The sequence below is a fragment of the Streptomyces sp. NPDC045431 genome, assembly GCF_040646655.1.
GTDB lineage: Bacteria > Actinomycetota > Actinomycetes > Streptomycetales > Streptomycetaceae > Streptomyces.
This window is the reverse complement of the sequence record NZ_JBEZAQ010000014.1, coordinates 112657-167898: the sequence shown is the minus strand read 5'-3', so window position 1 is coordinate 167898 and position 55242 is coordinate 112657. Positions and strand designations below refer to the sequence as shown.

At 71.6% G+C, this 55242-nt stretch carries 56 protein-coding genes and 1 tRNA gene (2 of these 57 cut by a window edge); 34 read left to right on the top strand and 23 right to left on the bottom strand.

Annotated features, from left to right (window positions below; all coding sequences use genetic code 11):
- From AB0A69_RS25340 to AB0A69_RS25315, 6 genes are all read right to left on the bottom strand, one after another.
- Positions 1 to 1578 carry the 5' portion of an ABC transporter ATP-binding protein gene (locus AB0A69_RS25340; RefSeq protein WP_361426282.1) on the bottom strand. 207 nt of this gene lie to the left of the window's left edge, so the window shows 1578 of its 1785 coding nt (coding positions 1-1578); its start codon is at positions 1576 to 1578; its stop codon lies off the left edge, out of view.
- A complete protein-coding gene (locus tag AB0A69_RS25335; RefSeq protein ID WP_361426279.1) occupies positions 1575 to 3425 on the bottom strand; it encodes an ABC transporter ATP-binding protein in 1851 nt (616 codons plus the stop codon). Before AB0A69_RS25335 ends, AB0A69_RS25340 begins: the two co-directional genes overlap by 4 nt.
- Positions 3422 to 4687: a glycosyltransferase family 4 protein gene (locus tag AB0A69_RS25330; RefSeq protein ID WP_361426276.1), complete on the bottom strand. Its 1266-nt coding sequence runs from the start codon at positions 4685 to 4687 to the stop codon at positions 3422 to 3424. The genes AB0A69_RS25335 and AB0A69_RS25330 overlap by 4 nt, the downstream gene beginning before the upstream one ends.
- Before the next feature lie 90 nt (positions 4688 to 4777).
- The gene (locus tag AB0A69_RS25325) at positions 4778 to 5965 is read right to left on the bottom strand and encodes a 2-deoxy-scyllo-inosose synthase (RefSeq protein WP_361426273.1); all 1188 of its coding nucleotides are present in this window, start codon (positions 5963 to 5965) and stop codon (positions 4778 to 4780) included.
- Positions 5966 to 6054: 89 nt separating this feature from the next.
- Positions 6055 to 7329, bottom strand: a complete 1275-nt coding sequence (locus tag AB0A69_RS25320) for a DegT/DnrJ/EryC1/StrS family aminotransferase (RefSeq protein ID WP_361426270.1) — start codon at positions 7327 to 7329, stop codon at positions 6055 to 6057.
- An 82-nt stretch (positions 7330 to 7411) separates the two neighbouring features.
- On the bottom strand, positions 7412 to 8434 hold the full coding sequence (locus AB0A69_RS25315) for an alcohol dehydrogenase catalytic domain-containing protein (RefSeq protein ID WP_361426267.1): 1023 nt from the start codon (positions 8432 to 8434) through the stop codon (positions 7412 to 7414).
- Positions 8435 to 8639: 205 nt separating this feature from the next.
- On the opposite strand from AB0A69_RS25315, the gene AB0A69_RS25310 reads away from it, so the two are divergent.
- The 4 genes from AB0A69_RS25310 (at position 8640) to AB0A69_RS25295 (ending at position 12462) form a co-directional block, all read left to right on the top strand.
- Positions 8640 to 9149, top strand: a complete 510-nt coding sequence (locus AB0A69_RS25310; protein ID WP_361426264.1) for a hypothetical protein — start codon at positions 8640 to 8642, stop codon at positions 9147 to 9149.
- 726 nt (positions 9150 to 9875) lie between these two features.
- Positions 9876 to 10397: a hypothetical protein gene (locus tag AB0A69_RS25305; protein ID WP_361426261.1), complete on the top strand. Its 522-nt coding sequence runs from the start codon at positions 9876 to 9878 to the stop codon at positions 10395 to 10397.
- Entirely contained in the window at positions 10387 to 11583 is a 1197-nt protein-coding gene (locus tag AB0A69_RS25300; RefSeq protein ID WP_361426258.1) for an MAB_1171c family putative transporter, read from the top strand. Before AB0A69_RS25305 ends, AB0A69_RS25300 begins: the two co-directional genes overlap by 11 nt.
- An 84-nt stretch (positions 11584 to 11667) precedes the next feature.
- Positions 11668 to 12462, top strand: a complete 795-nt coding sequence (locus tag AB0A69_RS25295) for an APH(3')-V family aminoglycoside O-phosphotransferase (RefSeq protein ID WP_361426255.1) — start codon at positions 11668 to 11670, stop codon at positions 12460 to 12462.
- Between the two features lie 195 nt (positions 12463 to 12657).
- Here AB0A69_RS25295 and AB0A69_RS25290 read toward each other — a convergent pair whose 3' ends face one another.
- Positions 12658 to 13158 (bottom strand): hypothetical protein, encoded by a 501-nt coding sequence (locus AB0A69_RS25290; RefSeq protein WP_361426252.1) that lies wholly within the window; start codon positions 13156 to 13158, stop codon positions 12658 to 12660.
- Positions 13159 to 13442: 284 nt separating this feature from the next.
- Between AB0A69_RS25290 and AB0A69_RS25285 the strand changes: the two genes are divergently transcribed.
- Both AB0A69_RS25285 and AB0A69_RS25280 read left to right on the top strand, forming a co-directional pair.
- On the top strand, positions 13443 to 14228 hold the full coding sequence (locus AB0A69_RS25285; RefSeq protein ID WP_361426249.1) for a hemolysin III family protein: 786 nt from the start codon (positions 13443 to 13445) through the stop codon (positions 14226 to 14228).
- A gap of 63 nt (positions 14229 to 14291) precedes the next feature.
- Complete coding sequence (locus tag AB0A69_RS25280) at positions 14292 to 14651, top strand: hypothetical protein (RefSeq protein WP_361426246.1); 360 nt, start codon at positions 14292 to 14294, stop codon at positions 14649 to 14651.
- A gap of 103 nt (positions 14652 to 14754) precedes the next feature.
- On the opposite strand, the gene AB0A69_RS25275 is transcribed toward AB0A69_RS25280, so the two are convergent.
- The 6 genes from AB0A69_RS25275 to AB0A69_RS25250 all read right to left on the bottom strand — a co-directional run bounded on the left by AB0A69_RS25275 (position 14755) and on the right by AB0A69_RS25250 (position 18675).
- Positions 14755 to 15174 carry a CBS domain-containing protein gene (locus AB0A69_RS25275; RefSeq protein WP_361426244.1) on the bottom strand — a complete coding sequence of 140 codons (420 nt, stop codon included), beginning with the start codon at positions 15172 to 15174 and terminating at the stop codon, positions 14755 to 14757.
- Positions 15175 to 15225: 51 nt separating this feature from the next.
- Complete coding sequence (locus AB0A69_RS25270; protein WP_361426241.1) at positions 15226 to 16722, bottom strand: DEAD/DEAH box helicase; 1497 nt, start codon at positions 16720 to 16722, stop codon at positions 15226 to 15228.
- Positions 16723 to 17045: 323 nt separating this feature from the next.
- Positions 17046 to 17249, bottom strand: a complete 204-nt coding sequence (locus AB0A69_RS25265; protein WP_010351538.1) for a cold-shock protein — start codon at positions 17247 to 17249, stop codon at positions 17046 to 17048.
- Between the two features lie 284 nt (positions 17250 to 17533).
- Complete coding sequence (locus tag AB0A69_RS25260; RefSeq protein WP_361426237.1) at positions 17534 to 17797, bottom strand: hypothetical protein; 264 nt, start codon at positions 17795 to 17797, stop codon at positions 17534 to 17536.
- Positions 17798 to 17885: 88 nt separating this feature from the next.
- Complete coding sequence (locus tag AB0A69_RS25255) at positions 17886 to 18110, bottom strand: hypothetical protein (protein WP_361426234.1); 225 nt, start codon at positions 18108 to 18110, stop codon at positions 17886 to 17888.
- A 4-nt stretch (positions 18111 to 18114) separates the two neighbouring features.
- Positions 18115 to 18675: a DUF5994 family protein gene (locus AB0A69_RS25250; protein WP_361426231.1), complete on the bottom strand. Its 561-nt coding sequence runs from the start codon at positions 18673 to 18675 to the stop codon at positions 18115 to 18117.
- A gap of 257 nt (positions 18676 to 18932) precedes the next feature.
- Between AB0A69_RS25250 and AB0A69_RS25245 the strand changes: the two genes are divergently transcribed.
- The 5 genes from AB0A69_RS25245 (at position 18933) to AB0A69_RS25225 (ending at position 23991) form a co-directional block, all read left to right on the top strand.
- Positions 18933 to 19457 (top strand): DUF5994 family protein, encoded by a 525-nt coding sequence (locus AB0A69_RS25245; RefSeq protein WP_361426228.1) that lies wholly within the window; start codon positions 18933 to 18935, stop codon positions 19455 to 19457.
- A 102-nt stretch (positions 19458 to 19559) separates the two neighbouring features.
- Positions 19560 to 20339 (top strand): YhjD/YihY/BrkB family envelope integrity protein, encoded by a 780-nt coding sequence (locus tag AB0A69_RS25240; RefSeq protein WP_361426366.1) that lies wholly within the window; start codon positions 19560 to 19562, stop codon positions 20337 to 20339.
- Positions 20340 to 20703: 364 nt separating this feature from the next.
- Positions 20704 to 21984 carry an ice-binding family protein gene (locus tag AB0A69_RS25235; RefSeq protein WP_361426225.1) on the top strand — a complete coding sequence of 427 codons (1281 nt, stop codon included), beginning with the start codon at positions 20704 to 20706 and terminating at the stop codon, positions 21982 to 21984.
- 119 nt (positions 21985 to 22103) lie between these two features.
- Entirely contained in the window at positions 22104 to 22886 is a 783-nt protein-coding gene (locus AB0A69_RS25230) for a DUF5819 family protein (protein WP_361426222.1), read from the top strand.
- A gap of 91 nt (positions 22887 to 22977) precedes the next feature.
- A complete protein-coding gene (locus AB0A69_RS25225; protein ID WP_361426363.1) occupies positions 22978 to 23991 on the top strand; it encodes an HTTM domain-containing protein in 1014 nt (337 codons plus the stop codon).
- 68 nt (positions 23992 to 24059) lie between these two features.
- On the opposite strand, the gene AB0A69_RS25220 is transcribed toward AB0A69_RS25225, so the two are convergent.
- A complete protein-coding gene (locus AB0A69_RS25220) occupies positions 24060 to 25247 on the bottom strand; it encodes a glycosyltransferase (protein ID WP_361426219.1) in 1188 nt (395 codons plus the stop codon).
- Positions 25248 to 25561: 314 nt separating this feature from the next.
- Positions 25562 to 25635, bottom strand: a tRNA-Gly gene (locus tag AB0A69_RS25215).
- 482 nt (positions 25636 to 26117) lie between these two features.
- Between AB0A69_RS25215 and dcd the strand changes: the two genes are divergently transcribed.
- Together dcd and AB0A69_RS25205 are read left to right on the top strand one after the other, a co-directional pair.
- Positions 26118 to 26693 (top strand): dCTP deaminase, encoded by a 576-nt coding sequence (gene dcd / locus AB0A69_RS25210; RefSeq protein ID WP_126888692.1) that lies wholly within the window; start codon positions 26118 to 26120, stop codon positions 26691 to 26693.
- Between the two features lie 2 nt (positions 26694 to 26695).
- Positions 26696 to 27193 carry a phosphoribosyltransferase gene (locus AB0A69_RS25205; protein ID WP_361426215.1) on the top strand — a complete coding sequence of 166 codons (498 nt, stop codon included), beginning with the start codon at positions 26696 to 26698 and terminating at the stop codon, positions 27191 to 27193.
- Positions 27194 to 27256: 63 nt separating this feature from the next.
- Here AB0A69_RS25205 and AB0A69_RS25200 read toward each other — a convergent pair whose 3' ends face one another.
- From AB0A69_RS25200 to AB0A69_RS25190, 3 genes are all read right to left on the bottom strand, one after another.
- Positions 27257 to 28123: a Yip1 family protein gene (locus AB0A69_RS25200; RefSeq protein ID WP_361426212.1), complete on the bottom strand. Its 867-nt coding sequence runs from the start codon at positions 28121 to 28123 to the stop codon at positions 27257 to 27259.
- A gap of 183 nt (positions 28124 to 28306) precedes the next feature.
- Complete coding sequence (locus tag AB0A69_RS25195) at positions 28307 to 30568, bottom strand: 4Fe-4S dicluster domain-containing protein (protein ID WP_361426209.1); 2262 nt, start codon at positions 30566 to 30568, stop codon at positions 28307 to 28309.
- A gap of 83 nt (positions 30569 to 30651) precedes the next feature.
- Positions 30652 to 31197 carry a sugar transferase gene (locus AB0A69_RS25190; RefSeq protein WP_361426206.1) on the bottom strand — a complete coding sequence of 182 codons (546 nt, stop codon included), beginning with the start codon at positions 31195 to 31197 and terminating at the stop codon, positions 30652 to 30654.
- A gap of 251 nt (positions 31198 to 31448) precedes the next feature.
- Here AB0A69_RS25190 and dnaK point away from each other — a divergent pair, with 251 nt between their 5' ends.
- The 5 genes from dnaK (at position 31449) to AB0A69_RS25165 (ending at position 36403) form a co-directional block, all read left to right on the top strand.
- The gene (gene dnaK, locus AB0A69_RS25185) at positions 31449 to 33296 is read left to right on the top strand and encodes a molecular chaperone DnaK (RefSeq protein ID WP_361426203.1); all 1848 of its coding nucleotides are present in this window, start codon (positions 31449 to 31451) and stop codon (positions 33294 to 33296) included.
- On the top strand, positions 33293 to 34030 hold the full coding sequence (gene grpE / locus AB0A69_RS25180) for a nucleotide exchange factor GrpE (RefSeq protein WP_361426200.1): 738 nt from the start codon (positions 33293 to 33295) through the stop codon (positions 34028 to 34030). The genes dnaK and grpE overlap by 4 nt, the downstream gene beginning before the upstream one ends.
- Positions 34031 to 34060: 30 nt before the next feature.
- A complete protein-coding gene (gene dnaJ / locus AB0A69_RS25175; protein WP_361426197.1) occupies positions 34061 to 35245 on the top strand; it encodes a molecular chaperone DnaJ in 1185 nt (394 codons plus the stop codon).
- 1 nt (position 35246) lies between these two features.
- Complete coding sequence (locus AB0A69_RS25170; protein ID WP_361426194.1) at positions 35247 to 35699, top strand: helix-turn-helix domain-containing protein; 453 nt, start codon at positions 35247 to 35249, stop codon at positions 35697 to 35699.
- A gap of 83 nt (positions 35700 to 35782) precedes the next feature.
- Entirely contained in the window at positions 35783 to 36403 is a 621-nt protein-coding gene (locus AB0A69_RS25165) for a DUF4232 domain-containing protein (RefSeq protein ID WP_361426191.1), read from the top strand.
- 33 nt (positions 36404 to 36436) lie between these two features.
- On the opposite strand, the gene AB0A69_RS25160 is transcribed toward AB0A69_RS25165, so the two are convergent.
- The gene (locus tag AB0A69_RS25160) at positions 36437 to 37417 is read right to left on the bottom strand and encodes a helix-turn-helix transcriptional regulator (RefSeq protein WP_361426188.1); all 981 of its coding nucleotides are present in this window, start codon (positions 37415 to 37417) and stop codon (positions 36437 to 36439) included.
- Between the two features lie 131 nt (positions 37418 to 37548).
- On the opposite strand from AB0A69_RS25160, the gene AB0A69_RS25155 reads away from it, so the two are divergent.
- Both AB0A69_RS25155 and AB0A69_RS25150 read left to right on the top strand, forming a co-directional pair.
- Complete coding sequence (locus tag AB0A69_RS25155; protein ID WP_361426185.1) at positions 37549 to 37869, top strand: hypothetical protein; 321 nt, start codon at positions 37549 to 37551, stop codon at positions 37867 to 37869.
- A complete protein-coding gene (locus tag AB0A69_RS25150; RefSeq protein WP_073756807.1) occupies positions 37866 to 38183 on the top strand; it encodes a (2Fe-2S)-binding protein in 318 nt (105 codons plus the stop codon). The genes AB0A69_RS25155 and AB0A69_RS25150 overlap by 4 nt, the downstream gene beginning before the upstream one ends.
- Before the next feature lie 106 nt (positions 38184 to 38289).
- On the opposite strand, the gene AB0A69_RS25145 is transcribed toward AB0A69_RS25150, so the two are convergent.
- Positions 38290 to 38703, bottom strand: a complete 414-nt coding sequence (locus AB0A69_RS25145) for a pyridoxamine 5'-phosphate oxidase family protein (protein ID WP_361426182.1) — start codon at positions 38701 to 38703, stop codon at positions 38290 to 38292.
- A 142-nt stretch (positions 38704 to 38845) separates the two neighbouring features.
- Between AB0A69_RS25145 and clpB the strand changes: the two genes are divergently transcribed.
- Entirely contained in the window at positions 38846 to 41431 is a 2586-nt protein-coding gene (clpB, locus tag AB0A69_RS25140) for an ATP-dependent chaperone ClpB (RefSeq protein WP_361426179.1), read from the top strand.
- Between the two features lie 15 nt (positions 41432 to 41446).
- Here the strand turns inward: clpB and AB0A69_RS25135 are convergent, their stop codons facing one another.
- On the bottom strand, positions 41447 to 41893 hold the full coding sequence (locus AB0A69_RS25135; RefSeq protein ID WP_361426176.1) for a hypothetical protein: 447 nt from the start codon (positions 41891 to 41893) through the stop codon (positions 41447 to 41449).
- A gap of 106 nt (positions 41894 to 41999) precedes the next feature.
- Between AB0A69_RS25135 and AB0A69_RS25130 the strand changes: the two genes are divergently transcribed.
- Entirely contained in the window at positions 42000 to 42569 is a 570-nt protein-coding gene (locus AB0A69_RS25130) for a YbjN domain-containing protein (protein ID WP_361426173.1), read from the top strand.
- A 4-nt stretch (positions 42570 to 42573) separates the two neighbouring features.
- Here the strand turns inward: AB0A69_RS25130 and AB0A69_RS25125 are convergent, their stop codons facing one another.
- Together AB0A69_RS25125 and AB0A69_RS25120 are read right to left on the bottom strand one after the other, a co-directional pair.
- On the bottom strand, positions 42574 to 43653 hold the full coding sequence (locus AB0A69_RS25125; protein ID WP_361426360.1) for a hypothetical protein: 1080 nt from the start codon (positions 43651 to 43653) through the stop codon (positions 42574 to 42576).
- Between the two features lie 261 nt (positions 43654 to 43914).
- On the bottom strand, positions 43915 to 45126 hold the full coding sequence (locus tag AB0A69_RS25120) for a pyridoxal phosphate-dependent aminotransferase (RefSeq protein ID WP_361426170.1): 1212 nt from the start codon (positions 45124 to 45126) through the stop codon (positions 43915 to 43917).
- A gap of 184 nt (positions 45127 to 45310) precedes the next feature.
- On the opposite strand from AB0A69_RS25120, the gene AB0A69_RS25115 reads away from it, so the two are divergent.
- From AB0A69_RS25115 to kynU, 12 genes are all read left to right on the top strand, one after another.
- Entirely contained in the window at positions 45311 to 45580 is a 270-nt protein-coding gene (locus AB0A69_RS25115) for a hypothetical protein (RefSeq protein ID WP_361426167.1), read from the top strand.
- A gap of 60 nt (positions 45581 to 45640) precedes the next feature.
- Positions 45641 to 45856, top strand: a complete 216-nt coding sequence (locus AB0A69_RS25110; RefSeq protein ID WP_361426164.1) for a hypothetical protein — start codon at positions 45641 to 45643, stop codon at positions 45854 to 45856.
- A gap of 320 nt (positions 45857 to 46176) precedes the next feature.
- The gene (locus AB0A69_RS25105) at positions 46177 to 46713 is read left to right on the top strand and encodes a DUF2617 family protein (RefSeq protein WP_361426161.1); all 537 of its coding nucleotides are present in this window, start codon (positions 46177 to 46179) and stop codon (positions 46711 to 46713) included.
- Between the two features lie 101 nt (positions 46714 to 46814).
- A complete protein-coding gene (locus AB0A69_RS25100; protein ID WP_361426357.1) occupies positions 46815 to 48347 on the top strand; it encodes a polyamine aminopropyltransferase in 1533 nt (510 codons plus the stop codon).
- Positions 48348 to 48380: 33 nt separating this feature from the next.
- A complete protein-coding gene (locus AB0A69_RS25095; protein WP_361426158.1) occupies positions 48381 to 49208 on the top strand; it encodes an SRPBCC family protein in 828 nt (275 codons plus the stop codon).
- A gap of 19 nt (positions 49209 to 49227) precedes the next feature.
- A complete protein-coding gene (locus AB0A69_RS25090) occupies positions 49228 to 50037 on the top strand; it encodes an aldose 1-epimerase (protein ID WP_361426354.1) in 810 nt (269 codons plus the stop codon).
- Positions 50038 to 50096: 59 nt separating this feature from the next.
- Positions 50097 to 50645, top strand: a complete 549-nt coding sequence (gene pyrE / locus AB0A69_RS25085; protein ID WP_355359927.1) for an orotate phosphoribosyltransferase — start codon at positions 50097 to 50099, stop codon at positions 50643 to 50645.
- A 188-nt stretch (positions 50646 to 50833) separates the two neighbouring features.
- Complete coding sequence (gene fbaA, locus AB0A69_RS25080) at positions 50834 to 51856, top strand: class II fructose-bisphosphate aldolase (RefSeq protein ID WP_361426154.1); 1023 nt, start codon at positions 50834 to 50836, stop codon at positions 51854 to 51856.
- An 83-nt stretch (positions 51857 to 51939) separates the two neighbouring features.
- The gene (locus tag AB0A69_RS25075) at positions 51940 to 52353 is read left to right on the top strand and encodes a DUF3151 domain-containing protein (protein ID WP_361426151.1); all 414 of its coding nucleotides are present in this window, start codon (positions 51940 to 51942) and stop codon (positions 52351 to 52353) included.
- Between the two features lie 130 nt (positions 52354 to 52483).
- Positions 52484 to 53458, top strand: coding sequence for a DUF3152 domain-containing protein (locus tag AB0A69_RS25070; RefSeq protein WP_361426148.1), 975 nt, complete (start codon positions 52484 to 52486; stop codon positions 53456 to 53458).
- A 209-nt stretch (positions 53459 to 53667) separates the two neighbouring features.
- Positions 53668 to 54513, top strand: coding sequence for a tryptophan 2,3-dioxygenase (gene kynA, locus AB0A69_RS25065; protein WP_361426145.1), 846 nt, complete (start codon positions 53668 to 53670; stop codon positions 54511 to 54513).
- Positions 54506 to 55242 carry the 5' portion of a kynureninase gene (gene kynU, locus AB0A69_RS25060; RefSeq protein ID WP_361426142.1) on the top strand. Its footprint extends 472 nt past the window's final position, so 737 of the gene's 1209 nt are visible here — the first part of the coding sequence; it begins with the start codon at positions 54506 to 54508; its stop codon lies beyond the right edge, outside the window. Before kynA ends, kynU begins: the two co-directional genes overlap by 8 nt.

Below are 55242 nucleotides of genomic sequence, written 5' to 3'. Positions count from 1 at the left end.
CCGCTCCGACGCGGTGTCCATGCTGGACGTCGCCTCGTCGAGGATCAGCACGCGGGGCGAGGCCAGCATCACCCGCGCCATGGCGATCAGCTGCCGCTGGCCGGCGGACAGGCCCGTGCCCCGCTTGTGCACGTCGGTGTCGTAGCCGTCGGGCAGCGCGCCGATGAAGCCGTGCGCGCCCACCGCCTCCGCCGCGGCGCGGATCTCGGCCCGCGACGCGTCCGGCCGTCCCAGCGCGATGTTCTCGGCCACCGACCCGGAGAACAGGAACGCCTCCTGGGTGATCATCGAGACGGCGCCGCGCAGTTCGGCGTCGGCCAGCTCCCGCAGGTCGACCCCGTCCAGCGTGACCCGGCCGGCGGTGGGGTCGTAGAGCCGGGCCACCAGCTTGGCGATGGTGGACTTCCCGGCGCCGGTCGTGCCCACCAGGGCGACCGTACGGCCCGGTTCGAGCGCCAGGTCGACGCCCGACAGGACGGGCCTGCCCTCCCGGCCGTAACGGAAGTGGACGCCCTCGAACCGCACGGCGCCCCGCCCGCCCGGCGGGGCGGAGGGCAGTGCCGCCGGCCGCTCCGGCTCGGCCACCGCCGGATGGCGCACGAAGAGCGCGCCGATCTTCTCCAGGCCGGCCGAGGCCGCCGAGAACGCGTTGGCGAAGCTCGCGAGCTCGTCGATCGGGTCGTACAGCCGGTGCACGTACAGCAGGAACGCCGTGAGCGTGCCCAGGGCCAGGTGGCCCTGGTCGATGCGGAACACCCCCAGGGTCAGCAGCCCCACCAGCGACAGGTTGCCGATGAGCTTCACGCCGCCGCTGAACACGGCGCTCACCCAGCCGGCCTCCGCCCGCGCCACCGCGTATCCGGCGTCCAGCCCGCGCAGCCGCTCCGCGTTGGCCTCCTCGCGGCGGAACGCCTGCACGGCCCTGATGCCGTTGTACGCCTCCACCGTGTGCTGCACGACGCCCTCGACGGCCGTCCGGGTGCGGCGGTAGGCGCGCCGCGACCGGTGCCGGAACCAGCGCGTCAGCGCGTACAGCGGGACGAACAGCGCGATCACGACCGCGGCCATCGGCTGGTCCAGCCAGAGCATCACGGTGAGGATGCCGACCATCGAGAACAGCGCGGAGAACAGCCCGTCCAGGCCCATCTCCAGCATCTCCTCGACCGACTCCACGTCACTGGACAGCCGGGCGACGACCCGGCCCGACGGGTACGACTCGTGGAACGCCAGCGGCTGGCCCATCACATGGGTGAAGGCCCGGTGCCGCAGCTCGAACAGCAGGTCCTGGGCGATCCGCCCGGAGTAGCGCAGGAAGCAGTACTTGAGCGTCGCCGTGGTCAGCCCGGCGGCGAGCGCGGCGGCCGTGAAGCCGATCAGCGGCGTCCACCGTCCGTTCGCCGCCGCAGGCACGCCGCGGTCGATGGCCGCGGCGATCAGCAGCGGCGGGACCAGCCCGCACAGGTTCTCCACCAGGGCCAGCGCCGTGGCGGCCGCCAGCCGCCGCCGCTTCGGCCACAGCAGCATCCGCAGCAGGGCGTTCCGCTGGGCCCGGGACCGCGCCTCCTCGGAGCCGCTCACCTCGTCCGCCCCCTTCCCGCCATGCCGTTCTCCACCTCACCCTTCTCCGCCGGGTCCGGCGTCACGTCCGGCGTCACGTCCGGCGCCGGGTGCCACGCGGGTCCGCCCACCGTGGGCAGCGACGGCCGGACCAGCAGCCGGTACTCCGGCTCCCGGGCCATCAGCTCCTCGTGGGTGCCCGTCGCGGCGACCCGCCCGTCCGAGAGGAACACCACCTGGTCGGCCAGGCGCAGCGTGCCCGGCCGGTGTGCGGCGACGACCGTGGTGACCCCGCCGAGCACCCCGCGCAGGGCGGCCTCCACCTCCCGCTCGGTCCGTACGTCCAGGGCCGACAGCGCGTCGTCGAGCACCAGCACCGACGGTCCGGGCAGGATCGCCCGCGCGAGCGCCAGCCGCTGCCGCTGGCCGCCGGACAGGCCGAGGCCCTCCTCGCCGATCACCGTGGACAGCTTCTCGGGCAGCGCCGAGACGAATCCGTCCGCGCGCACGGTGCGCAGCGCGTCCCACACCGCCGCGTCCGCCTGTTCCCCCTGCCCGGCGTCCGTACCGAGCGTGACGTTGGCCCGCACCGTGCCGGAGAACAGCACCGGGTCGTCGAACGCGCTGCACACCGCCGACCGCAGGTCGGCCAGGGCCAGTTCGCGCAGGTCCACGCCGTCCAGCGTGATCCGCCCCGACGTCGGGTCGTCCAGCCGGGACAGCAGCGACAGCAGCGTGCTCTTGCCGGAGCCCGTCGCCCCGACCACGGCCACCACGGTGCCCGCCCGGATCGTCAGGTCGACACCGCGCAGCGCCGCCGCGCGGCCACCCGGGTGCGCGTAGTGCACGTCCTCCAGACGGATCTCGCCGCGTACCGGTGAGGGCAGGGGCCGCGGCCGCTCCGGGTCGGTCACCGTCACCGGCTCGTCCCGCACCTGCCAGTACCGGTCGGCCGCGGCGGCCGCCGTCGACGCGTCGGCCGTCAGCCAGCCCAGCGTGTCCGCCGGCCAGCGCAGATAGGTGGCCACCGTCACCGCCGCCATCAGCGTGCCGAGGGACAGCGCGCCGGTGGCGACGCTGTGGCCGCCGTAGCCGATCATCGCCACGATCGCCAGGTCCGGCAGCGCCGTGATGATCCACCACAGTGCCGCCGTGTACGAGAGCTTCCGCAGCTCCAGACCGCGCAGCCGACGGGCCTGCCCGGTGAACCGGCGCACCGTCTCCGGCCCGCGCCCGAACACCTTCAGCACCCGCACGCCGAGCACCGACTCCTCCACGGTGGTGGACAGGTCGCCGTTCACCTCCTGCGCGGCCCGGGCCACCACCCGGAACCGCTGTTCGAACACCGTCGTGGCCACCACCATCGGCGCGTACGCCAGGAACACGATCAGTGCGAGCACCGGCGCCAGCCAGGCCAGGACGACCAGCCCGACGACGAGCGCCGCGACGTTCACCGCCAGGTACACGGCCGAGAACGAGATGAACCGGCCGATCTCCGTCACGTCCGACACGGTCCTCGACAGCAGCTGACCGGACTGCCAGCGGGCGTGGAACGACAGCGGAAGCCGCTGGATGTGCGCCGCCACGTCCGCCCGCATCGCCGTCTCCAGCCGGGTCGCCGGCCGCACCACGAGCAGCCGCCGGGCGCCCAGCAGGACCGCCTCGACGACGCCGAGCAGGGCGAACCCGCCGATGAACCACGGCAGGGCGGCGAAGTCCCGCGCCGCGACCGGACCGTCCACCAGCTGCTGGAGCACCAGCGGCATGGCCAGGCCCGCGAGCATCGACCCGAGGGCCGCGCCGCACGCCCCCGCCATCAGCCAGCGGTGCGGCCGCAGGTAGGGGGCGCAGCGTCGCAGCGACGTCATGGCCTCCACCCGGCACCTCCCGCGGACGTCCGGCCGAGGGCCCGCCGGTAGTGCTCCAACGCCAGCTCGACGGTGTCCTCGCCGTACCGGGACAGCAGGTCCGGGACCGCCTTGGCCACCGACGTGCGGTGCCGGTCCGCGTCCGTGACCGCGTCGCCGGCGGCGCGGGCCAGCGCCGCCACGTCGCCGCGCGGGACGAGCAGCGCGGGCGTGACCGAGCCGACCGTGTCCCGCAGGCCGCCGACGGCGTAGCCCGCCACCGGCGTTCCGCACACCATGGCCTCCAGGGCGCTGCCGCCCAGCTCCTCGTGCGCGGACGGCATGACGAGGACGTCGAGCGCCGTCATCACGGACGGCACGACGTCGTGCGGCAGGAACCCGGTGAACACGAACCGGTCCGTGAGCCCCGCCGCCTCGACGGCCTCCCGCATCCGCTCCCGCTGCGGCCCGTCGCCCACCACGAGGAACACCGCTCCGGGCGCGCCCGAGTCGGCGTCCCACCGCTCCGCCATGGAGACGAAGTCCCGCCACCCCTTCTCGTGCGCGACCCGGCCGACGAAGCCGACCACCGGCCGCCCGGCGGGCACGCCGAGCGACCGCACGTACTTCTCGGCCCTCGGCCGCGTCACCGGCCGTACGTCGCCGACCGAGTCGGGCAGCACGTCGACCAGGTCGCGGTCGAGCGGCAGCGCCCGCGCCACCGTGTCCGCGGTGCGCTCCGTGAGCGTCGACACCCGGCGGGCGTGCCGCAGCGCGTACCGCTCGGCGGCGTTGACCAGCCGGTGCTGGAGCCGGTCGACGCGGGACATCGGCTCGTACACGGCCAGCCGCGAGCAGTGCAGCGTGACGCTGTACGGCGCGCCGAGGATGCGCGACACGAGCGGCCCGGCGAGCAGCGCCCACAGCTGGCCGTCCGCGTGGACGTGCACCAGGTCGGGCTTCCAGCTGCGGCGCAGCCGCACGCAGGACGCCAGGACCGCGGCGAGCCACGCCTGGTTCAGCCCGACGAGTCCGGTCAGTTCCGAGCGCAGCCGGGGCAGCGGCGCCCGGGTCACCCGGACCCTGAGCCCGGGCCGGTCGACCCGCTCCCGGGGCAGGCCCGGAAAGCCGACGGTCATGACGAGCTGCTCCACGCCGCGGTCGGCCAGTTCCCGCGAGAGGCGGAGGATCTGCACCTGCATGCCCCCGACGGCGTCGAACTCCGCGGGCCAGGCGGTGACGCAGTCGTGGTGGAAGAAGGGGGTGAGCCGCAGCACACGCACGAAGAACTCCACGGAAGAGGACGGCGGTTGGCGAAGGGGGGTGGCCGTACCGGTACGGGACGGTGCGGGCCGCCCCGGCCGAGGCCGGGGTTACGGCAGGTGACCGGCCGCCGGAGGGCCCGCGTACGCCGCCGCCGGCTCGGCGGTCCCGCCGCGGGCCGGGCCGCGGGCGGCCGACTCGTCGACGACCTCCTCCAGCAGCGCGAGGGGTACGGGCACGAGCGGCATGACGCCCGTGTGGAGCACCCGGCCCGGCGCGGACAGCAGCACCATCGGGGTGTGCCCGGGCGCGTTGTCGAGGTACCCGCGCTTGTTGTCGTACGCCAGCCAGTTCTTGACCAGCGCGGTGTCGACGTGGTCCGGCACCGCCGGCTCCACCCCGGCGGCGGCGACGAGTTCGCGGTGCAGGGCGACGAGGTCCGCGCCGGCGTGGCCGAGGCGGCGGGAGACCTCGGCCGCGATGGTCATGCCGATGGCGACACCCGCGCCGTGGGCGACCTCGCCGCGGGAGGCGTGCTCGATGGCGTGCCCGGCGGTGTGGCCGTACTCCAGGACGAGGCCGGATCGCCGCTCGTGCTTGTCGTCCCGGGTGACGTCGGCCTTGGCGGCCAGGCTCTCGGAGATGATCCAGCGCAGGGTGTCGTCGTCGTAACGGGTGTCGGGCCGCAGCGCGCCGGCGAGCCGGTCGAGCATGGACGGCCGGATGGCCAGGGCGTTCTTCACCACCTCGCCCATCCCGGACCGGATCTCGCGGGGCGGCAGCGTGCGCAGCATCGCGGTGTCCGCCAGCACCTCGACGGGCTGGTAGAAGGTGCCGATCAGGTTCTTGCCGAAGCTGGCGTTGACGGCCTGCTTCAGGGAGAGCACCGAGTCGAGCATGGCGACCACGGTGGTGGGTACGTGGACGAGGCGGATGCCGCGGAACAGCAGCGACGCCAGCAGGCCGGCGATGTTGCCGGTGACGCCACCGCCGAGGGCGACGACGACGGCGCGGCGGTCCGCACCGCGCCCGAGGGCCTGTTCGGCGAGCGCGGCGACGGTGGCGAGGCCCTTGTGGACCTCTCCCACCTCGTGGGTGAGGAGATGGGCCGGGCCGGCCTCCTTGTCGATGCGGGCGGTGAGGTCGAGCCCGTAGAGCTCGGCCACGGTGGTGTCCGCCACCACCAGGTAACTGCTGGCGCCGAGTGCGGCGAGGCGTGCGACGACGTCTTCGGCGCAGTCGGTGCCCAGTCGGTAGGTGAATGACGCGTCTTCCATCGCGATGGGGGTGATCTGCATGATCCTTCCCGATCCTCCGGCGGTTCGCGGGGCTGGGGCTGGGGCTGTTGGTGCTGGTGCTGGTGCTGATGCGCGGCGCGGTGCCGCGGTCAAGGCGCCAGTTCGGCGCCGTGCCGGAGGACCTTCGCGAAGGCCGCGGCGATGTCGCCCATGTCGTCGGCGTCGCCGAGCAGGGCGGCGTGGTGCAGGGTCACGGTCCGTCGTGCGACGTCCTCGCACACCGGCAGCGCGAACCGCTTGGGGTCGATGCGCTCCTCGTGGTCCAGGCCCAGCGTGTACCGCTTGCGGGTCTGCGGGGCGTACAGCTTGTTGACCGGGATCGGGGCGTAGCAGGGCAGCACGGGGAAACCGAGTTCGGCGGTGAGCGCGCCGGTCACGCTGGTGAGGGGGACGTCCTCCAGCACGCCCTCGGGCAGCCGGGCGGCGTACGTGTAGTACGTGCGGGAGGTGGTGCCCTCGGAGGTCTCCTGAGGACGCAGGCCGAGGTCGCCGAGGAGGGCGTCGAGCCGGGCGGCGTTGGCGCGGCGCGTCTCGTTCTGTTCGTCGAGGAGCGTGAGCTGCTCGGTGAGGATCGCGGCCTGGAACTCGGACAGGCAGCGGTTGTTGCCCATCAGCTCGCCGGTCTCGACGAGCTCCATGGCGCCCGGGGCGGGTGCGGTGGCGGACAGGACGCGGCCGTCGGCCCGCAGGTGTTCGACGCGGCGGGCGAAGTCCGCGTCACGGGTGATGACCGCGCCGCCCTCGCCGCTGGTGAGCACCTTGCTGTGCTGCATGCTGAACGTGCCGGCGGTGGCGAGCGCGCCGACCTTGACCCCTCGGTAGGTGGCGCCGTGCGCCTGGGCGCAGTCCTCGATGAGGGGCAGCCCGTGGCGTTCGGCGACGCGGGAGAGCGCGTCCATGTCGGCGACGGCCGAGTAGAGGTGGACCACCACGATGGCCCGGGTCCGCTCGGTGATCAGCGCCTCGACGGCCTCGGGGGACATGCACAGCGTGTCGGGGTCGACGTCGCAGAAGACGGGGACGGCGTTGACGCCGAGGACGGTGGAGCCCGAGGCGACCCAGGACAGGCCCGGGACGATCACCTCGTCACCGGCGCCGACCCCGCTGGCCTCCAGGGCCAGCATCAGGCTGGCGGTGCCGCTCGCGGCGGGCACGCAGTGGGGTACGTCGTGGTACTCGGCGAACGCCCGGGCGAAGCGCCGTTCGTAGGAGGCCGTGCCGCGGTAGGGGCCGCTGATCGACCACCGGCCCGATCCGAGGACGTCCGCCACCGCGTCGGGGACTCCGGGGGCGGGCTGCGGCCAGGCGGGCCAGGGACGGGTGCGTAACGCGTCGCCGCCCTTCACTGCCAACCGGGAAACCATGGGACCTTCCTTCCTGAGGGCATGCCGTGGATGTGCGGATGAGGAACGGGAGGGTGAAGCCGTGCCGGGGGCGCGGCGTCGTTCAGGCCTGGAGGTTGAAGTACGAGCGGGTGTTGCCGTCGGCGCGGCGCAGCGCCACGTCGAGGGCCTTGGCGTAGTCGTCGAGCGCGAACTCGTGGCTGAGGAGGGCGTCCACGTTGACGGCGCCGGACGCCAGGACGTCGATGGCCTCCTCGAAGCGGGTCCCCGGGCCCATGGACGCCCGGACGGTGAGCACCTTGAGCACGATGTGGTGCGGGGCCATCACGGCGGCCTCCTCGATGCGGTAGCCGACCAGCCCGACGCGTCCGCCCGGGCGGACGGCCTCGACGGCCTCCTGCACCGCCGTCGGGTAACCGGAGGCATCGAGGACGACGTCGGGCACCGCATCGGGGTTCGTCCGGGTCAGCTCGACCAGCGCGCCCGGTTCGCCGGACACCGCGGCGGGCACGCCCATGGCGAGGGCGGCGGCGCGGCGCTCGGCCACCGGCTCGGCCACCGCGGTGACGGTGCCCCCGCGCAGCCTCACCGCCTGCGCCAGCAGCAGCCCGATGCCGCCGGCGCCCATGACGGCCACCTTCTCGCCCTCGGTGACGCCGAGCCGGTCCACCGCGTTGAGCGCGACCGCCAGCGGTTCGACCTGGCAGGCGGCGCGCAGCGGCAGGCTGTCGGGCAGCGGCCTGAGGTTGGCCACCGGGATGGTCATGTACTCGGCGCAGGCGCCGTCCCGGGTGAACCCGAGTTCCCCGAGGTCCTCGCAGAGCGTCGGCGTGCCGGCCTCGCAGTGCGCGCAGGTGCCGCACGAGCAGGTCAGGTCGCCGACCACGTTGCGGCCGATCAGGTCGGCCCCGCGCGGGCCGTTGACGTCGACGACCGTGCCGCTCCACTCGTGGCCGGGGACGACCGGGTAGGTGAAGCCGTGCCAGACGCCCTTGTAGAAGGAGAGGTCGCTGCCGCAGACGGAGTTGTAGGCGATACGGACGAGGGCCTCGCCGGGGGCCGGATCAGGTATGTCGCGGTGGGTGAGGAGGGCCCGCTCGGGGGCCTCGAACACCAGAGCCTTCATCGTGCCGAACCTCCGGGGTCAGGAGCGCCCGGCGGTCTCCGGGCGGGGTGCTGTTCGCTAAAGCGGATGAAGCTGCGCTTGATCGTACGCTGGCAGGACTTCAACTTGTCAACAGTGGTTGATGGTTGTTTGATGAGCAGGCAAAAGTTGTCCGCTAAAGCGGGCGGGCGTCCGGGAGCGGCCGGAACGGAAGGGAGAGGTGCGCATGGTGGGCAGCAGGTCGGCCCCTGAGCCGTCGGAGCGGCCGCTGCTGCGGAAGTTCGACCAGCGGCTCAACGAGTTGATCGCCGCCCTGTATCCGGACGAGCGCAAACGACCGGGCTACGCCCGGCTGGCCAAGGAGATCCGCGAGACCACGGGCGGTGCCATCTCCGGCACCTATCTCTGGGAGCTGGCCACGGGCAAGAAGCGCAACGTCACGCTGGAGCAACTGGACGTGCTGGCCGAGTTCTTCGGGGTGCCGCCCGAGTACTTCCTCAACGAGGAGACGGCCGAACGCGTCAACTCACAGCTCAAGCTGGCCACCGCGCTGCGCGACTCCCGCGTGCGCAACCTCGCCCTGCGGGCCGAGGGGTTGTCCGCGGAGAGCCTGGACGCCCTGCTCATCATGGTGAAAGAAGCCCGCAGGGTGCAGAACCTCGCATCGGTCGACGACCACGACCACACGACCGCGCCGGACGGCGGCCCGACCGGAACGTCCGGGAGCACGCCGTAGTCGGGGGACTACGGCACAACGGGGTCAGTAATAGCGGGGGCTACTGAATATGGCCGCTGGCGTCGACGGGGGCGCCATGCATGGGGAGGCTGTCATTTTTTCATCCATCGTTCATCGACCAGCAGACGCCACCGGAGGGCGAAGAAGCGTTTCCCCCTTTTCCGGGACTTCCTTGACGGACGTCTCGAAGGGCTCCTCCAGTTCGTCGGAAGGCTCCCTCACGGGATCCTGCGCGGGACGCCGACCACGTTTCCGCGCGGGACTGCCCGCCGGCATGTGCTAGAGACCCCTTCGCGGATTTCTTCCCACATTTCTTCGCAGATCCCTTCGTAGCGGAGTGGTGACCCGTCACCGGCCCCACAGCCGGTTCCGGCCACGGCCACCGCCTGCCGCCCGTCCGTATACCGCCGCGACCACCACCACGGGACCCCGGGCCGCCCGGCGCGGGTCGCCCGCCAGGTGGGCCGGCCATGCCGTCATCCCGCCGTACGCCGTGCGGGCTCCGTCGCCACGGCGTCGCACGGTCGTGCCGTCATGCCCGCGCAGGGTCGTGCCGTCATGCCGTCATGCCCGCGCACGGGCCTGCCGCCGTGCCGCCACGGCGTCACGCGGCGATGCCGGCACGCCGTCACGGCGGAGGGATACGGCACGGGCGCGACCGGCGGACGGACCGTTCACGCCACGCCCGCCAACGCCGTCCGAGGAAGGCCGAACGGTACACACCGCATGTCGTACAGGATCGCCAGGCTGCGCCGACGCTGTCGACCGCTGCTGGGCCAGCTCGCCCTGCCCCAACCCTTCTCCATCGAGTCGCTCTGCGCCCACCTCTCCGCCCGCCGCGGGCGGCCCCTCCACCTGCACGCCCTGCCTCTCCAGGCCGCCGCGGCCGGCGCGTGCGGGCTCTGGGTCGCCACCGACACCGACGACCACATCTTCTACGAGCAGCGCACCCCCCGCTCCCACCAGGAGCACATCGTGCTGCACGAGATCGGGCACATGCTGTTCGACCACCACGCCGTCGCGGACGTCTCCGCCGGCGCACCCGGTGGCCTCTTCGACGACCTCAGCCCGCGTCTCGTCCGCCGCATCCTCGCCCGCACCAACTACTCCACCCGCCAGGAGCAGGAGGCCGAGATGCTGGCCACCCTGATCCGCACCGGTGAGACCACGCCCGACCGGCACCCGCTGTCCGACCCCTACGGCAAACTGCACGCGGCCCTCGGAGTGAGCACCGACCATGAACTCTGACGTACCGGGAGACTGGGGCCCCACCCTCGACACCCTCAGCGTCTGCCTGCTGTGGGCCGCCGTGCTGTTACGGGCCCGCCCCGCCGTACGCCACCCGCACCAGCGGGGACTGTGGCTCGCCGTGGCCTTCGCCGCCGTCGCGATGACCCTGCACCTGCAGCCGGTGGGCGCGTACGTCGCCACGCTCACCGAGTCCCCGCGGGCCGTCTCCCTCGCCAAGAACCAGGCGGGCGTCGTGTCCGCCGGCGCCGTGCTGCACTTCGCCGCGTACGCCACCGGGGGACGGCCCCGCACCGGTACCGTCATCGCCACCACGGCCGCCGTGATGGCCGCGCTCCTGGCGCTCGCCGGCCTCGGGGCCGCCCACGTGCCGGGCCACGGGCCGGCCTTCACGCTCGCCCGCGCCCCCTGCGCCGCCTACTGGCTCCTCCTCATCACCGTGCACGTCGTGGCCTGCGCGCTGTGCGTCAGGGTCTGCTGGACGTACGGCCGCTGCGGCCCCAACCGGTCCGTCAACCTGGGCCTGACGCTCTTCGGCTGGGGCACCGCGCTCGCCGGGATCTACTGGCTCGCCCACTACTACCTGCTGACCGGCGGGTACCGCCCGGGCACCCTGCTCCACGTCGTCCTCAGCCTGCACGCCGTGCTGCGCGCCGCCGCGCTCCTCGTACCGACCGTCCTCCAGCTGCGCCACGCCGTCGGCCACGCCCGCACCGTCTGGCGCATCTGGCCGCTCTGGCGCGACCTGGTGGACGCCGTGCCGCACGTCGCGCTGTCCGCCACCCGGTCCCGCCTCCTGGCCCTCCTCCAGTCGCAGCTCTCCTGGCGGCAGGTCGCCTACCGGAAGGTCATCGAGATCCGCGACGCCATCCTCGTCCTCAGCCACTACACGGATCCGGCCGTTTCCCGCGGTGCCCGCGCCCACGTGGTGCACTGCGGCGTCCCGGCCGACCGGGCCGACGCCCATGTGACCGCCTGCATCCTCCGCCGGGCCCGCGCCGCCAAACTCGCCGGTGCCGCACCGGACCCCACCGCCGAGGTCTTCACCGCCAGCCAGGAAGCCGGCGACCTCGCCGCCGAGACCGCCTTCCTGCTCCTGCTCACGGAGGAGTACCTCTCGCCCTGCGTACGGGACTTCGACGCCGCCGCGACCCCCGTGCGCGACCCCGCCGCAGGCGGGCGGTGAGCCTCTTCCGCGTATGTCCGAAACCATTCCGGCGGCCGTGAAAAGGCCCGGAACACACACTCCGCCTCTGCCATGATGCCGACCATGGAAAGCACGTTGCGCCGGAAATACCCGCACCATGAATGGCACCCCGTCAACGAAGGAGATTCGGGCGCTTTCGTTTATCACCTCACCGGTTCCGAATCCGAGCTCTACGCGAAAATCGCCCCCCGCACCCCGGAGAACTCCGCCTTCGACCTCGCCGGCGAGGCCGACCGGCTGGAGTGGCTCCACCGGCACGGCATCCCCGTCCCCCGCATCGTCGAGCGCGGCGCCGACGACACGAGCGCCTGGCTCGTCACCGAGGCCGTTCCCGGCGTCGCGGCCGCCGAGGAGTGGCCCGAGCACCAGCGGTTCGCCGTGGTCGAGGCCATGGCGGAACTGGCCCGCACCCTGCACGAACTGCCCGTCGAGGCATGCCCCTTCGACCGCAGCCTCGCCGTGGCGGTCGCGGAGGCCGAACAGAACGTCCGCGAGGGCCTGGTGGACCTCGACGACCTCCAGGAGGAGCGCACCGGCTGGACCGGTGAGCAGCTCCTGGCGGAACTCCACCGCACCCGGCCCGAGAAGGAGGACCTGGTCGTCTGCCACGGCGACCTGTGCCCCAACAACGTGCTGCTGGACCCGGAGACCTGCCGGATCACCGGCGTGATCGACGTGGGCCGCCTCGGCGTCGCCGACCGCCACGCCGACGTCGCCCTCGCCGCCCGGGAGCTGGAGATCGACGAGGACCCGTGGTTCGGCCCCGCGTACGCCGAGCGGTTCCTGGAGCGGTACGGCGCCCACCGTGTCGACAAGGACAAGATGGCCTTCTACCAGCTGCTCGACGAGTTCTTCTAAAAGGCACTCCGGTCCCTGCGGGGCGCCCAGGCACACCTGGGCGCCCCGCCCGCGTGGGTTCTCAGCCCGAAGAACCACTCCTGGGCCAGAGAGGCGAGCAGGTCGACGGCGGCACGGGCCGTGCTGTCATGGGGCTTCATGACGGGTCCGGTCGGTCCCGGACGGCTCGGAAACACGGACCGAGAAGCCTGGCGCTCAGACGTTCGTCCAGGCGTCGAGGAAGGCTTCCCGTCCGTCGAAACCGGCCGATTTGCGGTCCGCGTGCACGACGCGCCAAGCGGTGAGTTCGAGGTCACGGAGCCATAGTTCGCCGATGACCTGCGCCTTGAGGTCGGGCAGATGGTCGGATTCGGCGAGTGCCTGTCCGATCACCTCCCCGGCCGCCATGTGCTGGGGCGGGGTCATCTCGTCCACGGCCGAGAGGATCTGCCGGGCCAGACCGGCCCCCTCACCGGCCAGCGAGCGCAGGACCAGCGTCTTGATGTTGGCGGGGAGCAGGTAGGCGGTGCCCGAGGACCTCCACAGGTCGGACCAGAAGTGTTCGCCCGCCTCGGTCGGGGCGGGGAGTGCGGCCAGCAGGCCGAGGAGGTGCGCGGTGGCGGCGTAGCCGTCGGAATGGGCCGCTGCGACCACCGCGATGTCGGCGACTCGCTCCACGTCGAGACGGCTCGCTTCCTGGTGTGGAGCCAGACCCAAGCCATGTTCCAGTTGATGTGCGAGGGGGGCGGATGCGTGGGAGCGGAACTCGGGAAGCATCGGCGGTCCTTGGGCGTAGGCGAGCGGAGGGGCCCTGCTCGGGAGCCTTGATCGTGCCCATGGTGAGTCGGCGTTACACGACGTATCCAGGTCCGGTTGGAGGAGTGATGACGTGGGCCGGAACTCACGGGGCGGCGGAACCGGCCATGTGGCGAGGCCGGCCGGTGGCCCTGCGGGGCGCCCTTCGGGACAGCCGTCGAAGGGAGACTCCCTAGCATGATCACATGGTTCCCAGTGATGCCCAGCGGTCTGAGACAGGACGGGAAGCCGTCTCGCGCAACGACACCGAAGCGGGAAGCGATTCCCCCGCACACCATGACAAGGCCGGGGACGCGTTCCCGTCGGTCGCGGCCCTGGCGGACCGGGCGGCCGACCTCGTCGCGCCGATCAAACCCAAGCTGCGCGGCTGGCTCCATGCCGCCATGGTCCCCGCGTCACTGATCGCGGGCATCGTCCTCGTCTGCCTGGCACGCACCCCGCAGGCGGTCCTGGCCTGCGCCGTCTACTGCGTCACGGCCTGGCTGTTGTTCGGGACGAGTGCGGTATACCACCTGGGTACGTGGGGGCCACTCGGCGAGGCGGTACTGCGCCGCCTCGACCACGCCAACATCTTCCTCATCATCGCCGGCACGTGCACACCGCTGACCGTGCTTCTCGTCCCGCCCGGCCAGCGGTCGTTCCTGCTGTGGGCCGTGTGGACGGGTGCGCTGGCCGGTGTCGCCTTCCGGGTCCTCTGGGTCGGAGCTCCCCGCTGGCTGTACACCCCGTGCTACCTGGCTCTGGGCTGGGCACCGGTGAGCTACCTGCCGGACTTCCTGCGCACGGGCGGTGCGGCCGTACTGATCCTGGTCGTGAGCGGCGGTCTCCTCTACAGCGCGGGCGCGGTGGTCTACGCGCTCCAGCGCCCCGATCCCGCACCTCGCTGGTTCGGCTTCCACGAGGTGTTCCACGCCTTGACCGTGGCAGGCTTCGCCGCGCATTACATCGCCATCTCCCTCGCTGCCTACTGACCTCGTTCACCGGCGGCGCACCGCTTGAGGCGGCCGGACGGCCGGTGAATAGAATCGGCCCTCATGTCCAAGCCTGATGAGTTGCTCGTCGACATCGCTGCCAAGGTCGAGTCCGGCCAGAGCAATCAGATGTCCCTGACCGTCGTCACCGGTGGGGCGGTCATCACCGGCCGGCTGGCCCCGGAAGCGGTGTGGCTGCAGCGTGTGTCGGAGGTCCTGACGGATTCGGCCCGCCTGGGCGAGTTCGCCGGCGTCTTCGGTACGTCGGCACCGAAGGACGGCCCGCCGACCCATCTGCACTTCCACGTCGCCCGGATCCTGCAGGGCACGGTGGGGATCCCGGAGACGGGTGGGATGTACCGCGTGTCGATCGCGGATGTCAGCGCCTGGACCGTGGGCGACTTCAGCTATACCGACCACTGATCAGCCACCACCCATCCGCCGCCACCGATCCGCCGCCACGGCGGAGGGCGGGCATACGTCGGGCCCGACCGGAACGCGCCGGTCGGGCCCTCACGGAGGCGGTTCAGCGGGAGAGACTCAGGACGCCCGTGGTGCGGCCCTGCCCGTCGGCCACGGGCAGCGCTCCGGACCGACCGTGGCGTATCGCGTGCTCGGTACCGGCCACCATGGTCACGGGCGAGGCGCCGGTTCCGTGGCCGCCGAGGATGTCGTGCAGGCGGACACGGTCCGTGTACGAGGAGTCGTCGCGGGCGGCGGTGAGCTGGGCGCGGGTGACCAGACCGGTGCCCCGGCCGTCCTCGTCGCAGAGGAGCAGGTGCCCGACGCGGGCACTGGCCATGACGGACAGGGCCACCTCGACGGTCATGCCTCCCCAGACCTGCGGCCCCGCCTCGTCCACGGCCTCGCTCCCGCTCCCGTTCGCCGAGGTGCTGGCCGCCGGGGTGCTGTTCGTGGGGTGGGGATGCGCTTGCACCGGTGTCACACGTGCCTCCTGCAGAGAATAGGCGGGCGTCGACCCGCGTACGAAGAAGGTCTAGACGGCCGAGCCGGAGGCGGACCGCCGTTGGCCGGTACCGCGCATGGCCTGCGGAGGCCGGTTGCGCCGTCGGCGGGAGGCGGCGGCGCGCTGGGGGCGTTCGGCCACGGGTGCGGTGATGACGACCGGGATGCCGGAAGGGGCCTGCGCGCCGGTGATGCGGCTCAGCTCGGCCTCGCCGGAGCGGACCTGGGTGATGCGCGGGCGGATGCCCGCGTCCGACATGAGGCGCACCATGCCGTTCCGCTGGTTCGGGGTGACGAGGGTGACGACGCTGCCGGACTCGCCCGCGCGGGCGGTACGGCCACCGCGGTGCAGATAGTCCTTGTGGTCGGTCGGCGGGTCGACGTTGACGACGAGATCGAGGTTGTCGACGTGAATACCGCGGGCGGCGACGTTCGTGGCGACCAGCACGGTGACGTGCCCGGTCTTGAACTGCTCCAGCGTTCGCGTGCGCTGGGGTTGCGACTTGCCGCCGTGCAGCGCGGCGGCCCGTACGCCCTCGCCCAGCAGGTCCCGGGTGAGCCGGTCGACGGCGTGCTTGGTGTCCAGGAACATGATCACGCGGCCGTCACGCGCGGCGATCTCCGTCGTGGTGGCGTGCTTGTCGGCGCCGTGCACATGCAGCACGTGGTGTTCCATCGTCGTGACCGCACCGGCCGAGGGATCCACGGAGTGCACGACGGGGTCGGACAGGTAGCGGCGGACCAGCAGGTCGACGTTGCGGTCCAGGGTGGCGGAGAACAGCATCCGCTGCCCCTCGGGACGCACCTGGTCGAGCAGCGCGGTGACCTGCGGCAGGAAACCCATGTCCGCCATCTGGTCGGCCTCGTCCAGCACGGTGATGCCCACCTGGTCCAGCCGGCAGTCGCCGCGGTCGATGAGGTCCTTGAGCCGGCCCGGGGTCGCGACGACGACCTCGGCCCCGTTTCGCAGGGCGCCCGCCTGCCTGCCGATCGACATGCCGCCCACGACCGTGGTCAGCCGCAGTTTCAGCGACCGCGCATAGGGAGCGAGCGCGTCGGTCACCTGCTGCGCCAGCTCGCGGGTGGGGACGAGGACCAGGGCGAGCGGCTGCCGGGGCTCGGCGCGCCGACCGGCGGTACGGGCCAGCAGCGCCAGCCCGAAGGCGAGCGTCTTGCCGGAGCCGGTGCGGCCGCGGCCCAGGACGTCACGGCCCGCGAGGGTGTTCGGCAGGGTCGCGCCCTGGATCGGGAACGGTACGGTCACGCCCTCGGCCGTGAGCGCGGCGAGCAACTGCCGGGGCATGTCGAGATCGGCGAACGCCTCGACGGCGGGCAGCGCGGGGGTGATCGTCCTGGGGAGCGCGAACTCGCCCTGGACCGCGGCGGTCCGGCGGCCGTAGCCACCCGAGCGGCCCGCCCCGCCGGAGCCGCCGCGGGACGGCGAGCCGAAACGGCCGCCCGACTGTCCGGAGCCGGCACCGCCGTTACGGGTGCGGGAGAAGCGGTCGTTCGTGCGTGTGCGGTTCATGCGGAACCTTCCTCGATGCGGCGCATATCAAGGAATTTCCCGCAGCGGATGAGCAGCACGGAGAATTGCCAGAATGGGCCTAGGGGAGCGCGAAAGCGAATGTGGCCGACGGAAAAATAGCGTGGCCGGAAGCGCTGGAAATGACCGGCGCGACGCGGGCGTGAAGCCGGGGCGCCGAATGTGGTGCACTCGGGGGTGACGGCGCAGGATCACTGCGCGGACCTCGCCGGATATTCCCGGGGTGAAACCCCTGCGGGAAATGCGTGCAGCTGGGGCCCGCACCCCGAAGGATGCGGGCCCCAGCTACGTCGTACGCGTCAGCGTCAGGCGGGAACGATGTTCTCCGCCGTCGGGCCCTTCTGGCCCTGCGCGATGTCGAAGGAGACCTTCTGGCCTTCGAGCAGCTCGCGGAAGCCCTGGGCGGCGATGTTCGAGTAGTGGGCGAACACGTCGGGGCCGCCACCGTCCTGCTCGATGAAGCCGAAGCCCTTTTCGGCGTTGAACCACTTCACGGTACCAGTGCTCATGTCATATCTCCTTTGGGGCACATCGGGATCCGCACTGCGCGGACGCCGTGTCGCCGCGATGATTGCCCCACCGGAAAAAGACCGGAAATACAAAAGTGCTCCCAGTGGCACAGAGGCCGACTGAGGGCACTTGAAGTTTGGGAACCACAACTGCAACTGACATCGACAGTAGCACGCCGCGGCACCCGGCGGCGGGTGAATAATTTTCGTTCTGCCGTTGCACCGGAAATACTCACCGCGCGGTTCGTCAAACCCTCACCTCGCGGGAACAGATATTCTTCACCTCAGACTTCGTCGGTCCGCGTACGGTCGTCCTCGGACGACCGACTGGTGGACAGCCAGGATCGCGCGGGTTCTGCCGGTTGGGTGGTGTCCACGGTGAGGTGGAGGCGGGTTCCGCCGTTCACGGTGTCGACGGGGTAGCTGCGCTGTTCCGTGGCGGCGAAGCAGCGACGGAGAACCTCCGCGACCTGCCGGGCGGTCTCGGGGGACGAGGCGACGATGCGGACGTCGGCATGCCCGTGAGCGGGCAGTTCCGGTGACTTCATGGGGACCTCGTTCATCGGGAAGACCTGTGCGGGGTGGGTGTGACGCCGTCGCGCCACACCCACCGCGTCCGGTCGGGGAGCGCCGGTCTCATCCGCGGCTGCCGGTGCCTTGCCCGCGGTGGTCGACAGTGGGCGACCCGGCGGGTTCTGTCGGTGAGGGGTCCCTGGCGCGCGACCGGCCGCTTCCCGGCGGGGCCTCGCTGTAGCGGAACGCGGCGATCCTTGCCTCGTGCTGTGTGTTGAGCCGGTGGATGAGGATCATTCCCGCGCCGATCATGGCGATGATCAGGGCCACGGTGATGATGGTTGCCACGTCCTCACCTCCCTCGGGCCGGGTCGAGGAGGCCGGCCGGGCTCCCGCCCGCCGAGCCGGCGCCGCCGTCGGTTTCCCAGCCTTCCTCCCGGCTTCGGGCCTCCGTCCCGTCGCGGGCGGAGTCGTCGCCCAGCAGCGTGCTTGCGGTGCGCAGGCCCCCCGGAGCGGCAGCGGCGGACATGAGCCGGGCAGCCGCGGCGGCGTCGGCCTCCGGCGGGATCACCAGGAGGTCCATACGGCCTCGGGTGTACGAGAGAAGGATCAGCTTGTGCGGGTCCTGCTCGTCGGCGAACCAGCCCACGTGCACGGTGTGCCCGGTCACGGGCACCTTGCGCGGGATCACGGGCCAGTGGGAGGGGTTCACCGTGACACGAGTGACCCGGCCCCACGGTGCGTCCAGCGCGTCCGTGAGGGCGGGGAGTTCACGCGAGAGGTCGCGGGAGCGGGGCCACCAGGCTCCGTCCAGGAGACCTGGAACCGAGCCCGCCGGGACCAGTGACAGACGAACCGGTGAGGAGGGCACGGGTCGCTCGTTGATGGTTGAACGTTCGATGGTCGCGGTCATGACGCGGACCTGTCTCGGGCTCGTCTTCGACGTCCCGGTGTTGTCGCTCACCGAGAATGGCGCCGGCGTCTGAGCCGGCGTGCGAAGTACTCCCGGTGCCTCCACTCTACTCCGGATGGCGGTCGGTGGATGGTCGTATGACCAGGCACTTTTCGTGAGGAGCGAGGTCTTGCGGAGAGCCGGCCGGAGTACCGTGGTGAGACGAGGTCTCACCGTTCGGCGGAAGCGCCGAACCTCCGCAGACGGGCGGACACCCCATGGCCGACTCCGACGACCCCCGCGCCTCCCATCTGCTGCCGGACGCGGTTCACCAGGCCGTGAGGCCCGGAACGGTGCTGCTGAGGCTGGAGACGACCCACACCCGCGAGGGAATTCTCGACGGCGCGTGGTGGCCGCGTTCGCGTGACATCGGCGCCGAGCTTCCCGGCCTGATCGGCGCATTGACCGAGCATCTCGGCCCGGTCACGCGGGTCGGCCTGGACACCGGCGCCTGGGAGAAGTTGCCCACCCGCCTGGTCGTCGGCGACCGGATCGTGCACATCGACTCCTTCCCCGTCGGTGACGACACCGTCCTCGTCACGCGCGGTGATCGGGACCACTTCTCCCTGCTCGTGGTCCCGCCGCACGCGACGCCCGACGCGGCACGCGCCGCGATGGCCAGGGCCGTACGGGCCGACAACGTCACCGGGGCCGAACAGATCCTCATCGACACCGGAACGCGCCGAGCACACGCGATTCCCGCCGAAGAGCCGAGGCCGGGCCAGGAGGGCCCCGAAAGGTAGAGGAAGCGTTGGGCGCCGCGTCTCGCGCGACATCGCCGGCGGCCGTGGTAGTCGACAGGCATGCCAAAGCCTTCCGGTGCCCCGGGCCATGTCTCCCCGTACATGCGGCTGCGCCGCGTGATCCGCCGTTCGCCGGCAGGGCGCGGGTGGAGACGGGGCACCGACCTGGAACTGTTCCAGCGTGCGCTGGGCTTCGCGGCACTTGGCTTCCTCACGCTGGTGCCACTGCTGCTCATCGTCTCCTCCGCCGATCCGCAGCACGGCCGGGGCTTCGCGCAGTGGCTGAGCGACGGGCTCGGCGTTTCGGCGGCCTCCAGGGCGCATGTCGAGCGGCTGTTCGCGCCGGCCGGTCAGGCTCTGAGGACGACGACCGCGTTCGGCATCGCCGCCCTCGCCGTGTTCGGGCTGAGCTTCTCCGCGCTGGTGCAGGCGGGCTTCGAGAAGGTCTGGGGGCTGCCCTCGGCCCGTTGGTGGGCGAGGTGGCGGCATGTGGTGTGGCTCGCCGGGCTCACCGGCTACCTCTTCGCCTCGGCCACGACGTTGCGGAGCCACATCCCGACGGGGGCGCTCATGGCAGTGGTGAGCGCCGTCCTCTTCTTCTGGTGGTCGCAGCGGATGCTGCTCGGTGGGCGAGTCCGCTGGCGTGCCCTGTTGCCCGGCGCGGTGGCGACGGTGCTCGGGCTGCTGGGCCTCAGGGTCTTCTCCCAGCTCGTCTTCTCGCCCCTGATCGCCTCCAACACTGTCAGCTACGGCCCGTTCGGCACCGTCCTGGTCGTCCAGTCCTGGCTGATCGGGGTGGGCGTCGTCGTCTTCGGCGGAGCGCTCGTCGGCCGCCTGGCGCACGAGGAGATCGGGCGAGTGGCTCAGAAGCGGCGCCGTTGAGCGCTGCCGACATGGTTGGGCTTGCGCCAGATGGCCGTGCCGGCCAAGACAACAGGCGCTGCGATCGGCCGGTGCCGCCGGGCATCCAACGGCGCGCGAATGACGGCGACCGACCTCACGTCACTGCGCCTCTCTGCGTCGCGTCGCACTCCGCTTGCGCGGCGAGCTCTGTGCGAGTGGCTCTGACCGTCGAGCCGATTATTCATATATTCCATGATGCATATGGTTGACCCGGTGGAAACACCCCGATGGATCGTAACCATGGGAAGTTGTCTGCGTAATATGCCAGCCGACAGAAATGGGTGATTCCGGACATCCGGATTCGCTGATCTCTCGCCACCATCCCTCAGGAGCTGGCTTCTCGATGACGCTGAATACCTTTGACGCGCCTCAATGGCGCCGGACATCGGCCTGGTTGGCAGCGGTACTCGCTGTGGTGGTTGCCGCTGTTGTCGTGGCGGTGACGCCGACGCGGGCAAACGCGATTGCCCAGCCCGTACCTCTGGGCACCGCCGAAAGCTTCGCGGTTCTGGCCGGTGAATCGGTCACCAACACCGGACCTACGGTCATTACCGGAGATGTCGGCGTGCACCCGGGTACGGCCATTTCCGGCTTCCCGCCAGGAGTGGTGAACGGCACGATCCACGCTGCGGACGCGGTGGCCGCCCAGGCCAAGAGCGACCTTGTCGCGGCGTACAACAATGCGGCCGGACAGGCCTCGGACGCCGCACTTCCTCCCGACGCGGGCGGCCTGACCCTGGTCCCCGGTGTCTACACGGCCTCGTCCACCCTCGGTCTCACGGGCACCCTCACCCTGGACGGGCAGAACAACCCCGCCTCCGTCTGGGTGTTCCAGGTCGGCTCGGCCCTGACCACGGCTTCCGGTAGCAACGTGAGCCTCATCAACGGTGCCTCGCCGTGCAATGTGTTCTGGCAGATCGGCAGTTCCGCCACTCTCGGCACCGACACCGATTTTGTGGGCACCATCATGGCCATGACGTCGATCAGCGCCACCACGGACGCGGACATCGACGGCCGGGCACTGGCCCGTAACGGGTCCGTGACGCTGGACACCAACACGATCACCCGGCCGGAGTGCGACGCGGGCACCAATGGCGGGACCACGGGCGGCGTGATCGCCGGCACCACCGGAGGGACGAATGGCGGCACCACGACCGGCGGTACCAACGGCGGGGCCACGGGCGGCGTGATCGCCGGCACCACCGGAGGGACGAATGGCGGCACCGCGACCGGCGGTACCAACGGCGGCGTCGGCGGAGTGCTCGGCGGCGTGACGACGGGCGGTACCACCGGTGGCGCTGTGGGCGGAGTGCTCGGTGGAGTGACGACGGGTGGCCTCATCGCGGGCACCACGGGTGGCACTACGGGCGCGACGATCGGTGGCGTTCACGGCGGCGTCACGGGCGGCGGGGGCCAAAAGCCGCCGCACAAGCCCGGCAAGCCCGGTAAGCCCGGTAAGCCGGGCAAGCCGGGTGACGGCAAGCCGGGCAAGCCCGGTGACGGCAAACCCGGCAAGCCGGGTAAGCCGGGTGACGAAAAGCCCGGCAAGCCCGGTGACAGCAAGCCCGGTGACAGCAAGCCCGGTGACAGCAAGCCCGAGCACGGCGGTCACCCGAGCCGGTAGCTCCTTGCGGCGGGCTGAGAGCAGAACCAGTCGCCCGCGACGCAAGTGAGAAGCGTGGTGCGCGGTGGACGGTCGATCGACTCCATCGCGCACCACGCCCGGACCCGGAAGAGGTGGGAATGAACAGCGGGATGGGAAGGCCGGATAAGGCTGTGCTGGGCGGTGTAGACCAAGCGGAAGTGAAGGAACAGGAATCGGAGTCGGAGGAGTCCTCCGGCGCCGGTCCGGCCGAGAGCGGTCGCAGCGGTGTTCCCCCTGCTTCCCATGGTGGTTCAGGGCCTCCCCGCCGCTCGCTGAAAGCGGTCACCGGAGCCGCCGTAGTCCTTTGCCTGGCGGCAACGCTCATTCACGTGGTCCTGATCTTTCTCCACGTGGCGCCTGCGAATGCCATCTCGCAGCGGTACGGCAAGCAGATCAACGCGTGGGTGTATCCCGTCTTCGAGCAGAACTGGCGACTGTTCGCCCCGGACCCGGAATCGGTCAATCGGCAGATCTCGGCGAGGACCATGCGGACCGCCCCGGACGGCACCACGCAGGTGAGCGGCTGGTTCGATCTGAGCGGCGTGGACCGTTCAGCGATCGAGCACAATCCCTTCCCGAGCCATACGACGCAGAACATGCTGCGCCGGGCCTGGAGCTCGTACCTCGAAACGCTCGGCGGCGATGACCAGCCGCGGTCGGAGCGGGCTGTGATGATCCAGCGGTACCTCCGCAACATCGCGGCGGATCGCGTCGCCGACCGGCGCGGCGGTTCCTTCGACTCCATCCAACTGCGGGTCGTCACGCTGCCCGTCGGCGCTCCCGGTCCGGCTGGGAGCAGCCGTCCGGCCGCAGGCGCGCCCACACCCGTGGACACCCGTTACCTGCCGTGGTGGAAGGTGGCCCCCAATGGCACCGACTGAGCCGACCGCGATCCCGGTCCGGACACCGGTCACGACGAAGACGCCCGCGCCGTCGACGTGCGACACCGAACGAGCGGGCGGACGCACGGCGATGCAGTGGACGCTCGACCGTCTCGCCGCGTTCTTCACCCTCCTGATCGAGCGGCCGGTCTCCCTGTACGCGGCGGCGGTACTGCGCATCGGCTACGGCTTGCTCTATCTCGTCTTCCTGCTGCGCGAGTTCCCGCACCGTGACGAGATCTGGGGTCCCGGCTCACCGTGGACTCCCACGCTGGCGAGGCAGCTCTTCGACCAGACGGGCTGGGTCAGCATCCTCACCCTGTCCGACAGCCGCGCGTACTTCGAGATCTGTTACGCGGCGGCCGTCGTCACGGCCGCGCTGTTCATGCTCGGTTGGCGTACCAGAGTGGTGTCCGTGCTGTTCGCCATCGTGGTGGCGTCATTCCACGCCAGGGCGATCTTCATGACGGACGGCGGGGACAATCTGATCCTCCTCATGGCCGTCTATCTCGCCTTCACCGCCTGCGGCCGGCGCTGGTCCCTCGATGCCCGCAGAGCCCGGCTCCGTTCGGGCGCGCGGCCGGAGCTCCGGCGCCGACTCGGCGACGCTCGTCCGAGCGTGGTCACCGTCCTGCACAACTGCGGGATGTTCGTCATCGCCGCCCAGGTCTGCTTCCTCTACGGATCGGCGGGCCTGTACAAAGTGCAGGGCGGTACCTGGGGCAACGGGACCGCCCTCCACTACGCCCTGAATCTCCACCTGTTCCAGCCCTGGCCCGCGCTGTCCCGGATGGCCGACGACCACGTGCTCCTGATCGCGGTCGCCTGCTACCTGACGGTGCTGTTGCAGGTCGGTTTCCCCTTCGTCCTCTTCGGCAGGCTCAAGTACCCGGTCCTCGGCATGCTGTCGACCATGCACGTGGGTATCGCGGTGCTCATGGGTCTGCCGCTCTTCTCCGCCGCGATGATCGTCGCCGACGCGGTTTTCCTTCCGGACCGCTTCTACCGCGCTCTAGGGGCACGGTGCCGACGTGCGTTCCGCCGTACGGGTGCCCTCGGTCCGGAACCGAGACTCGTACCAGCACAGCCCGGACCGGTGGCTTGAGGGCGTTGAGCCCGGCGGCCCTGACCTGGTCCGGACAACGACAAAGCCTCGGGCCGCGTCGGCGACCGTCACCGCCGGATCGGGGCTGACGAGCCGACGGCGTCGAGCAGCAGCCGCGCGGCGACCGTCGCCCCATCGGTACGGACCGTGTCGGCCACGGCGATCGCGCGGGCGCGGGTCTGGGGGGCCAGGGCCGCCTGGAGCGCGGCCGACAGGGACTCGGTGGTCGGAGCCGGACCGTCGTGTGCGGCGCCGATGCCCAGCTCGGCCACTCGGCCGGCCCAGTAGGGCTGGTCCGCGCCCTGGGGTACCACCACCTGGGGCACACCGGCCTGCGCGGCGGTGGTCGTGGTGCCCGCGCCGCCGTGGTGCAGGACTGCGGCCACCCGGCGGAACAGTGCCTGCTGGTTGACTTCGCCGACAGCGAAGCAGTCGTCCTGGTCGTCGACCGGGCCGAGCCCGGCCCAGCCGCGGGAGACGATCACGCGGCAGCCCTGCGCCCGGATCGCCTCGACGGCCGCCCGGGCGACGCCCTTCGCAGCGCCCAGGGGCGTGCTGCCGAAGCCCACGTACACAGGCGCCGTCCCGGCCTTCGGGAACGCCACCAGATCGGATGGGAGCGGGCGTTCGTCCGCGCCCAGCCACGCACCGGTCTGCACCACGCCGAGCTTCGTCGACCGCCACGGGCTCAGTACCGGGTCCGTGGCCAACCACGGGCTATCGGTGAAGGCGTAGTCACGGACGTTGTCCACCCCCGGCAGGCCGACGGCCGTGCGACGGGAGTTGAGGGCCTCACCGAACATCTCGTTCGCGTTCCGGGCGTCCACCTCCCACAGCTCCAGGTTGTCGCTCACCCCCGGCGGCAACGGCCGGCCTCGCCGGGCGGGCGGCGGCTGGTGCGGCGACGGCAGGCTGACCGGCGTGTGACTCGCGTGCACGTAGCGCATGCCGAGCTTCTCGGCGACCGACCGCGCGGCGGAGGTGACCGGCAGCGGCCCGGTCGCCACCAGCGCGTCACATCCCTCCGCCACCCTGGCCATCGTGCCGAACTGCGCGTCCATCAAAGCGGCCATACGCTGCGCCAGACCCGCCGCCGACCCCGGGACCACCGTGGTCACCAGCGGGCGCACCGGTGCGCCAACCGGCACCAGCGGCACCCCGGCCCCTGCGAACAGCTCGGCGGACTCCTCGTCCGGCGGCGCACACACCCGGACCTCCACGCCCAGCTCCCGCAGCCCCACCGCGAGCCCCACCATCGGCCCGACGCTCCCGCGCGCCCCATACGTCGACAACAACACACGCACGTCGCAACCCCCGTGGCCTCGTGTTTCCGGCTTAGGCCGGCGATTCTGCGGCACCACCGGGGTCTTGCCGCAAGCCCCCCGGCGCTCTATAGGTTGATCATGGAAAGAGGTGGGTGCTCAGATCGTTGCGCACCCCCAGGCTGACGCTCCCTGGTGCGGCTCTCGCGGAGATGGAAGACGGTCGTGCCGGCCCTGCAGACTGCGACCACAAGGCAGACCTGGCTGGACAACAAACAAGGCCCTGGTCTCTGACCAGGGCCTTCGCGTGGAGCGGGTGACGGGAATCGAACCCGCGCTCTGAGCTTGGGAAGCTCATGTTCTACCATTAAACTACACCCGCGTAACACGGACCGGAGGACCGGTCTCGCATCGTCGCTCACTGTACCTCATCGAAGGCCCCCGGTGTATTACGCCGCGGGGTCTTCGTGCTGCGTGGCGCGGTGGATCGGTGTGCGGGCGCGCCGAGTTGGGGCGTACGGTGGGGGTACGGAGTGCCGCCTGGAGTGGTGTCCTGTTGATCCCCTAATGTGGCTTTCTCGTCCACGCATTGGTTGGGGAAGGGACTTGATGGACTCCATGGAGCGCACCGTCGTCCGCTGTGCCGAGGGGCACGTGTTCAGCACCGCTTCGTTCCCGATGCAGCAGCTCGGTGCCGGGCGGATCGGGCCCGGGCGGCTCATCCGGTGTCCGCGGTGTGCGCGGTTGCGGCATGCCGTGCCGGTGGTGCTCGAGCGGCGCTAGAAGGCGAGTGAGCAGGTGACGGGTGGCGCGCGGGGTCCGTCCGATTGGGGCGGGCCCGCGCGCTCTGCGTATCCTCGGGGAGTGCTTCTCTCAGACAAGGACATCCGGGCCGAGATCGACGCCGGGCGGGTGCGCATCGACCCGTACGACGACTCCATGGTGCAGCCCTCGAGCATCGACGTGCGGCTGGACCGCTACTTCCGGGTGTTCGAGAACCACCGCTACCCGCACATCGACCCCGCGGTCGAGCAGGCGGACCTGACGCGGCTGGTCGAGCCCGAGGGGGACGAGGCGTTCATCCTCCACCCCGGCGAGTTCGTGCTGGCGTCGACGTACGAGGTGATCAGCCTGCCCGACGACATCGCGTCGCGGCTGGAGGGGAAGTCGAGCCTCGGGCGGCTGGGTCTGGTGACGCACTCGACGGCCGGGTTCATCGACCCCGGGTTCTCGGGGCACGTCACCCTCGAGCTGTCCAACCTCGCCACCCTGCCGATCAAGCTGTGGCCGGGCATGAAGATCGGGCAGCTGTGCATGTTCCGGCTGAGCTCGCCGGCGGAGTTCCCGTACGGCAGCGAGCGCTACGGATCGCGCTACCAGGGGCAGCGGGGGCCGACCGCCTCGCGGTCCTTCCAGAACTTCCATCGGACGCAGGTGTGAGCATGAGTGACGTACGGGAGAACCTGACCTACGAGAAGTTCGGGACCGCGATCCGCGAGCTCGCGCAGACCATCGCCGACGACGGGTACGAGCCCGACATCGTGCTCTCCATCGCCCGCGGCGGGGTCTTCGTCGCCGGCGGTCTGGCGTACGCCCTGGACTGCAAGAACATCCACCTGGTCAACGTGGAATTTTATACCGGTGTGGGCACAACGCTTGAAATGCCCGTTATGCTCGCTCCGGTCCCCAATGCCATCGACTTCAGCGACAAGAAGGTGCTCATCGCCGACGACGTCGCCGACACCGGCAAGACCCTGAAGCTGGTGCACGACTTCTGCCTCGGCACGGTCGCCGAGGTCCGCAGTGCCGTGATCTACGAGAAGTCGCACTCCCTCGTGAAGTGCGAGTACGTCTGGAAGCGCACGGACGACTGGATCAACTTCCCCTGGAGCGTGGAGAAGCCGGTCGTACGCCGGTCCGGCCAGGTCCTCGACGCCTGACGCCCGACATCGAAAAGGCCCCCGCCGCGGCGGGGGCCTTTCGCGTAGGCGGACGGACGTACGTCAGAACGTGCCCAGCTTCAGCAGCGACAGCAGCGCCACCAGCTGGATCGCCGACGCGCCCAGCGCCTTCGGCCACGGCAGGTCGTGCGACGTGCGGACCATCGAGGTGAACAGCGCGCCCGCCGCCAGCCAGGACAGCCAGCCGATGACCTGGACCAGGGCGTTCTCGCCGCCCAGGAACATCGCGAACAGCAGCCGGGGCGCGTCCGTCATCGACATGATCAGCATGGAGAGGCCGATCGTCGGCTGCCAGGCCCCGTCTCCGCCCAGCTGGCGCGCCAGGGTGTGCGTCACGGCGCCCAGGATCAGGCCGCCGATGACGAAGATGACGCCGGTCACCAGGACGGACGGGATCGCCGTCGACAGCGTCGCGTTGATCGCCTCCTCGCGCGCCTGGTCGAAGCCGAAGAGCGCCAGCAGGCCGTAGACGAACGTGACGATGAGGGCCGGGACCCAGACGGCGTGGTCGCGCATCTGCAGGAACGTTGGTCCCGGGCGCATCACGATGCCGCTGAGCAGCTGCTTCCACGGCAGGCGCGGGCCCGCGGGCGCGGCGGCGGGGGCCGCTCCCGCCTGGTACGTGGCGCCGTCGCCGTAGTCGCCGTACTGCGCGTACTCGGCGTCGTGGATGCTGAAGGCGCGCGTGTGGCCCGGTTGGTTGGCCGCGTACGGGTCGTGCGGGGCGACGGGCGCCGCCTGCTGCGCGTAGGGGTCGCCGAAGTACTCCGGCTCCCCGTACGGCTGCGGCGCCTGCTGCTGCCCGTACGGGGGCGGCGGCGCGCTGCCGTACGGCGCCTGCTGCGGCGCCTGCGGGTGTTGTTGCGGGGTGCGGTTGTCCCGGCCGCGTCCGATCCTGAATCCAGCCACGTCACTGAACGTACCCGGTCCCGTCGGTTCCGGCGTCCGGGGTGGGGTCGAAAGGCGCCTTTGCTGCGGAGCTGTGACATCCCCTAAGGGGTCCCCGAGAGCCCTCAGGGGCCCTTCGGGGACCCGGAAACGCGAACGGCCGGGCCCGCCCGAAGGCGGTCCCGGCCGTTCCCCACGTACTTCTTACTTCACCGGCTCCGGCTCGGGGTCGGCCGCCGGCTCCTCCGTGTCCTCCACGGGCTTCTTGACGGAGTCCAGCAGCAGCTGGGCCACGTCCACCACCTGGAGGGACTCCTTGGCCTTGCCGTCGTTCTTCTTGCCGTTCACGGAGTCCGTGAGCATCACGAGGCAGAAGGGGCAGGCGGTGGAGACGATGTCCGGGTTGAGGGACAGCGCCTCGTCGACGCGCTCGGTGTTGATGCGCTTGCCGATCCGCTCCTCCATCCACATCCGCGCGCCGCCGGCGCCGCAGCAGAAGCCCCGCTCCTTGTGGCGGTGCATCTCCTGCTGGCGCAGGCCCGGGACGGCCGACATGATCTCGCGCGGCGGCGTGTAGACCTTGTTGTGGCGGCCCAGGTAGCACGGGTCGTGGTAGGTGATCAGACCGTCGACCGGCGTCACCGGGAGCAGCCTGCCCTCGTCGATGAGGTGCTGGAGCAGCTGCGTGTGGTGGATGACCTCGAACTCGCCGCCCAGCTGCGGGTACTCGTTCGCGATCGTGTTGAAGCAGTGCGGGCAGGTCGCGACGATCTTCTTCGACGCCTTGGGCTTCTTCGTCGAAGGCTCGTCCTCGTCCTCGCCGAACGCCATGTTCAGCATCGCCACGTTCTCCTGGCCGAGCTGCTGGAACAGCGGCTCGTTGCCCAGGCGGCGGGCGGAGTCACCGGTGCACTTCTCGTCGCCGCCCATGATCGCGAACTTCACGCCCGCGATGTGCAGCAGCTCCGCGAAGGCCTTGGTGGTCTTCTTGGCGCGGTCCTCCAGGGCGCCGGCGCAGCCGACCCAGTAGAGGTAGTCGACCTCGGAGAGGTCCTCGACGTCCTTGCCGACGATCGGGACCTCGAAGTCGACCTCCTTGGTCCACTCGACGCGCTGCTTCTTGGCGAGACCCCAGGGGTTGCCCTTCTTCTCCAGGTTCTTGAGCATCGTGCCGGCCTCGCTCGGGAAGGCGGACTCGATCATCACCTGGTAGCGGCGCATGTCGACGATGTGGTCGATGTGCTCGATGTCGACCGGGCACTGCTCCACGCACGCGCCGCAGGTGGTGCAGGACCACAGCACGTCCGGGTCGATGACGCCGTTCTCCTCCAGCGTGCCGATCAGCGGGCGCTCGGCCTCGGCCAGCGCGGCGGCCGGGACGTCCTTGAGCTGCTCCGCGGAGGCCTTCTCCTCGCCCTCCATCGTCTTGCCGCCGCCGGCCAGCAGGTACGGCGCCTTGGCGTGCGCGTGGTCGCGCAGCGACATGATGAGGAGCTTGGGGGAGAGGGGCTTGCCCGTGTTCCACGCGGGGCACTGCGACTGGCAGCGGCCGCACTCGGTGCAGGTGGAGAAGTCGAGGATGCCCTTCCAGGAGAAGTGCTCGACCTGGGAGACGCCGTAGACGTCGTCCTCGCCCGGGTCCTCGAAGTTGATCTCCTTGCCGCCGGACGTCATCGGCAGGAGCGCGCCGAGGGCGGTGGAGCCGTCGGCGTTCCGCTTGAACCAGATGTTGGGGAAGCCGAGGAAGCGGTGCCAGGCCACACCCATGTTGGTGTTGAGCGAGATCGTGATCATCCAGATGAACGAGGTCGCGATCTTGATCATGGCCACGAGGTACGTGAGGTTCTGCAGCGTCGAGACGCTCAGCCCCTTGAAGGCCAGGACCAGGGGGTACGAGGCCCAGTACCCGGCCTCGTAGTGCTCGACGTGGTGCAGGGCGCCTTCCAGGCCGCGCAGCGTCATGATCGAGAGGCCGACGACGAGGATGACGGCCTCGACGAAGTACGCCTGCCAGGTGATGGAGCCGGCGAAGCGGGACTTGCGTCCCGGCCTGGTCGCCTTGCTCAGCTGGCGGATGGCGATCAGGACCACGATGCCCACGACCGTGAAGGTGCCGAGCGTCTCGACCCAGAGCTCCCACGGCAGCCAGTCGCCGATCACCGGGAGCAGCCAGTCGGCCTGGAACAGCTGGCCGATGGCGTTGGCGATGGTCAGGAGCAGGCCGAAGAAGCCGACCGCCACCCCCCAGTGCGCGATGCCGACGATGCCCCAGCGGTTCATCCGGGTGTGGCCGAGGAACTCGCGGACCAGCGTGATGGTGCGCAGCACGGGGTCGTTGGTCCGGGTCCCGGCGGGTACGGGCTGGCCGAGCATCACGAAGCGGAAGATCTGCAGGATGGCGCGGCCGAACAAGGCGACGCCGACCACGATGAGGGTCAGCGACACGATGATCGCGGCGAGTTGCATGGGGGCTCCTCGGGCCTGCGAGGGTGGGAGAACTTAGGTACTACTAAGCGGTAACTTATTCAGTTCGAGCTGAGCGTACCCACTTATTCCGCCGCACTGTAGCCGCGCACGCGGTGATCTGCGTCGCTCGCCCGCCCCCTGGGCGCGAGGGCCCGCAGCAGCAGCGCCAGGTCCAGTCCGAGCCAGTGGTGCTCGACGTAGTGCTGGTCGAGCAGGAGCGGCTCGTCCCAGGGGAGCGCCGAGCGCTGCCGCCGCCGCAGCTGGGCGAGGCCGGTGAGGCCGGGGCGGACGCTCTGCCGCCAGGCGGCGGCCGCGCCGGGGGCGCCGGGCGGGAGGGGTTCGGGGCCGACGAGGGACAGGTCGCCGCGCAGGACGTGGGGCAGCTGGGACAGCAGGCGCAGGCGGCGGTGGCGCGTGGCCAGGTGGCGCAGGGTGAAGGGGCGGCCCGCCAGACCCGTTCTCGTCTCGCGTACGACGAGGCCGCCGACGGGTCTTCGTACGGCGACGGCGAGGGCGGCGGCGGCGAGCAGGGGTGCCGCCAGGGCCAGCAGGGCGGAGCCGAGAGCCAGGTCCAGCAGGCGCTTGGGGCCCGGGTCCGGGAGGCGTGGGGGATGCAGGGGTCGTCGCATGGCGGGCACCCGACCGTTCCAGGAAAGCGCGGCTTGCGCGGCTTTTGTCACCTTCCCTGAACAATCGCATGGTCCGGTATGGCCTGGGTAGAGCATGCCGGTATGCGGCGGGTCGGGGTGTCGGTCACGCGCGGTGCTTGCGCATAAGCCCTCGATAAAAGTTGAGCCGCCGTGACTCAGGTCTGTTGACTCGGTCCGGCCGGTCATGCATCCTTGAGCCTGTTCCACTCAAGTCAGCTGGAGGAATCGAAATGGCACGTGCGGTCGGCATCGACCTGGGCACGACTAACTCCGTCGTCAGCGTTCTGGAAGGCGGCGAGCCCACCGTCATCACCAACGCCGAGGGCGCCAGGACCACGCCGTCCGTCGTCGCCTTTGCCAAGAACGGCGAGGTGCTCGTCGGCGAGGTGGCCAAGCGTCAGGCGGTCACGAACGTCGACCGGACCATCCGGTCCGTCAAGCGTCACATGGGCACCGACTGGAAGATCGAGCTCGACGGGAAGAACTTCAACCCGCAGCAGATCTCCGCGTTCATCCTGCAGAAGCTGAAGCGGGACGCCGAGGCCTACCTGGGCGAGAAGGTCACGGACGCGGTCATCACCGTCCCGGCGTACTTCAACGACTCCGAGCGCCAGGCCACCAAGGAGGCCGGTGAGATCGCGGGCCTCAACGTCCTGCGCATCGTCAACGAGCCGACGGCCGCGGCCCTCGCGTACGGCCTCGACAAGGACGACCAGACGATCCTCGTCTTCGACCTCGGTGGCGGCACCTTCGACGTCTCGCTGCTGGAGATCGGCGACGGCGTCGTCGAGGTGAAGGCCACGAACGGCGACAACCACCTCGGTGGTGACGACTGGGACCAGCGCGTCGTCGACTACCTGGTCAAGCAGTTCCAGTCCGGCCACGGCGTGGACCTGTCCAAGGACAAGATGGCCCTCCAGCGCCTCCGCGAGGCCGCCGAGAAGGCCAAGATCGAGCTGTCCTCGTCCACCGAGACCTCGATCAACCTGCCCTACATCACGGCGTCCGCCGAGGGCCCGCTGCACCTGGACGAGAAGCTCACGCGCGCCCAGTTCCAGCAGCTGACCGCGGACCTGCTGGAGCGCTGCAAGGTTCCGTTCCACAACGTCATCAAGGACGCGGGCATCGCGCTGTCCGAGATCGACCACGTCGTCCTCGTCGGTGGCTCCACCCGTATGCCGGCCGTCGCCGAGCTCGTCAAGGAGCTGACCGGCGGCAAGGAGGCCAACAAGGGTGTGAACCCGGACGAGGTCGTCGCCATCGGCGCCTCGCTCCAGGCCGGTGTCCTCAAGGGCGAGGTCAAGGACGTCCTGCTGCTCGACGTCACCCCGCTGTCCCTCGGTATCGAGACCAAGGGCGGCATCATGACCAAGCTGATCGAGCGCAACACCACGATCCCGACCAAGCGCTCGGAGATCTTCACCACGGCCGAGGACAACCAGCCGTCGGTACAGATCCAGGTCTACCAGGGCGAGCGCGAGATCGCGGCGTACAACAAGAAGCTCGGCATGTTCGAGCTGACGGGCCTGCCGCCGGCCCCGCGCGGCGTCCCGCAGATCGAGGTCTCCTTCGACATCGACGCCAACGGCATCATGCACGTGACCGCCAAGGACCTGGGCACGGGCAAGGAGCAGAAGATGACCGTCACCGGCGGCTCCTCGCTGCCGAAGGACGAGGTCGACCGGATGCGCCAGGAGGCCGAGCAGTACGCGGAGGAGGACCACCGCCGCCGCGAGGCCGCCGAGACCCGCAACCAGGGCGAGCAGCTCGTCTACCAGACCGAGAAGTTCCTCAAGGACAACGAGGACAAGGTCCCGGGCGAGGTGAAGACCGAGGTCGAGTCCGCGCTCGAAGAGCTCAAGGAGAAGCTGAAGGGCGAGGACACCGCGGAGATCCGCACCGCCACCGAGAAGGTCGCGGCCGTCTCCCAGAAGCTCGGCCAGGCCATGTACGCCGACGCCCAGGCCGCGGGCGGGGCCGCCGGTGCCGGTGAGGCTCCGGGCGCCGCCCAGGGTGCCGACGACGACGTGGTCGACGCCGAGATCGTCGACGACGAGAAGCCGAAGGGGGCCGCATGACGGAGGAGACCCCGGGCTTCGAGGAGAAGCCCGACGTCCCCTCTGGCGCCGCCACTCCCGACGACGCCGCCGAAGCCGCCGAGGCCACGTCCGCCGCGGGCTCCACGAGCCCCGCGGACGAGGGCCCGGCGGCCCCGGCCGGGGACGCACACGCACAGGTCGCCGGCCTGACGGCCCAGCTGGACCAGGCCCGCACCGCGCTCGGCGAGCGCACCGCGGACCTCCAGCGGCTGCAGGCCGAGTACCAGAACTACCGCCGCCGCGTCGAGCGCGACCGGGTCGCGGTCAAGGAGATCGCCGTCGCGAGCCTCCTGACCGAGCTCCTGCCCGTGCTGGACGACATCGGCCGCGCCCGTGAGCACGGCGAGCTGGTGGGCGGCTTCAAGTCGGTGGCCGAATCGCTGGAGACGGTCGCCGCCAAGATGGGCCTGCAGCAGTTCGGCAAGGAGGGCGAGCCCTTCGACCCGACGATCCACGAGGCGCTCATGCACTCGTACGCGCCGGACGTCACCGAGACGACCTGCGTCGCGATCCTGCAGCCCGGGTATCGGATCGGCGAGCGGACCATCCGGCCCGCGCGCGTCGCGGTCGCCGAGCCCCAGCCGGGCGCGGCGCCCAAGGAGGCCGACGCGGCCAAGGACGCCGACAAGGACGCCGCCAAGGGGTCCGGCCCGGAGTCCGCGCAGGAGAACAAGTCCGCCGACGAGGAGAGCGGTGGCCCCGAGGAGGGCTGACGCCATGATCGTCCGAGAGGAGGGACGTCGATGAGCACGAAGGACTTCGTCGAGAAGGACTACTACAAGGTTCTCGGCGTCCCCAAGGACGCCACCGAGGCGGAGATCAAGAAGGCGTACCGGAAGCTCGCCCGCGAGTTCCACCCGGACGCCAACAAGGGCGACGCCGCCGCCGAGGCCCGCTTCAAGGAGATCTCCGAGGCGAACGACGTCCTCGGCGACCCCAAGAAGCGCAAGGAGTACGACGAGGCACGCGCCCTCTTCGGCAACGGCGGCTTCCGGCCCGGCCCCGGCGGCGCCGGCGGCACCTTCAACTTCGACCTGGGCGACCTCTTCGGCGGCGCCCAGGGCGGGGGCGGCGGTGCCGGCGGCTTCGGCGGCGGGCTCGGGGACGTCTTCGGCGGGTTGTTCGGCGGCGGCGGCCGGCCCGGCGCCGGCGCGCGGACGCAGCCGCGCCGGGGCCAGGACATCGAGACCGAGGTGACGCTCAGCTTCACCGAGGCGGTGGAGGGGGCCACGGTCCCGCTGCGGATGTCCAGCCAGCAGCCCTGCAAGGCGTGCTCCGGCACGGGCGACAAGAACGGCACCCCGCGCGTCTGCCCCACCTGCGTCGGCACCGGCCAGGTGTCGCGCGGCACGGGCGGCGGCTTCTCGCTCACCGACCCCTGCCGGGACTGCAAGGGCCGCGGCCTGATCGCGGAGAGCCCCTGTGAGGTCTGCCACGGCAGCGGCCGCGCCAAGTCCTCGCGCACCATGCAGGTCCGCATCCCGGCGGGCGTCGCCGACGGGCAGCGGATCCGGCTGCGCGGCAAGGGCGCGCCCGGCGAGCGGGGCGGCCCGGCCGGCGACCTGTACGTGGCGGTGCACGTGGACGCCCACCCGGTCTTCGGCCGCAAGGGCGACAACCTCACCGTCACGGTGCCGGTCTCGTACGACGAGGCGGCGCTCGGCGGCGAGATCAAGGTCCCGACCCTCGGCGGGCCGCCGGTCACGCTGAAGATCCCGGCCGGTACGCCGAACGGCCGTACGATGCGCGCCCGGGGCAAGGGCGCGGTGCGCAAGGACGGTACGCGCGGGGACCTGCTCGTCACCGTCGAGGTGGCGGTGCCCAAGGACCTCAACGACAAGGCGCGCGAGGCCCTGGAGACGTACCGTCAGGCGATGGCGGGTGAGGATCCGCGAGCTGAGCTGTTCCAGGCCGCGAAGGGGGCTTGAGATGGACGGACGTCGACGCAATCCGTACGAGCTGACCGATGACACCCCGGTCTACGTCATCTCGGTGGCGGCCCAGCTGAGCGGGTTGCACCCGCAGACGCTGCGGCAGTACGACCGGCTCGGGCTGGTCTCGCCGGACCGTACGGCGGGCCGTGGCCGGCGCTACTCCGCCCGCGACATCGAGCTGCTCCGCCAGGTGCAGCAGCTGTCGCAGGACGAGGGCATCAACCTGGCCGGCATCAAGCGGATCATCGAGCTGGAGAACCAGGTCGCCGCGCTCCAGTCCCGGATCGCCGAGCTCAGCGCGGCGGTCGAGGGTGCGGCGGCGGCGATGCGCCAGCGCGAGGCCCAGGTGCACGCCTCCTACCGGCGCGACCTCGTGCCGTACCAGGACGTGCAGCAGGCGAGCGCGCTGGTGGTGTGGCGTCCGGCCGCCAAGCGCGGCGAGCAGTAACAGAGGCGAGTAACAGAGGCGAGCGGCAACAGCCTTTCTCAGGGCCCCCTTCGGTGTACGGAGGGGGCCTTTAGGCTGTCCGGATGCGTACCCGAAGATGCCTTCCGGCGGCGGCCCTGGTGGCCCTGGCGGCCCTGCTGCCGGCCTGTGACGACGAGAAGGGTGCGGCACCCCTGCCGGTCCGTACGACGGCGTCTCCGGCGCCCTCGGTGCCCCGGCCGGCCCCGCTGCCGGACCGGCCGCTGTCGCCTTCGCCGTCGCCCGAGGCGGCCGCCCCGTGCCCGGAGTCCGGCGTACGGGTCTCCGCGGGGATCGTGAGCGCCGCCATGGGGGTGCGGGGCATGGGGGTGACGCTGCTCAACTGCGGTACGGAGCCGTTCGAGGTGAGCGGTTACCCCGCGCTCGAAGTCCTCGACACGCAGCGGGAGAAGCTCGACGTCACCGTACGGCTCGGCTCGGACCTGGACACCCGGGCGCGGCCCTCGGTGTTCGTGCTGCGGCCCGGTGAGCGGGCCGAGGCGTCGGTGATGTGGCGCAACACGGTGACCCGTACGGACGTCGTGGCGACCAACGGCGCGTACCTGCGGGTGACGCCCGCACCCGGCGTCGCGCCGCAGACCGTCGCGCCGGGCGACGGCGGCCCGCTGGACCTCGGCAACACCGACGCGATCGAGACCACCGCGTGGGCGAGGCCCGCCGGCTGACCGGTCACCGGCCGGCCACGGGTCGACCGCCCGTCAGTCGCCGTGCTCCAGGATGCCCGACTGGGCGATGAGGTAGCCGAGTTGCGCCCGGCTGCCGCTGCCGAGCGCGGACGCCAGTTTGGCGATGTGCGCCCGGCAGGTGCGTACGTTCATGCCGAGGCGCCGCGAGATCGCCTCGTCCACGTGCCCCTCGACCAGCAGTTTGGCGATGGAGCGCTGGACGCCGCTGATGCCGTGGGGATGCGGCTCGTAGGTGACGGGCTTCTCCAGGGGGATGGCCTGGAGCCAGAACTGCTCGAAGACGCCGACCAGGTACTCCACGAGGCCCGGGTGGCGCAGCTCCAGGGCGACTTGGCGGTCGCGGCTGGCGGGCACGAAGGCGACCTTGCGGTCCACGATGATGAGCCGGTCGATGATCTCCTCCAGCGTGCGCACCTCCACCTCGGGCCCGATGCGCTCCAGGTAGGCCAGGGTGATGGGCTGGTGGCGCGCCGTGTGCTGGTAGAGGGTCCGCATCTTGATGCCCCGGCCCAGGAGCGGCCGTACCCGGCGCAGCGCCTCGCCGAAGGTGTGGGCGCTGCGGCCGCTGCCGGGCTGTACGGTCAGCAGCTCCACCGAGCAGTCCGCGACGGCGCGGTCCAGGCTGGCGTTGATGCGCTTCAGCCCCTCCAGCACGCTGATGGCGTGGGTGGTGGACGGCATCTGGGCGCTGACGGCCATGAATGGCTCGAAAGCGTCGGCGAGGGCGACGGTGAGCCGTCTGCGCTCCTGTATCTCCTTCTCTATCGGGAGTATCAGGTGGGCCAGCGCCGTGGACGGCGGCACGGGCCGCAGCCACTGCGCGTCGTCGGGGTCCGGTCGCAGCAGGTCCAGGTCGAGGAGACACGGGGCCGGCGCGACCTCGGCACGCGCGATGCGCCCGGCGCGTAGAGCGTCCGCGTAGAGCTGGGAACCCGTTTCGCAGAGCTCGAAGTGACTATGGGGATGTCCGTGTCCATCCCGATCCGGTTGCATATGTACACCCCCAGGCTTTTTCCGATTCAGGAACATGATGCATTGAGCCAGTGGTGAAAGCGTGGGGAGTGAGTCATCGTCATAACTGCGGGGGAGCGGGATGAATTACCGTCAAGTGAGGTTGCTCGGTCATGGCCAAGAAGCTCATACACGCCGTTGCCGGCGTCGCGCTCTTCGCTGCTGCGGGGGTGGGAATCGCGGTGTCCGACCCCGGCTGGGGCGCGGGGACTCCGCACGTCGCCGAGGCCCTGGACCCCGGTTGGGGTGGGACGACTCCGCTCGCCGCTGAAGCCCTGGACCCCGGTTGGGGCGCGAAGGCTCCGCTCGCCACCGAAGCGCTGGACCCGGGCTGGGGCGGGACGGCTCCGCTCGCCGCCGAGGCGCAGGACCCGGGCTGGGGCGCCGCTCCGGCCGCCGTCAATGATCCCGGCTGGGGGTCCGCGGGCGCATGAACGTTCCCGACGACTCGCGCTTCCGACGCGAGATGGCGTCGGCCTACCGCTCCGGGTGGCATTTCATCGACCTCGTCACGGCCGTGCCGCACAGTGGCGATTCGTTGATGGTCACCCTCTTCGGTGAGCCGATCGTCATCACGCGGGGCGACGACGAGGACATTCGCGCCTACCGCTGCCTGCGCCGCCCCCGCGGGGCCCCACAGCCCGTCCGGTGCGCCATTCGCTACGGCATGATTTTCGTCAACCTCGACCAGCGTGACCACCAGCTCGTCGAGCCGGAGACCACCACCGCCACCCCCCGCAGCGCCTGAGCGGTTCCCCCGTCGTTGCAAATCGCTCAGGTGCTTCCCCCACACAGCGGCACCATCGTGACCTGAACACGATGGTGCCGCTGTGCTTTTGTGCGGGTACGTCCGGTCAGGCCCGGCCCATGGCGCGCGTGAGCGCGATCTCGATGACGACCCGGTCCGGATTGGGCGCGGGCGTGCGGCCGTAGCGCTCCGCGTACCGGGCGACCGCGTCCGCGACGACGTCCGGCTCCGTACGGATCCGGGCCACGCCCTCCAGCGTCGCCCAGCGCCCCTTGTCGACCTGGCACACCGCCACCCGCGCCCCGTCGGCGCCCGCCGCGAGCACGTTGGCGACCTTGCGGCTGTGCTTGTTGGTGATCACCCGGGCGATGCCCTTCTCGCCGCCCTCCGGGTCGTACGTCACACCCACCGCGACGACGTGCGGTGTGCCGTCCGGGCGGGGCGTGGTGAGCGTGGACATGTGGTACTCGCGCCAGAAGCCGAGGTACGAGTCGCCGGGGTTGCGGGGGTCTATGGCCATGGGCCGGAACCTACCGGGGACGGGTTCCACGAGCCAGCTTGAGTGGAATAGACTCAACTTTATGTACGCTGGATGAGTCATATAGCTGGGTCGTACAGGCGTGAGTCATACAGGCCGGGCCCCGAAGGAGGAGAAGTCACCCGTGGACGCCGAGCTGACCAACCGGAGCCGGGACGCGCTCAACGCGGCCACCAGCCGCGCCGTGTCCGACGGCCACCCCGACCTGACCCCCGCGCACGTGCTGCTCGCACTGCTGGAGGGCCAGGACAACGAGAACATCATCGACCTGCTCGCCGCCGTCGACGCCGACCAGGCCTCGTTGCGCGCGGGGACCGAGCGGCTGCTGGCCGCCCAGCCCAGCGTCACCGGCTCCACCGTCGCCCCGCCGCAGCCCAACCGCGAGCTGCTCGCGGTCGTCGCCGACGCCACGCGGCGCGCCAAGGAGCTCGGCGACGACTACGTGTCGACCGAGCACCTGCTGATCGGCGTCGCCGCCAAGGGCGGCCAGGCCGGCGAGCTGCTGGAGCGCCAGGGCGCCGGGGCGCGCAAGCTGCTGGACGCCTTCGAGAAGGCCAGGGGAGGACGCCGCGTGACCACAGCGGACCCGGAGGGCCAGTACAAGGCCCTGGAGAAGTTCGGCACCGACTTCACGGCCGCGGCCCGCGAGGGGAAGCTGGACCCGGTCATCGGCCGGGACCAGGAGATCCGCCGCGTCGTGCAGGTGCTGTCCCGCCGCACCAAGAACAACCCCGTGCTCATCGGCGAGCCCGGCGTCGGCAAGACCGCCGTGGTGGAGGGCCTCGCCCAGCGCATCGTCAAGGGCGACGTCCCCGAGAGCCTGAAGAACAAGCGGCTGGTCGCGCTCGACCTCGGCGCGATGGTCGCGGGCGCGAAGTACCGCGGTGAGTTCGAGGAGCGGCTGAAGACCGTCCTGTCCGAGATCAAGGCGAGCGACGGCCAGATCATCACCTTCATCGACGAGCTGCACACGGTCGTCGGCGCGGGCGCCGGCGGCGACTCCGCCATGGACGCGGGCAACATGCTCAAGCCCATGCTCGCCCGCGGCGAGCTGCGCATGGTCGGCGCCACCACCCTCGACGAGTACCGCGAGCGCATCGAGAAGGACCCCGCCCTGGAGCGCCGCTTCCAGCAGGTCCTGGTCGCCGAGCCGAGCGTCGAGGACACCATCGCCATCCTGCGCGGGCTCAAGGGCCGGTACGAGGCCCACCACAAGGTCCAGATCGCCGACGCGTCGCTCGTCGCCGCCGCGACCCTCTCGGACCGCTACATCACCTCGCGCTTCCTGCCGGACAAGGCCATCGACCTCGTCGACGAGGCCGCGTCCCGGCTGCGCATGGAGATCGACTCCTCGCCCGTCGAGATCGACGAGCTCCAGCGCGCCGTCGACCGCCTGCGCATGGAGGAGCTCGCGCTCAAGAACGAGTCCGACCCCGCCTCCGTCCAGCGCCTGGAGAAGCTGCGCCGCGACCTCGCCGACCGCGAGGAGGAGCTGCGGGGCCTGACCGCCCGCTGGGAGAAGGAGAAGCAGGGCCTCAACCGCGTCGGTGAGCTCAAGGAGAAGCTCGACGACCTGCGCGGCCAGGCCGAGCGCGCCCAGCGCGACGGCGACTTCGACACCGCCTCCAAGCTGCTGTACGGCGAGATCCCGGCGGTCGAGCGGGAGCTGGAGGCGGCCACCGAGGCCGAGCAGGAGGCCGCCAGGGACACCATGGTCAAGGACGAGGTCGGCGCCGACGACATCGCCGACGTCGTCGCCTCCTGGACCGGCATCCCGGCCGGGCGCCTGCTGGAGGGCGAGACGCAGAAGCTGCTGCGGATGGAGGACGAGCTCGGCCGCCGCCTGATCGGCCAGATCGAGGCCGTACGGGCCGTGTCGGACGCGGTCCGCCGCACCCGCGCGGGGATCTCCGACCCCGACCGGCCCACCGGATCGTTCCTCTTCCTCGGCCCCACCGGCGTCGGCAAGACCGAGCTGGCCAAGGCGCTCGCCGACTTCCTCTTCGACGACGAGCGGGCCATGGTCCGCATCGACATGAGCGAGTACGGCGAGAAGCACAGCGTCGCCCGGCTCGTCGGCGCGCCCCCCGGCTACGTCGGCTACGAGGAGGGCGGCCAGCTCACCGAGGCCGTGCGCCGCCGCCCGTACAGCGTGGTGCTGCTCGACGAGGTGGAGAAGGCGCACCCGGAGGTCTTCGACATCCTGCTGCAGGTCCTCGATGACGGCCGCCTGACCGACGGGCAGGGCCGGACGGTCGACTTCCGCAACACCATCCTCATCCTGACCTCCAACCTGGGCAGCCACTTCCTGATGGACCCGGTCACCCCGGAGGAGCAGAAGAAGGAGCAGGTGCTGGAGGCCGTCCGCGCCTCCTTCAAGCCGGAGTTCCTCAACCGCCTCGACGACATCGTCGTCTTCTCGGCCCTCGACCGCGAGCAGCTCGCCCACATCGCGCGCATCCAGATCGACCGCCTGGCGGCCCGCCTCGCCGAGCGGCGCCTCACGCTGGACGTCACCCCCGAGGCCCTGGACTGGCTCGCCATCGAGGGCTTCGACCCGGCGTACGGCGCGCGCCCGCTGCGCCGCCTGGTGCAGACGGCGATCGGCGACCGCCTCGCCAAGGAGATCCTGGCGGGCGAGGTCAGGGACGGCGACACGGTCCGCGTCGACCGCACGGACGACGGGCTGGCCGTGGGAGCGGTGCGGTAGTCCCGGCGGGCCGTGTCAGGTGCCGTGGGCGAAGAGGCGTACGAGGGCGGTCTCCCCGTCCTCGTACGTCAGCTTCACGCTCATCGACGAGGGGTCCGCGTGGTTGTAGTCGACGTCCCGGCACAGGTCCGTGTCGCAGGGCTCGGACGGCTGCGCCGTCGGCCAGGTCTTCGCGATCCAGGCCTCCGCCCCGGCACGCTCCATCCGGAACTCGGCCCTGACGTAGGTGTCCTGCCAGTGGGCGCCCGAGCAACGGGCGTCCCGGGCGCCCGCGGGCAGGGCGCCCTTGGCGTACTCCATCGCCTTGTCGCACGGCACCGGCTGCTCCCGGCCGGACTCGCCGAGGGAGTACGCGCCCCACGCGAGGCAGCCGGCCGGCAGCCCCAGGACCGCCAGCAGGGTCAGGCATATCCACAGCCAGCGCCTTCCGCGCCTCTCTTCCTTTCCGCTCTTCCGCGTCATGAGCACGGAATCATGTCAGCCCGCAGCGGATCGCCGCCGTCCGCGCTTGCCACCTCCGGGCGGGGATGGGAGAGGATGGCCGCAATCGTACGAAGGGAAATTCACGGTGAGCATCGACCCGTCCTCGATTCCGAATTTCGGGGGCCAGCCCCAGCCGCAGCAGGCCGCAGGACCGGCGGGCCCCGTCGTCCCCGACCAGGATCTCGTCAAGCAGCTCCTCGAGCAGATGGAGCTGAAGTACGTCGTCGACGACGAGGGTGACCTCGCGGCGCCGTGGGAGGAATTCCGCACGTACTTCATGTTCCGCGGCGAGGGCGACCAGCAGGTCTACTCGGTGCGGACCTTCTACGACCGGGCCCACCCGGTCGAGAACAAGGAGAAGATCCTCGAGACGATCGACGACTGGAACCGCCGCACCCTGTGGCCGAAGGTCTACTCGCACCTGCACGAGGACGAGCAGGGCGGCGCCACCGTCCGGCTCATCGGCGAGGCGCAGATGCTGATCGGCACCGGGGTGGCGCTGGAGCACTTCGTGCAGTCGACGGTCAGCTGGGTGCGGGCCTCCATCGAGTTCGACAAGTGGCTCGTGGAGCAGTTCGGCCTGGAGGGCGCCGAGGGCGCCGAGGGCGCCGAGGGCGCCGAGGGCGCCGAGGGCCCCGACGGGGGCGCCGAGTAGGTCCTCAGAGGGCCATGGTGGCGAGCGTCAGCACGTACGTCCCGTAGGCGAACGACAGCCCGGCCAGGGCGGCGGTCACCACGACCGCCGCCCCCGGCCGGGCTTTTCGCAGCGCGTACGCCACCGGCACCAGCAGCGGGAACGCCGGCAGCAGGAAACGCGGCTTCGACTCGAAGAACCCGGAGCCGCCGACCGCGATGACCACCAGCACCGCCGTGTAGACGACGAGCGGCAGCGGCGGCCGGTCCAGCAGGAACAGCGCGAAGAGCACCACCGCGACCGCCGTCAGCGCCAGCGCCATCGTGAAGCCGAGGTCCATGGGGCGGGTGACGACGGTGCGTACGAAGCGCAGCGTTCCCGCCCCGAAGTCGAACCGCGAGGTCCAGCCGGCCTGCACCGCGAAGTACCCGCCCAGCGGGTCGCCGCGGCGCGCGCCCACCCACAGCACGTAGCCCGCCCAGCCGGCCGGGGCCAGCGCGGCCCCCGCCCACACCCGCCAGTCGGTCCGGTTCCGCGCGTCCCGCACCAGCGCCCAGGCGGCCGTCACGACCACCGCCGCCGCGACCGCGACCCCGTTCGGGCGCGCCGCGCCCGCGAGGGCCGCGAGCGCGCCCGCCCACAGCCACCGCCGGGTCAGCACGGCGTACAGCGACCAGGCCGCGAAGGCGGTCATCACCGGTTCCGTGTACGCCATGGACAGCACGATCGAGTGCGGCAGCAGCCCCCACAGCCCGACCAGCGCGGTGGCCACGCTCCGCCCGTACAGCCGCTCGCCGATCCGGAAGATCCCCCAGGCGGCCGCGCCCGCGGCCGTCCAGGAGACCAGCAGCCCGGCGGTGCCGCCCGCGACCGGCAGGACGGCCGTCACGGCCCGGACGAGCCCCGGGTAGAGCGGGAAGAACGCCAGGTCGGACTGGACCGCGCCGTCCGGCCAGTACAGCGTCCTGCCGTAGCCGTGGGCGGCGATCCGCAGGTACCAGTCGGAGTCCCAGGAACCGGCCAGCAGCGCGCGCGGCGAGCGGCCGGTGTGCCAGGCCCACAGCGCCATCACCAGCATCCCGGTCAGCCGGGCGGCGGCGAACATCCCCAGCGCGGGCGCGGCGCGGTGCAGCGCGGCGAGGGGCCGCCACGCCACGCTCGGCGCGCCGGGGCGGAAGGTCTCGGCGGACGTCTCGGCGGACAGGGTGCACCTCCGTGCGCGGGATGGTTCACCCCGACCCTGTGCGGAGCGCGGCGGCGGCGCGAGCGCAGGGGACCCGCCCGGGTGGTCGCCTTCCCGGGCGGGGTGCCCGCGCGCGTGTCGCCGTGACAGCGGCGCGACGGGCCGCTACAGCCCCCTGGGTCCCTAGGAACCCTGGAGCCCCTTGAGCCCCCGGAGCCGGTCCGCCGCCTCGCGGAGCAGACCCTCCGTTTTGCAGAACGCGAACCGCACGTGGGCGCGGCCCGCCTCCGGGTCGTCGTAGAAGACCAGCGTCGGCACCGCCACCACGCCGCACCGCTCCGGCAGGCTCCGGCAGAAGGCCAGGCCGTCCTTCTCGCCGAGCGGGGTGATGTCGGCGGTGATGAAGTACGTGCCCTGCGGCCGGAAGACCCCGAACCCCACCTCCGCGAGCGCCCCGGCGAGCAGGTCCCGCTTGGCGCGCAGGTCCTCGCGCAGACCGGTGAAGTAGTCGTCCGGCAGGCGCAGCGCCTCGGCGACGGCGTACTGGAAGGGGCCCGAGCTCACATAGGTGAGGTACTGCTTGGCGGTGCGGACCGCCGTCACGAGCGGGGCGGCCGCGGTCACCCAGCCGACCTTCCAGCCGGTGTACGAGAACGTCTTCCCCGCGGAGGACAGGGTCACGGTCCGCTCGCGCATGCCGGGGAAGGTCGCGATCGGCACGTGCTCGGCGGTGTCGTAGACGAGGTGCTCGTACACCTCGTCGGTGACGACGAGCAGGTCCCGCTCGACGGCGAGCGCGGCGATGGCGGCGAGCTCGTCGCGGGTGAGGACGGTGCCGGTGGGGTTGTGCGGGGTGTTGAGCAGGATGAGGCGCGTGCGGTCGGTGACCGCTCTGCGCAGCTCGTCCAGGTCGAGCGTGAACCGGTCCCCGGACGGCCGCAGCGTGACCGGTACGCGCGTGCCGCCCGCCATGGCGATGCAGGCCGCGTACGAGTCGTAGTAGGGCTCCAGCGCGATCACCTCGTCGCCCGGCTCGACCAGCGCCAGCAGCGCCGCCGCGATGCCCTCCGTGGCGCCGGCCGTGACCAGGACCTCGGTGTCGGGGTCGTACGCCAGGCCGTAGCGGCGGAGCTGGTGCTCGGCGACGGCGGTACGCAGCTCGGGGACGCCGGGGCCGGGCGGGTACTGATTGCCGCGCCCGTCGCGCAGCGCGCGCACCGCCGCTTCCCGGACCTCTTCGGGGCCGTCGGTGTCGGGGAAGCCCTGGCCCAGGTTGATGGAGCCGGTGCGGGTGGCCAGCGCGGACATCTCCGCGAAGATCGTCGTGCCGAAGGGGGCGAGGCGGCGGTTCAGCAGGGGGCGCGGCGAACGCGGCGGCAGTGTCATGACGGCCATCCTGAGCCGAACCTCTGGAGTGGCTCAAGTCTGCTTTCGGCGGCGTGTGGCGGGGGGATCCCCCCGCCATGGAAGCATTCCTGTATGCGGCGGCGGTCGTCGCCATCGTGAGCGGTGTGGTGCTGGCGGTCCACAGGTCCGAGGAGAGGGTCCAGCGGATCCGCGGCATCGACAGCGGCAGCTGGTGGGCGGGCGACAGCCCGTACGTGCCGAGGTCCACGTCCACCTCGTCCTCCTCGTCCTCCTCGTCCTCCCCGTCCAAGCCGCGGAAGCGGAAGGCGTCGAAGGCGTCGCGCCCGTCGTCGGGCTCGTCCGGCTCTTCGTGCTCCTCCTCCTCCTCCAGCTCCTCGTGCTCGAGCTCCTCGTCCTGCTCCGGCTCCTCCTGCGGCTCGTCCTGTGGCGGCGGCGGGGGCGGGTGCAGCTGAAACCTCTGGACTTGCTCAATTCCGATTAGCGCGCGTGACGGCGGGGGCATCCCCCAGGCACGTACGACAAGCGGGGGAAGGGGAAACCGATGGACTTCGGTTGGATCGTGGTGGTGGTGGGCGCCGCGGCGCTGATCGTGATCGGCGCGGCCAACAGCGGCCGCGACCGGCATCGGCCGCGGGGCTCGCGCCGGGGCGGCGGCACCTGGTGGGCCGGCGGCGACAGCGGGTCCGGTGGCGGCGGCGGTTGGTCCTGCGGCGGCGGGTCCTCCTGCGGTGGCGGGGGCGGTGGCGGAGGCGACTGACACGGGGCAGTCGGTCCGCGACACCACCGAAGGAGCCCGGCGCCGTCAACTCACGCCGGGCTCCTCCACGTTGACCGTTTGTAGGGTCTCTAGGGCCGTTAATGTTGAACAGTTGAACCGTCAGGCCCCCCAAGGGATGGAAACCACGGCAAGTTGGGTAAAACCGCTGTGAGTCACTCGCAGTTCATGATTCCCTCGCTGTCGAAACCATCCAGCCCTCGGACCTCGTGCGTGGACCCCGAGGCGAGATGCCCCAGTCCCTCCGAGGTCTCCGGGACGCCCCCGGTCCACCCGTCAAACCGTGTTTGCGGAGCCGACCCATGCTCACGACGCTCACCACCGCGTATACCGACACGCGCGCCGCCGACCTGGCCTGGGCGCTGGGGCGCGAGGCGCTGCCGGCCCTTGCCGTGCTCGATCTCGAACTCGACGGCGCCACCATTCAGTTGAGACTTCTCGGCGCCTCGCACCAGGTGCTGCTGGAGGAGGAGCGGGGCAGCTGCTCGGAGACCGTGGCCTGCATGCCGGGCAGCAGCACGCCGCTGCCGCTCGGCGTGGCCAAGCGGATCGGCGCGTGGGAGTACGAGTTCGCCGCCCGCGTCGAGACGCTGTCCGAGGGCTCGTTCGCGGGGCGCGCGCAGGAGCTGCTCGCGCTCGTGGCGGACCACCCCCACGGCCTCGCCGGTACGTTCCCGGGCTCGCCGCACGCCTTCACGGCGATGCTCGCGCAGCGGCACGAGGGCCAGGTGCGGTGGCGCACCTGGCACGCGTACCCGCAGGAGGGGCAGCTGGTCGTCACCAGGACGAGTGTCGGCGTCCGTATGCCTTCACAGGCGGAAGTCCACCCGTGTGGGTGACAAGTGGTCACTGGGGCGGGACGTAGCGTTATGGCGTGATCGAAGCGCCGTCCGCCTCCCGTGCTGCAGGGCCGCCGCCGCCCGCGCGGGCGGCGGCGGCCCTGCCCCTGCGGCAGCGCGCGGGACGGTTCCTGGTGCTGTTCGCGGTCTTCGTCTGCGCCGCCTGCGGGCTGGTGTACGAGCTGGAGCTGGTCGCCCTCGCCTCGTACCTCATCGGGGACTCGGTCACCCAGGCGTCGGTCGTGCTCTCCGTGATGGTCTTCGCGATGGGCGTGGGGTCGCTGCTCGCCAAGCGGCTGCGCTGCCGCGCGGCGGTCGGCTTCGGTCTCGTCGAGGCCGCGCTGGCGCTGGTCGGCGGCTGCTCGGCACTCGTGCTGTACGCCGCGTTCGCGTGGGCGGGAGGGGCGCGGGAGGCGCTCGTGGCGTTCTCGCTCGCGATCGGCGTGCTGATCGGCGCCGAGATACCGCTGCTGATGACGCTCATCCACCGGATCTCACACCGCCCCGAACAGGATCCGGGCGGCACGGTCGCGGACCTCTTCGCCGCGGACTACGTGGGTGCGCTGGTCGGCGGGCTGGCGTTCCCCTTCCTCCTGCTGCCGTGGCTGGGGCAGTTGACGAGCGCGCTGCTCACCGGCGCCGTCAACGTGGTCGCGGGCGGGGCGCTGGTGCTGTGGCTGTTCGGACGCGACCTGACGCGCCGAGAGCGGTGGCTGCTGGCCGTCGCCTACGTACTGGTCCTGGGGGTGCTGGCGACCGCGGCCGCGCTGGTCGACGACTTCGAGCGGGCGGCGCGGCGGGCGGTGTACGGCGAGCGGGTGCGGGTCGCCGTCCAGACGAGCGTCCAGGAGGTGGTGCTCACGGGCGCGGCGGACGAGCCGCCGGAGCTCTTCCTGGACGGGCGGCTGCGCGTCAGCGGGCACGACGAGCGGCCCTACCACGAGGCGCTGGTCCACCCGGCGATGCGCGGGCGGCACGGGCGCGTGCTGATCCTCGGCGGGGGTGACGGACTGGCGCTCCGCGAAACCCTGCGGTACGCGGACGTCGAGGCGGTGACGGTCGTCGAGCTGGACCCGGGCGTGGTGCGCCTCGCCCGCACGGACCCGGCCCTCGCGCGGCTCAACGACCGCGCGTACGCCGACCCGAGGGTGCGGGTGGTGTACGCCGACGCGTTCCGCTGGCTGCGCGAGGCGGCGGAGCCGGGGGCGTACGACGTGGTGCTGTCGGACCTGCCGGACCCGGGCATCACCGCCTCCACCAAGCTCTACTCCCAGGAGTTCTACGGCATGGCGGCGCGGGCGCTCCGGGAGGGCGGGCGGCTCGCCGTCCACGCGGGGCCGTCGGCGTCCCGGCCGCACACCTACTGGACGGTGGACGCCACCCTGCGCGCGGCCGGCTTCACGACCCGGCCGTACTGCGCCGAGGGCCGGCGCTCCGGCTTCGCCGCCGGGCCCGACCGCTCCGCGGGCGGCGGGGGAGCGCCCGGCGACTGGGGGTTCCTCCTCGCGGCGGTGTCCGGCCCGCCGCCCTCGCCGGGCACACCGCCCGGGCACTGCGCGGTGCTCCGCCAGGCGGGTGCCCCGGCGGGGGACCCGCCGCCCTCCACACTGGTGCACCCGCGGTACGCCGAGTGACGTGAGCGCCGGGCGTCGGTAGGCTCGGCTCCCATGGAGCATGAGGTGTTCGTTCCGGTCACCGTGCAAGCCGTCCGCGAGGTGCTGGCGGACCCCGCCCGCGTCGCCCGCTGCGTCCCAGGGCTCCAACAGGACGCCGACGCGTCGGCCGGCCCGCTGTCGGGCCGCCTCAAGGTGCGCGCCGGCGGGCACTCGATCACCTACCGCGGCACCCTGCGCGTCACCGAGCAGGAGGACGGCGCGTACGCCGTCGAGGGCGAGGGCACGGAGGTCCGCGGCTCCGGGTCGGTGAAGCTGGCCATGACGGTGCGTCCGACGGAGGACGAGGGCGGCACGACCCTCGCCGTCACCGGCACCCTCCGGGCGGACGGCCGCCTGGCGGAACTCCCCGCCGACGCGACGGCCGCCACGGCGCACCGCCTGCTGGACCGTTTCGCCGAGTCCCTGGCGAACACCGCCACGGCCTCCGACTGGTCGGCCTCGCCGGAAGAGGACGACGTCGACGTCGACGACGACGGGGTCGACCAGGGCGCCGAGACGCGGCTGTACGACACCCCCGTGCCCCCCTCCGCGCTGGAGTCCCTGGACGACGCGGACGGCGCGGACGGCGTGAGCGCCGGGGACGCGTTCGGGGCGGACGAGCCGCCCGCCGAGGCCGCGCACGCGCGGCGGACCATGATCGGGCGCAGCGCCGAGGAGGTCGACCACTCCCCGCCGCGCGGGCGTTACGCGCCCACGCCCGGTCCGGAGACCGCGTCGGCCACCGCGACGCTGCGCTGGCTGGCCCCCGCCGCCGCGCTCGCGCTCGCCTCCGCCGTGGTCGCGGGGCGGGCGCTGCGGCGCCGGAGCCGGCGGAAGTAGTGTCGGTGGCGTGACTGACGTGACCAGTAGCAGCGCCGAGAGCGCGCGCGTCCGGCTCGTGGCCGGAGACGCGGAGTTGACCGTCCGCCCGGACATCGGCTGCCGTATCGAGAGCCTCCGCATCGCCGGCACGGAACTGCTCCGGCAGGGCGAGCGGTACGGCTCCTTCCCGATGGTGCCCTGGTGTGGGCGGGTCGCGAACGGCCGCTTCCTCAACGGCGCGACGCGCCATCAGCTGCCCCTCAACTCGCCCCCGCACGCCATTCACGGCACCGGCCGCGACGCCGCCTGGCGCACCGTCCGCGCCGACAAGACGGAGGCGGCGTTCACATACGACCTCGCCGAGCCGTGGCCGTACCCGGGGCGGGTCACCCAGATCTTCGAGCTGACCGAGGACGCGCTGATCCTGCGGCTCGGCGTCGAGACGTACGGCGACTCCTTCCCGGCGCAGGCCGGCTGGCACCCCTGGTTCCACCGCACCCTCGACGGCGACGGCGAGGAGGTGCGCCTCGACTTCGCCGCCGCCTGGCAGGAGGAGCGCGGGGACGACCACCTGCCCACCGGCCGGCGGATCGACCCGCGCCCCGGCCCGTGGGACGACTGCTTCGCCATGCCCGACGGCGTCGACGTCACACTGACCTGGCCCGGACGCCTGGAGCTCAAGGTCACCAGCCGCGCCGAGTGGGTGGTCGTCTACGACGAGCAGGAGGCCGCCGTCTGCGTCGAGCCCCAGTCGGGCCCGCCCAACGGCCTCAACACCCACCCGCGCCTGGTCACGCCCATCGACCCGCTGGAGATCGAGTCCACCTGGACCTGGCGACGGCTGTGAACGCGGCGGTGAGCGGCGGGCGTGAGCAGCGGTGACCGGGGGCGCTTAAGCTCGTGGGCATGACTGACGTACGTGCCGAGCTGCTGCAGCAGATCAAGGACAAGGCCGTGGTGCACGGCAAGGTGACCCTCTCCTCGGGTCTGGAGGCCGACTACTACGTCGACCTGCGCCGGATCACCCTGGACGGCGCCGCCGCACCGCTCGTGGGTCAGGTCATGCTCGATCTGACCGCCGACCTCGACTACGACGCGGTGGGCGGTCTCACCCTCGGCGCCGACCCGGTCGCCACCTCGATGCTGCACGCGTCCGCCGCGCGCGGCCGGCAGCTCGACGCCTTCGTCGTCCGCAAGGCGGCCAAGGCGCACGGCATGCAGCGCCGCGTGGAGGGCCCGGACATCAAGGGCCGCCGCGTCCTGGTCGTCGAGGACACCTCCACCACCGGCGGCTCGCCGCTCACCGCCGTCGAGGCGGTCCGCGAGGCCGGCGCCGAGGTCGTCGCCGTGGCGACGATCGTCGACCGGGCCACCGGCGCGGCCGAGAAGATCAGCGAGACGGCGGGTGTGCCGTACCTCTACGCGTACGCCCTCGACGAGCTCGGTCTCGCCTGACGCCTTGCCCGTCGTATCTGACCTGCGGTATTGCCGAGGGGCGGTCTGTTTCACGTGAAACAGACCGCCCCTCTCGGCACGCGCCGGTGGAGCCCGGGCCTGCGTCTGGGATGATGAGTGCGACGATGACGTCGCCCCCAGGTCAGGGATAGCAACGAACGCAACCGCACATCACAAGGAGCGGACAGATGCCCATCGCAACCCCCGAGGTCTACACCGAGATGCTCGACCGGGCGAAGGCAGGCAAGTTCGCCTACCCGGCCATCAACGTCACCTCGTCGCAGACTCTGCACGCGGCCCTGCGCGGCTTCGCGGAGGCCGAGAGCGACGGCATCATCCAGATCTCGACCGGTGGTGCTGAGTTCCTGGGCGGCCAGTACAGCAAGGACATGGTCACCGGCGCGGTCGCCCTGGCCGAGTTCGCGCACATCGTCGCCGCGAAGTACGACATCACCGTCGCGCTCCACACCGACCACTGCCCGAAGGACAAGCTGGACGGCTACGTCCGTCCGCTGCTCGCCCTGTCCGCCGAGCGTGTCGCCAAGGGTGAGAACCCGCTGTTCCAGTCCCACATGTGGGACGGCTCCGCCGAGACCCTCGCCGACAACCTGGCCATCGGCCAGGAGCTGCTCGCGCAGGCCGCCGCCGCCAAGATCATCCTCGAGGTCGAGATCACCCCGACCGGCGGCGAGGAGGACGGCGTCACCCACGAGATCAACGACGAGCTGTACACCACCGTCGACGACGCCATCCGCACCGCCGAGGCCCTCGGCCTGGGCGAGAAGGGCCGCTACCTGCTGGCCGCCTCCTTCGGCAACGTCCACGGCGTCTACAAGCCGGGCAACGTCGTGCTCCGCCCCGAGCTGCTCAAGGACCTCCAGGCGGGCGTGGGCGAGCGGTTCGGCAAGGCCAACCCGTTCGACTTCGTCTTCCACGGCGGCTCCGGCTCCACGCAGGAGGAGATCTCCACCGCGCTGGAGAACGGCGTCGTGAAGATGAACATCGACACGGACACCCAGTACGCCTTCACCCGTCCGGTCGCGGACCACATGTTCAAGAACTACGACGGTGTGCTGAAGGTCGACGGCGAGGTCGGCTCCAAGAAGACCTACGACCCGCGCACCTGGGGCAAGCTGGCCGAGGCGAGCATGGCCAAGCGCGTCACCGAGGCGTGCGCGGCGCTGCGCTCGACCGGCACCAAGCTGAAGTAACCACAAGCTGCAGTAACCACACGCACGACCGTCCAGCAGGCCCGGCATCGCTCACGCGGTGCCGGGCCTGTGACACTAGGGGCATGTCCCTTCACGAGAACCTGCTGGGCGGCCCGCCGCCCACCCACCTGCCCGACGACCCCGAGCCGCGCGAGCTGTTGGCGTCCGGTGCCGCGCCCGCCGATGTCGCCGCCAAGTACCCGGTGTCCTCGCTGGCGTGGGCCCAGCTCGCCGACGACGCGTTCGAGGCCGGCCGGGTCGTGGAGTCGTACGCGTACGCCAGGACCGGCTACCACCGCGGTCTGGACGCCCTCCGCCGCAACGGCTGGAAGGGCCACGGCCCGGTGCCGTGGGAGCACGAGCCGAACCGGGGCTTCCTGCGGGCCCTGCACGCCCTGGCGCGCGCCGCGCAGGCGATCGGCGAGCAGGAGGAGTACGAGCGCTGCTCGACGTTCCTGCGCGACTCCTCGCCCCTCGCGGCGGACACCCTCGGCTGAGGACGCCTTCGGACACCTTCGGCTGAGGATGCCCTCGGCCCCCTTCGCTGAGGACGCCCTCCGCTGAGGCCGGCCCGCTACCGCCCGGTAGGATCGCACAAACCAGCGAATGACCGGGGGGACATCACTCGTGGGTACACGTGCCGCCGCATCCGGACGAAGCCGTCGCCGCAAGGGCGGCGGCGGCAGACGGCGCGGCGGCACGCGGCGTGCGCCCGCCCGGCGTTCCGCGGCCCCGAGGATCCTGCTCGCCCTCGGTCTGGTGACCCTCTGCCTCGGCGGCGCCGCCGCCGTGGCGCAGTGGCGGGACGGCGGTACGGACGCCCCGGCCGCCGCGGGCCGCCCCGGGAACGCCGAGAGCCCCCTCGCCCCGCCCGCCGACGCACTGCCGGCGGCGGAGCCGCCGTCGTCGGGTGCGTCGCCCGACCGGTCCGGCGCCGCCTCGCCGCGCGCGAGCCGCAGCGCCTCGCCCCGCGCCCCCGAGCCGGGGAAGGCCAAGCCTCCGGAGCGGGCCCCCGCCGCGGTGCCGTCCTCCGGCGCCGGGACCTTCACCACCGCCCGTACCGGCGGCGACAAGGTCGGCAGCGGCCCGCTGCGCCGCTACCGCGTCCAGGTCGAGGACGGCATCGACGGCGTCGGCGGTCTGGAGATCTCCGCCGCCCACGCCGCCCAGGAGATCGAGCGCATCCTCGCGCACCCGCGGGGCTGGGCGGCGCACGGCCGCGGGTCCTTCCAGCTGGTGACGGAGGACGCCGACTTCGTCATCCGGATCGCCAGTCCCGACACCGCCGACGCGCTCTGCGGGGCCCAGGGGCTCGACACGGGCGGCGAGCTGAACTGCGAGACCGTCGACGGCGTCGTCGTGAACCTCAAGCGCTGGATGCTCGGCTCACCCACCTTCGCCGGTACCCCGGCCGAGTACCGGCACCTGATCATCAACCACGAGATCGGGCACGAGATAGGCATCCGGCAGCACATGGGCTGCCCGGGCCCCGGACAGCCCGCCCCCGTGATGATGCAGCAGATCAAGGGCCTGGACGGCTGCGTCTCCAACGCCTGGCCGTACGACGAGGACGGCCGGTACCTCACGGGGCCGATCGTGTGAGCGAGCCGGTCGTGTCATGATGCGACTGGGGTCGCGCACAGACACCGTGCGGGCGCACGTGTGTGCGATCCCGAGGGGACCGGGGCCCTACCTGCCGGGACACTCGCGAGTGAGCCGAAGGGGCGCGCGCTCAAGCGCCCCGGAGGCGAACCGAGCGCCCGAAAGTGGGGCAGACCGCTACCCGGTAGCACGCATTGATGGAGACAGCGATGTCTACTTCCCCCGATGCCTCCGCGGCCGGTTCGGACACCCCGAACCTGGACTTCGCAGGCACCACGCCGTACGAGGACTACGTCCAGGCGGACGTCCTCACCCACCTCCAGCACCCCCTCTCGGACGATCCGGGAGAGATGGTCTTCCTGGTCACCACCCAGGTCATGGAGCTGTGGTTCACCGTCATCGTCCACGAGTGGGAGACCGCGAGCCGCGCCCTGCGCGAGGACCGCCTCCCCGTGGCGATGGACGCGCTGAAGCGCTCCGTGCGCGAGCTGGAGGCGCTGAACGCCTCCTGGACGCCGCTCGCCCAGCTGACCCCCGCGCAGTTCAACTCCTACCGCAGCGCCCTCGGCGAGGGCTCCGGCTTCCAGTCGGCGATGTACCGGCGGCTGGAGTTCCTGCTCGGGGAGAAGTCCGCGTCGATGCTGGTGCCGCACCGCGGCGCGCCGCGCGTCCACGCCGAGCTGGAGAAGGCGCTGTACGAGCCGAGCCTGTACGACGAGGTGCTGCGGCTCCTCGCGCGGCGCGGCCTGCCGGTGCCGGCGGAGGTCCTGGACCGCGACCTGTCGCAGAAGTACGAGCCGTCGCAGGCCGTCGAGGAGATCTGGGCGAGCGTCTACGCCGACCCCGACCAGAACGGCGAACTGGTGCGCCTCGGCGAGGCGTTGACGGATGTCGCCGAGCTGGTGTGGCGCTGGCGCAACGACCACCTCGTCGCCACGCGCCGTGCGATGGGCTCCAAGACGGGCACGGGCGGCTCCGCCGGGGTGGCCTGGCTGGAGAAGCGGGCCCGCAAGAACGTGTTCCCCGAGCTGTGGACGGCGCGCAGTCATGTCTGATCTCACCCGCAGGGCGTCGCTGCTGGACGCCAAGGACGAACTGGCGGGGCACCGCGAGCTGTTCGCCCTCGACGACGCCGCCGACGGGGCCGTGTACCTCGACGGCAACTCGCTCGGCGCGCTGCCCCGCCACGTGCCCGGCCGCGTGGCCGACGTCATCACCCGCCAGTGGGGCGAGCTGCGCATCCGCTCCTGGGACGAGAGCGGCTGGTGGACCGCGCCCGAGCGGATCGGCGAGCGGATCGCGCCCCTCCTCGGCGCGGCGCCCGGCCAGGTCGTGGTGGGCGACTCGACGAGCGTCAACGTCTTCAAGGCGCTGGTCGGTGCCGTACGGCTGGCCGACGAGGCCCGCGACGAGATCGTGGTCGACGCGACGACGTTCCCCACGGACGGCTACATCGCCGAGTCGGCCGCCCGGATGACCGGCAAGCGGCTGGTGCCGGTCGCGCCCGGCGACGTACCGGCCGCCGTCGGCCCGCGGACCGCCGCCGCGCTCGTCAACCACGTCGACTACCGCACCGGACGCCTCCACGACCTGCCCGGCACCACGGCGGCGATCCACGCCGCCGGCGCCCTCGCCGTGTGGGACCTGTGCCACAGCGCGGGCGCGCTGCCCGTCGGCCTGGACGCGCACGGCGTGGACCTCGCCGTCGGCTGCACGTACAAGTACCTCAACGGCGGCCCCGGCGCGCCCGCGTACCTGTACGTCGCCGAGCGCCACCAGGCGCG

Bases quoted from the DNA above. Each gene is read 5' to 3' on its own strand.
- AB0A69_RS25205 (WP_361426215.1), top strand. From the start codon at position 26,696: ATGAGTGACGTACGGGAGAACCTGACCTACGAGAAGTTCGGGACCGCG.
- AB0A69_RS25155 (WP_361426185.1), top strand. From the start codon at position 37,549: ATGGCCAAGAAGCTCATACACGCCGTTGCCGGCGTCGCGCTCTTCGCT.
- AB0A69_RS25170 (WP_361426194.1), top strand. From the start codon at position 35,247: ATGGACGGACGTCGACGCAATCCGTACGAGCTGACCGATGACACCCCG.
- AB0A69_RS25150 (WP_073756807.1), top strand. From the start codon at position 37,866: ATGAACGTTCCCGACGACTCGCGCTTCCGACGCGAGATGGCGTCGGCC.
- AB0A69_RS25135 (WP_361426176.1), bottom strand. From the start codon at position 41,893: ATGACGCGGAAGAGCGGAAAGGAAGAGAGGCGCGGAAGGCGCTGGCTG.
- AB0A69_RS25105 (WP_361426161.1), top strand. From the start codon at position 46,177: ATGCTCACGACGCTCACCACCGCGTATACCGACACGCGCGCCGCCGAC.
- AB0A69_RS25240 (WP_361426366.1), top strand. From the start codon at position 19,560: ATGCGGCTGCGCCGCGTGATCCGCCGTTCGCCGGCAGGGCGCGGGTGG.
- AB0A69_RS25230 (WP_361426222.1), top strand. From the start codon at position 22,104: ATGAACAGCGGGATGGGAAGGCCGGATAAGGCTGTGCTGGGCGGTGTA.
- AB0A69_RS25295 (WP_361426255.1), top strand. From the start codon at position 11,668: ATGGAAAGCACGTTGCGCCGGAAATACCCGCACCATGAATGGCACCCC.
- pyrE (WP_355359927.1), top strand. From the start codon at position 50,097: ATGACTGACGTACGTGCCGAGCTGCTGCAGCAGATCAAGGACAAGGCC.
- AB0A69_RS25300 (WP_361426258.1), top strand. From the start codon at position 10,387: ATGAACTCTGACGTACCGGGAGACTGGGGCCCCACCCTCGACACCCTC.
- AB0A69_RS25245 (WP_361426228.1), top strand. From the start codon at position 18,933: ATGGCCGACTCCGACGACCCCCGCGCCTCCCATCTGCTGCCGGACGCG.
- AB0A69_RS25195 (WP_361426209.1), bottom strand. From the start codon at position 30,568: ATGCAACTCGCCGCGATCATCGTGTCGCTGACCCTCATCGTGGTCGGC.
- AB0A69_RS25125 (WP_361426360.1), bottom strand. From the start codon at position 43,653: ATGTTCGCCGCCGCCCGGCTGACCGGGATGCTGGTGATGGCGCTGTGG.
- AB0A69_RS25235 (WP_361426225.1), top strand. From the start codon at position 20,704: ATGACGCTGAATACCTTTGACGCGCCTCAATGGCGCCGGACATCGGCC.
- AB0A69_RS25265 (WP_010351538.1), bottom strand. From the start codon at position 17,249: ATGAGCACTGGTACCGTGAAGTGGTTCAACGCCGAAAAGGGCTTCGGC.
- AB0A69_RS25270 (WP_361426241.1), bottom strand. From the start codon at position 16,722: ATGAACCGCACACGCACGAACGACCGCTTCTCCCGCACCCGTAACGGC.
- AB0A69_RS25145 (WP_361426182.1), bottom strand. From the start codon at position 38,703: ATGGCCATAGACCCCCGCAACCCCGGCGACTCGTACCTCGGCTTCTGG.
- AB0A69_RS25220 (WP_361426219.1), bottom strand. From the start codon at position 25,247: ATGGTGGGGCTCGCGGTGGGGCTGCGGGAGCTGGGCGTGGAGGTCCGG.
- AB0A69_RS25305 (WP_361426261.1), top strand. From the start codon at position 9,876: ATGTCGTACAGGATCGCCAGGCTGCGCCGACGCTGTCGACCGCTGCTG.
- AB0A69_RS25165 (WP_361426191.1), top strand. From the start codon at position 35,783: ATGCGTACCCGAAGATGCCTTCCGGCGGCGGCCCTGGTGGCCCTGGCG.
- AB0A69_RS25310 (WP_361426264.1), top strand. From the start codon at position 8,640: ATGGTGGGCAGCAGGTCGGCCCCTGAGCCGTCGGAGCGGCCGCTGCTG.
- dnaK (WP_361426203.1), top strand. From the start codon at position 31,449: ATGGCACGTGCGGTCGGCATCGACCTGGGCACGACTAACTCCGTCGTC.
- AB0A69_RS25325 (WP_361426273.1), bottom strand. From the start codon at position 5,965: ATGCAGATCACCCCCATCGCGATGGAAGACGCGTCATTCACCTACCGA.
- AB0A69_RS25075 (WP_361426151.1), top strand. From the start codon at position 51,940: ATGTCCCTTCACGAGAACCTGCTGGGCGGCCCGCCGCCCACCCACCTG.
- AB0A69_RS25335 (WP_361426279.1), bottom strand. From the start codon at position 3,425: ATGACGTCGCTGCGACGCTGCGCCCCCTACCTGCGGCCGCACCGCTGG.
- AB0A69_RS25095 (WP_361426158.1), top strand. From the start codon at position 48,381: ATGGAGCATGAGGTGTTCGTTCCGGTCACCGTGCAAGCCGTCCGCGAG.
- AB0A69_RS25260 (WP_361426237.1), bottom strand. From the start codon at position 17,797: ATGAAGTCACCGGAACTGCCCGCTCACGGGCATGCCGACGTCCGCATC.
- kynA (WP_361426145.1), top strand. From the start codon at position 53,668: ATGTCTACTTCCCCCGATGCCTCCGCGGCCGGTTCGGACACCCCGAAC.
- AB0A69_RS25285 (WP_361426249.1), top strand. From the start codon at position 13,443: ATGGTTCCCAGTGATGCCCAGCGGTCTGAGACAGGACGGGAAGCCGTC.
- AB0A69_RS25250 (WP_361426231.1), bottom strand. From the start codon at position 18,675: ATGACCGCGACCATCGAACGTTCAACCATCAACGAGCGACCCGTGCCC.
- AB0A69_RS25190 (WP_361426206.1), bottom strand. From the start codon at position 31,197: ATGCGACGACCCCTGCATCCCCCACGCCTCCCGGACCCGGGCCCCAAG.
- AB0A69_RS25280 (WP_361426246.1), top strand. From the start codon at position 14,292: ATGTCCAAGCCTGATGAGTTGCTCGTCGACATCGCTGCCAAGGTCGAG.
- AB0A69_RS25320 (WP_361426270.1), bottom strand. From the start codon at position 7,329: ATGGTTTCCCGGTTGGCAGTGAAGGGCGGCGACGCGTTACGCACCCGT.
- AB0A69_RS25110 (WP_361426164.1), top strand. From the start codon at position 45,641: ATGGACTTCGGTTGGATCGTGGTGGTGGTGGGCGCCGCGGCGCTGATC.
- AB0A69_RS25120 (WP_361426170.1), bottom strand. From the start codon at position 45,126: ATGGCCGTCATGACACTGCCGCCGCGTTCGCCGCGCCCCCTGCTGAAC.
- AB0A69_RS25160 (WP_361426188.1), bottom strand. From the start codon at position 37,417: ATGCAACCGGATCGGGATGGACACGGACATCCCCATAGTCACTTCGAG.
- AB0A69_RS25315 (WP_361426267.1), bottom strand. From the start codon at position 8,434: ATGAAGGCTCTGGTGTTCGAGGCCCCCGAGCGGGCCCTCCTCACCCAC.
- grpE (WP_361426200.1), top strand. From the start codon at position 33,293: ATGACGGAGGAGACCCCGGGCTTCGAGGAGAAGCCCGACGTCCCCTCT.
- dnaJ (WP_361426197.1), top strand. From the start codon at position 34,061: ATGAGCACGAAGGACTTCGTCGAGAAGGACTACTACAAGGTTCTCGGC.
- fbaA (WP_361426154.1), top strand. From the start codon at position 50,834: ATGCCCATCGCAACCCCCGAGGTCTACACCGAGATGCTCGACCGGGCG.
- AB0A69_RS25225 (WP_361426363.1), top strand. From the start codon at position 22,978: ATGCAGTGGACGCTCGACCGTCTCGCCGCGTTCTTCACCCTCCTGATC.